67 protein-coding genes, 1 pseudogene and 3 other annotated features (1 of these 71 only partly in view) are annotated in these 56,381 nt (G+C 35.7%); of the genes and pseudogenes, 55 read left to right on the top strand and 13 right to left on the bottom strand.

Annotated elements, in window-relative coordinates:
- Window positions 1-321: 321 nt before the first annotated feature.
- The 7 genes from QE109_RS05255 to QE109_RS17740 all read left to right on the top strand — a co-directional run bounded on the left by QE109_RS05255 (window position 322) and on the right by QE109_RS17740 (window position 4,627).
- Window positions 322-990, top strand: coding sequence for an RHS repeat protein (locus QE109_RS05255; RefSeq protein ID WP_281093356.1), 669 nt, complete (start codon window positions 322-324; stop codon window positions 988-990).
- 55 nt (window positions 991-1,045) lie between these two features.
- On the top strand, window positions 1,046-1,615 hold the full coding sequence (locus QE109_RS05250; protein WP_281093355.1) for a hypothetical protein: 570 nt from the start codon (window positions 1,046-1,048) through the stop codon (window positions 1,613-1,615).
- A 14-nt stretch (window positions 1,616-1,629) separates the two neighbouring features.
- The gene (locus tag QE109_RS05245; protein ID WP_281093354.1) at window positions 1,630-2,097 is read left to right on the top strand and encodes a DUF4085 family protein; all 468 of its coding nucleotides are present in this window, start codon (window positions 1,630-1,632) and stop codon (window positions 2,095-2,097) included.
- Between the two features lie 112 nt (window positions 2,098-2,209).
- Window positions 2,210-2,497 carry a hypothetical protein gene (locus tag QE109_RS05240; protein WP_281093353.1) on the top strand — a complete coding sequence of 96 codons (288 nt, stop codon included), beginning with the start codon at window positions 2,210-2,212 and terminating at the stop codon, window positions 2,495-2,497.
- A gap of 237 nt (window positions 2,498-2,734) precedes the next feature.
- Window positions 2,735-2,965, top strand: coding sequence for a hypothetical protein (locus QE109_RS05235; protein WP_281093352.1), 231 nt, complete (start codon window positions 2,735-2,737; stop codon window positions 2,963-2,965).
- A 213-nt stretch (window positions 2,966-3,178) separates the two neighbouring features.
- A complete protein-coding gene (locus tag QE109_RS05230; protein WP_281093351.1) occupies window positions 3,179-3,466 on the top strand; it encodes a hypothetical protein in 288 nt (95 codons plus the stop codon).
- A gap of 447 nt (window positions 3,467-3,913) precedes the next feature.
- Window positions 3,914-4,627 carry a hypothetical protein gene (locus QE109_RS17740; protein ID WP_425365108.1) on the top strand — a complete coding sequence of 238 codons (714 nt, stop codon included), beginning with the start codon at window positions 3,914-3,916 and terminating at the stop codon, window positions 4,625-4,627.
- On the opposite strand, the gene QE109_RS05215 is transcribed toward QE109_RS17740, so the two are convergent.
- The 4 genes from QE109_RS05215 to QE109_RS05200 all read right to left on the bottom strand — a co-directional run bounded on the left by QE109_RS05215 (window position 4,617) and on the right by QE109_RS05200 (window position 7,114).
- Window positions 4,617-5,117, bottom strand: a complete 501-nt coding sequence (locus QE109_RS05215; protein ID WP_281093350.1) for a YkvA family protein — start codon at window positions 5,115-5,117, stop codon at window positions 4,617-4,619. The genes QE109_RS17740 and QE109_RS05215 overlap by 11 nt on opposite strands.
- Before the next feature lie 131 nt (window positions 5,118-5,248).
- Window positions 5,249-5,614 carry a GntR family transcriptional regulator gene (locus QE109_RS05210; RefSeq protein WP_281093349.1) on the bottom strand — a complete coding sequence of 122 codons (366 nt, stop codon included), beginning with the start codon at window positions 5,612-5,614 and terminating at the stop codon, window positions 5,249-5,251.
- Window positions 5,614-6,267: an ABC-2 transporter permease gene (locus QE109_RS05205; protein ID WP_281093348.1), complete on the bottom strand. Its 654-nt coding sequence runs from the start codon at window positions 6,265-6,267 to the stop codon at window positions 5,614-5,616. The genes QE109_RS05210 and QE109_RS05205 overlap by 1 nt, the downstream gene beginning before the upstream one ends.
- The gene (locus QE109_RS05200) at window positions 6,260-7,114 is read right to left on the bottom strand and encodes an ABC transporter ATP-binding protein (protein ID WP_281093347.1); all 855 of its coding nucleotides are present in this window, start codon (window positions 7,112-7,114) and stop codon (window positions 6,260-6,262) included. The genes QE109_RS05205 and QE109_RS05200 overlap by 8 nt, the downstream gene beginning before the upstream one ends.
- Window positions 7,115-7,281: 167 nt before the next feature.
- On the opposite strand from QE109_RS05200, the gene QE109_RS05195 reads away from it, so the two are divergent.
- Both QE109_RS05195 and QE109_RS05190 read left to right on the top strand, forming a co-directional pair.
- Window positions 7,282-8,649, top strand: coding sequence for a type 2 periplasmic-binding domain-containing protein (locus QE109_RS05195; protein ID WP_281093346.1), 1,368 nt, complete (start codon window positions 7,282-7,284; stop codon window positions 8,647-8,649).
- A gap of 68 nt (window positions 8,650-8,717) precedes the next feature.
- Window positions 8,718-9,809, top strand: a complete 1,092-nt coding sequence (locus QE109_RS05190) for an RDD family protein (RefSeq protein ID WP_281093345.1) — start codon at window positions 8,718-8,720, stop codon at window positions 9,807-9,809.
- 61 nt (window positions 9,810-9,870) lie between these two features.
- On the opposite strand, the gene QE109_RS05185 is transcribed toward QE109_RS05190, so the two are convergent.
- A complete protein-coding gene (locus QE109_RS05185; protein ID WP_281093344.1) occupies window positions 9,871-10,125 on the bottom strand; it encodes a hypothetical protein in 255 nt (84 codons plus the stop codon).
- 156 nt (window positions 10,126-10,281) lie between these two features.
- Between QE109_RS05185 and QE109_RS05180 the strand changes: the two genes are divergently transcribed.
- Both QE109_RS05180 and cysS read left to right on the top strand, forming a co-directional pair.
- Window positions 10,282-11,157, top strand: coding sequence for a tRNA 2-thiocytidine biosynthesis TtcA family protein (locus QE109_RS05180; protein WP_281093343.1), 876 nt, complete (start codon window positions 10,282-10,284; stop codon window positions 11,155-11,157).
- Between the two features lie 69 nt (window positions 11,158-11,226).
- Window positions 11,227-11,425 (top strand) — a binding site (T-box leader).
- A 143-nt stretch (window positions 11,426-11,568) separates the two neighbouring features.
- Window positions 11,569-13,005 carry a cysteine--tRNA ligase gene (cysS, locus tag QE109_RS05175; protein ID WP_281093367.1) on the top strand — a complete coding sequence of 479 codons (1,437 nt, stop codon included), beginning with the start codon at window positions 11,569-11,571 and terminating at the stop codon, window positions 13,003-13,005.
- 109 nt (window positions 13,006-13,114) lie between these two features.
- On the opposite strand, the gene QE109_RS05170 is transcribed toward cysS, so the two are convergent.
- Window positions 13,115-13,528, bottom strand: coding sequence for a bacteriohemerythrin (locus QE109_RS05170; RefSeq protein WP_281093342.1), 414 nt, complete (start codon window positions 13,526-13,528; stop codon window positions 13,115-13,117).
- A gap of 469 nt (window positions 13,529-13,997) precedes the next feature.
- Between QE109_RS05170 and QE109_RS05165 the strand changes: the two genes are divergently transcribed.
- From QE109_RS05165 to QE109_RS05110, 12 genes are all read left to right on the top strand, one after another.
- Window positions 13,998-14,645, top strand: coding sequence for a CoA transferase subunit A (locus QE109_RS05165; RefSeq protein ID WP_281093341.1), 648 nt, complete (start codon window positions 13,998-14,000; stop codon window positions 14,643-14,645).
- Window positions 14,646-14,653: 8 nt separating this feature from the next.
- The gene (locus tag QE109_RS05160; RefSeq protein ID WP_281093340.1) at window positions 14,654-15,301 is read left to right on the top strand and encodes a 3-oxoacid CoA-transferase subunit B; all 648 of its coding nucleotides are present in this window, start codon (window positions 14,654-14,656) and stop codon (window positions 15,299-15,301) included.
- A gap of 209 nt (window positions 15,302-15,510) precedes the next feature.
- A complete protein-coding gene (locus tag QE109_RS05155; protein WP_281093339.1) occupies window positions 15,511-16,866 on the top strand; it encodes a TraB/GumN family protein in 1,356 nt (451 codons plus the stop codon).
- Between the two features lie 156 nt (window positions 16,867-17,022).
- Window positions 17,023-17,688, top strand: coding sequence for an HAD family hydrolase (locus QE109_RS05150; RefSeq protein WP_281093338.1), 666 nt, complete (start codon window positions 17,023-17,025; stop codon window positions 17,686-17,688).
- A gap of 13 nt (window positions 17,689-17,701) precedes the next feature.
- Window positions 17,702-19,114: a sigma-54 interaction domain-containing protein gene (locus QE109_RS05145; protein ID WP_281093337.1), complete on the top strand. Its 1,413-nt coding sequence runs from the start codon at window positions 17,702-17,704 to the stop codon at window positions 19,112-19,114.
- A gap of 18 nt (window positions 19,115-19,132) precedes the next feature.
- On the top strand, window positions 19,133-20,203 hold the full coding sequence (locus tag QE109_RS05140; RefSeq protein WP_281093336.1) for a S66 family peptidase: 1,071 nt from the start codon (window positions 19,133-19,135) through the stop codon (window positions 20,201-20,203).
- A 61-nt stretch (window positions 20,204-20,264) separates the two neighbouring features.
- On the top strand, window positions 20,265-20,852 hold the full coding sequence (gene thpR, locus QE109_RS05135) for an RNA 2',3'-cyclic phosphodiesterase (protein ID WP_281093335.1): 588 nt from the start codon (window positions 20,265-20,267) through the stop codon (window positions 20,850-20,852).
- A 63-nt stretch (window positions 20,853-20,915) separates the two neighbouring features.
- Window positions 20,916-21,635, top strand: a complete 720-nt coding sequence (locus QE109_RS05130; protein ID WP_281093334.1) for an MBL fold metallo-hydrolase — start codon at window positions 20,916-20,918, stop codon at window positions 21,633-21,635.
- Between the two features lie 19 nt (window positions 21,636-21,654).
- Complete coding sequence (locus tag QE109_RS05125; protein ID WP_281093333.1) at window positions 21,655-22,128, top strand: YbaK/EbsC family protein; 474 nt, start codon at window positions 21,655-21,657, stop codon at window positions 22,126-22,128.
- The gene (locus QE109_RS05120) at window positions 22,122-24,236 is read left to right on the top strand and encodes a PAS domain-containing sensor histidine kinase (RefSeq protein WP_281093332.1); all 2,115 of its coding nucleotides are present in this window, start codon (window positions 22,122-22,124) and stop codon (window positions 24,234-24,236) included. The genes QE109_RS05125 and QE109_RS05120 overlap by 7 nt, the downstream gene beginning before the upstream one ends.
- On the top strand, window positions 24,233-25,555 hold the full coding sequence (locus tag QE109_RS05115; RefSeq protein WP_281093331.1) for a sigma-54-dependent transcriptional regulator: 1,323 nt from the start codon (window positions 24,233-24,235) through the stop codon (window positions 25,553-25,555). Before QE109_RS05120 ends, QE109_RS05115 begins: the two co-directional genes overlap by 4 nt.
- Window positions 25,556-25,767: 212 nt before the next feature.
- Entirely contained in the window at window positions 25,768-26,982 is a 1,215-nt protein-coding gene (locus tag QE109_RS05110; RefSeq protein WP_281093330.1) for an ammonium transporter, read from the top strand.
- Window positions 26,983-27,111: 129 nt separating this feature from the next.
- Here QE109_RS05110 and QE109_RS05105 read toward each other — a convergent pair whose 3' ends face one another.
- Both QE109_RS05105 and QE109_RS05100 read right to left on the bottom strand, forming a co-directional pair.
- The gene (locus QE109_RS05105) at window positions 27,112-27,522 is read right to left on the bottom strand and encodes a bacteriohemerythrin (protein WP_281093329.1); all 411 of its coding nucleotides are present in this window, start codon (window positions 27,520-27,522) and stop codon (window positions 27,112-27,114) included.
- Window positions 27,523-27,652: 130 nt separating this feature from the next.
- Complete coding sequence (locus QE109_RS05100) at window positions 27,653-28,600, bottom strand: helix-turn-helix domain-containing protein (RefSeq protein ID WP_281093328.1); 948 nt, start codon at window positions 28,598-28,600, stop codon at window positions 27,653-27,655.
- 93 nt (window positions 28,601-28,693) lie between these two features.
- Here QE109_RS05100 and QE109_RS05095 point away from each other — a divergent pair, with 93 nt between their 5' ends.
- Window positions 28,694-28,906, top strand: coding sequence for a hypothetical protein (locus QE109_RS05095; RefSeq protein ID WP_281093327.1), 213 nt, complete (start codon window positions 28,694-28,696; stop codon window positions 28,904-28,906).
- Here QE109_RS05095 and QE109_RS05090 read toward each other — a convergent pair.
- Window positions 28,903-29,838 carry a helix-turn-helix domain-containing protein gene (locus tag QE109_RS05090; RefSeq protein ID WP_281093326.1) on the bottom strand — a complete coding sequence of 312 codons (936 nt, stop codon included), beginning with the start codon at window positions 29,836-29,838 and terminating at the stop codon, window positions 28,903-28,905. The two genes, QE109_RS05095 and QE109_RS05090, sit on opposite strands and share 4 nt — an antisense overlap.
- A gap of 97 nt (window positions 29,839-29,935) precedes the next feature.
- Between QE109_RS05090 and QE109_RS05085 the strand changes: the two genes are divergently transcribed.
- The 11 genes from QE109_RS05085 (at window position 29,936) to QE109_RS05035 (ending at window position 38,324) form a co-directional block, all read left to right on the top strand.
- Window positions 29,936-30,070 carry a hypothetical protein gene (locus tag QE109_RS05085; protein WP_281093325.1) on the top strand — a complete coding sequence of 45 codons (135 nt, stop codon included), beginning with the start codon at window positions 29,936-29,938 and terminating at the stop codon, window positions 30,068-30,070.
- Window positions 30,071-30,194: 124 nt separating this feature from the next.
- Entirely contained in the window at window positions 30,195-31,298 is a 1,104-nt protein-coding gene (locus QE109_RS05080) for an HD domain-containing protein (RefSeq protein WP_281093324.1), read from the top strand.
- A gap of 100 nt (window positions 31,299-31,398) precedes the next feature.
- Window positions 31,399-32,211, top strand: coding sequence for a tryptophan-rich sensory protein (locus QE109_RS05075; protein ID WP_281093323.1), 813 nt, complete (start codon window positions 31,399-31,401; stop codon window positions 32,209-32,211).
- Between the two features lie 119 nt (window positions 32,212-32,330).
- Window positions 32,331-33,398 (top strand): GNAT family N-acetyltransferase, encoded by a 1,068-nt coding sequence (locus QE109_RS05070; protein ID WP_281093322.1) that lies wholly within the window; start codon window positions 32,331-32,333, stop codon window positions 33,396-33,398.
- Window positions 33,399-33,465: 67 nt separating this feature from the next.
- On the top strand, window positions 33,466-34,011 hold the full coding sequence (locus tag QE109_RS05065; protein ID WP_281093321.1) for a GNAT family N-acetyltransferase: 546 nt from the start codon (window positions 33,466-33,468) through the stop codon (window positions 34,009-34,011).
- Between the two features lie 35 nt (window positions 34,012-34,046).
- Entirely contained in the window at window positions 34,047-34,550 is a 504-nt protein-coding gene (locus tag QE109_RS05060) for a GNAT family N-acetyltransferase (protein WP_281093320.1), read from the top strand.
- Window positions 34,551-34,686: 136 nt separating this feature from the next.
- Window positions 34,687-34,851 carry an SHOCT domain-containing protein gene (locus tag QE109_RS05055; protein WP_281093319.1) on the top strand — a complete coding sequence of 55 codons (165 nt, stop codon included), beginning with the start codon at window positions 34,687-34,689 and terminating at the stop codon, window positions 34,849-34,851.
- A gap of 72 nt (window positions 34,852-34,923) precedes the next feature.
- On the top strand, window positions 34,924-35,181 hold the full coding sequence (locus QE109_RS05050) for an SHOCT domain-containing protein (protein ID WP_281093318.1): 258 nt from the start codon (window positions 34,924-34,926) through the stop codon (window positions 35,179-35,181).
- Window positions 35,182-35,320: 139 nt separating this feature from the next.
- The gene (locus tag QE109_RS05045; protein WP_281093317.1) at window positions 35,321-36,007 is read left to right on the top strand and encodes a response regulator transcription factor; all 687 of its coding nucleotides are present in this window, start codon (window positions 35,321-35,323) and stop codon (window positions 36,005-36,007) included.
- Window positions 36,007-37,389: a sensor histidine kinase gene (locus QE109_RS05040; protein WP_281093316.1), complete on the top strand. Its 1,383-nt coding sequence runs from the start codon at window positions 36,007-36,009 to the stop codon at window positions 37,387-37,389. Before QE109_RS05045 ends, QE109_RS05040 begins: the two co-directional genes overlap by 1 nt.
- Before the next feature lie 41 nt (window positions 37,390-37,430).
- Window positions 37,431-38,324: a DMT family transporter gene (locus QE109_RS05035; protein WP_281093315.1), complete on the top strand. Its 894-nt coding sequence runs from the start codon at window positions 37,431-37,433 to the stop codon at window positions 38,322-38,324.
- 69 nt (window positions 38,325-38,393) lie between these two features.
- Here QE109_RS05035 and QE109_RS05030 read toward each other — a convergent pair whose 3' ends face one another.
- Window positions 38,394-39,779, bottom strand: coding sequence for a sensor domain-containing diguanylate cyclase (locus QE109_RS05030; RefSeq protein ID WP_281093314.1), 1,386 nt, complete (start codon window positions 39,777-39,779; stop codon window positions 38,394-38,396).
- A 127-nt stretch (window positions 39,780-39,906) separates the two neighbouring features.
- Window positions 39,907-40,401: a hypothetical protein gene (locus QE109_RS05025; protein ID WP_281093313.1), complete on the bottom strand. Its 495-nt coding sequence runs from the start codon at window positions 40,399-40,401 to the stop codon at window positions 39,907-39,909.
- A 159-nt stretch (window positions 40,402-40,560) separates the two neighbouring features.
- Between QE109_RS05025 and QE109_RS05020 the strand changes: the two genes are divergently transcribed.
- Genes QE109_RS05020 through QE109_RS05000 form a run of 5 tightly spaced genes read left to right on the top strand, consistent with a single transcriptional unit; the run spans window position 40,561 to window position 43,142 of the window.
- Complete coding sequence (locus tag QE109_RS05020; RefSeq protein WP_281093311.1) at window positions 40,561-41,337, top strand: YdcF family protein; 777 nt, start codon at window positions 40,561-40,563, stop codon at window positions 41,335-41,337.
- A 34-nt stretch (window positions 41,338-41,371) separates the two neighbouring features.
- Window positions 41,372-42,037 carry an MBL fold metallo-hydrolase gene (locus QE109_RS05015; RefSeq protein WP_281093310.1) on the top strand — a complete coding sequence of 222 codons (666 nt, stop codon included), beginning with the start codon at window positions 41,372-41,374 and terminating at the stop codon, window positions 42,035-42,037.
- A gap of 17 nt (window positions 42,038-42,054) precedes the next feature.
- Window positions 42,055-42,531, top strand: coding sequence for a 2-thiouracil desulfurase family protein (locus QE109_RS05010; protein WP_281093309.1), 477 nt, complete (start codon window positions 42,055-42,057; stop codon window positions 42,529-42,531).
- Complete coding sequence (locus tag QE109_RS05005; RefSeq protein ID WP_281093308.1) at window positions 42,528-42,881, top strand: iron chaperone; 354 nt, start codon at window positions 42,528-42,530, stop codon at window positions 42,879-42,881. Before QE109_RS05010 ends, QE109_RS05005 begins: the two co-directional genes overlap by 4 nt.
- A gap of 24 nt (window positions 42,882-42,905) precedes the next feature.
- Complete coding sequence (locus QE109_RS05000) at window positions 42,906-43,142, top strand: DUF2164 domain-containing protein (RefSeq protein ID WP_281093307.1); 237 nt, start codon at window positions 42,906-42,908, stop codon at window positions 43,140-43,142.
- A 73-nt stretch (window positions 43,143-43,215) separates the two neighbouring features.
- Here QE109_RS05000 and QE109_RS04995 read toward each other — a convergent pair whose 3' ends face one another.
- On the bottom strand, window positions 43,216-43,743 hold the full coding sequence (locus QE109_RS04995) for an HD domain-containing protein (protein ID WP_281093306.1): 528 nt from the start codon (window positions 43,741-43,743) through the stop codon (window positions 43,216-43,218).
- 175 nt (window positions 43,744-43,918) lie between these two features.
- On the opposite strand from QE109_RS04995, the gene QE109_RS04990 reads away from it, so the two are divergent.
- From QE109_RS04990 to QE109_RS04925, 14 genes and pseudogenes are all read left to right on the top strand, one after another.
- Window positions 43,919-44,668, top strand: coding sequence for a metallophosphoesterase family protein (locus QE109_RS04990; RefSeq protein WP_281093305.1), 750 nt, complete (start codon window positions 43,919-43,921; stop codon window positions 44,666-44,668).
- Window positions 44,668-45,189 carry a YcxB family protein gene (locus QE109_RS04985; RefSeq protein WP_281093304.1) on the top strand — a complete coding sequence of 174 codons (522 nt, stop codon included), beginning with the start codon at window positions 44,668-44,670 and terminating at the stop codon, window positions 45,187-45,189. Before QE109_RS04990 ends, QE109_RS04985 begins: the two co-directional genes overlap by 1 nt.
- A 12-nt stretch (window positions 45,190-45,201) precedes the next feature.
- Entirely contained in the window at window positions 45,202-45,717 is a 516-nt protein-coding gene (locus QE109_RS04980; RefSeq protein WP_281093303.1) for a cysteine hydrolase family protein, read from the top strand.
- 4 nt (window positions 45,718-45,721) lie between these two features.
- Window positions 45,722-46,177 carry an aminoglycoside 6'-N-acetyltransferase gene (aac(6'), locus tag QE109_RS04975; RefSeq protein ID WP_281093302.1) on the top strand — a complete coding sequence of 152 codons (456 nt, stop codon included), beginning with the start codon at window positions 45,722-45,724 and terminating at the stop codon, window positions 46,175-46,177.
- A gap of 4 nt (window positions 46,178-46,181) precedes the next feature.
- On the top strand, window positions 46,182-46,376 hold the full coding sequence (locus QE109_RS04970; RefSeq protein ID WP_281093301.1) for a hypothetical protein: 195 nt from the start codon (window positions 46,182-46,184) through the stop codon (window positions 46,374-46,376).
- Complete coding sequence (locus QE109_RS04965; RefSeq protein WP_281093300.1) at window positions 46,342-46,947, top strand: GNAT family N-acetyltransferase; 606 nt, start codon at window positions 46,342-46,344, stop codon at window positions 46,945-46,947. The genes QE109_RS04970 and QE109_RS04965 overlap by 35 nt, the downstream gene beginning before the upstream one ends.
- 107 nt (window positions 46,948-47,054) lie before the next feature.
- Window positions 47,055-47,279, top strand: a binding site (T-box leader).
- Between the two features lie 79 nt (window positions 47,280-47,358).
- Window positions 47,359-47,529, top strand: coding sequence for a hypothetical protein (locus QE109_RS04960; RefSeq protein WP_281093299.1), 171 nt, complete (start codon window positions 47,359-47,361; stop codon window positions 47,527-47,529).
- 112 nt (window positions 47,530-47,641) lie between these two features.
- On the top strand, window positions 47,642-48,898 hold the full coding sequence (locus QE109_RS04955) for a metallophosphoesterase family protein (protein WP_281093298.1): 1,257 nt from the start codon (window positions 47,642-47,644) through the stop codon (window positions 48,896-48,898).
- Between the two features lie 89 nt (window positions 48,899-48,987).
- Window positions 48,988-49,230 (top strand) — a binding site (T-box leader).
- Window positions 49,231-49,376: 146 nt separating this feature from the next.
- A pseudogene (locus tag QE109_RS04950) lies at window positions 49,377-50,567 on the top strand (argininosuccinate synthase); the annotation flags it as partial.
- A 95-nt stretch (window positions 50,568-50,662) separates the two neighbouring features.
- Entirely contained in the window at window positions 50,663-52,054 is a 1,392-nt protein-coding gene (argH, locus tag QE109_RS04945; RefSeq protein WP_281093297.1) for an argininosuccinate lyase, read from the top strand.
- Between the two features lie 44 nt (window positions 52,055-52,098).
- Complete coding sequence (locus QE109_RS04940; protein ID WP_281093296.1) at window positions 52,099-52,986, top strand: ABC transporter substrate-binding protein; 888 nt, start codon at window positions 52,099-52,101, stop codon at window positions 52,984-52,986.
- Window positions 52,986-53,624, top strand: coding sequence for an amino acid ABC transporter permease (locus QE109_RS04935; RefSeq protein WP_281093295.1), 639 nt, complete (start codon window positions 52,986-52,988; stop codon window positions 53,622-53,624). The genes QE109_RS04940 and QE109_RS04935 overlap by 1 nt, the downstream gene beginning before the upstream one ends.
- A complete protein-coding gene (locus tag QE109_RS04930) occupies window positions 53,617-54,339 on the top strand; it encodes an amino acid ABC transporter ATP-binding protein (protein WP_281093294.1) in 723 nt (240 codons plus the stop codon). The genes QE109_RS04935 and QE109_RS04930 overlap by 8 nt, the downstream gene beginning before the upstream one ends.
- Before the next feature lie 91 nt (window positions 54,340-54,430).
- Window positions 54,431-55,204, top strand: a complete 774-nt coding sequence (locus QE109_RS04925) for a hypothetical protein (protein WP_281093293.1) — start codon at window positions 54,431-54,433, stop codon at window positions 55,202-55,204.
- Between the two features lie 155 nt (window positions 55,205-55,359).
- Here QE109_RS04925 and QE109_RS04920 read toward each other — a convergent pair whose 3' ends face one another.
- Window positions 55,360-55,662, bottom strand: coding sequence for a winged helix-turn-helix domain-containing protein (locus tag QE109_RS04920; protein WP_281093292.1), 303 nt, complete (start codon window positions 55,660-55,662; stop codon window positions 55,360-55,362).
- A 181-nt stretch (window positions 55,663-55,843) separates the two neighbouring features.
- Here QE109_RS04920 and QE109_RS04915 point away from each other — a divergent pair, with 181 nt between their 5' ends.
- Window positions 55,844-56,381 carry the beginning of an MFS transporter gene (locus QE109_RS04915; RefSeq protein ID WP_281093291.1) on the top strand. Its footprint extends 677 nt past the window's final position, so the window shows 538 of its 1,215 coding nt (coding positions 1-538); it begins with the start codon at window positions 55,844-55,846; its stop codon lies beyond the right edge, outside the window.

Raw genomic sequence — 56,381 nt, 5'->3', positions numbered from 1 at the left:
CAGAAAATATTATCAAAATACCCAGTGACTATTTCGATAACTGGGTATTTTTGCATTCGTTTATTCATAGGTTTCACTTATGAAATTATTAGAGCAAGTAAATCTTCACTCCGAGGCAGTTTTGCGGAAGTTCAATGAAGTAAAGTCCTGAAGTGAAGTGATAAGGACGGATATGGGGATAAGATTATCTATACTACCGAAAAATAGCTAGGCAATAAAAAGGGAAGTTGGAAATTCAAGTAATGAAGCGTCAGGTCTTAGTATCTTGGCGCTTTTTAAAGATCCAATCCATCTTACTATAACTTAAATCGTTTAAAAACAGTGATCTATCCTACTATTGGTCAAGAAACCTTCGTTTATGACGCTGCAGGCAACCGAACAAAGAGGACTTTTGGATCCGATAGCGAAATATACACTTATGATGCTAACAATCGACTCACAAAAATAACAGGAAGTAAGTCCGCAAGCTTTAACTATGATGCAAATGGTAACCAGACTATGGAGACCATCAACGGACAGACAACAACCTATAATTACAATGGCTTCAATCAACTCAAAACCGTAGAACTGCCAGATGCAAGCGTACAAACCATGGGATACGATACCTTTGGTATTCGTACTTACACTGAATATCAAAACCAAAAGACCCAGTACATGACCTCAGCAGGTCAAGTGATTGCATCCATAGGCTACACAGGAGAAGTTGAAGCAAGGTATATACGCGGTATAGACCTACTGGCACAAGTCCAAAACGACAGCACTTACTACTATCATCACAACGCCCACGGCGACGTGACCGATATATTAGATGCTAATGGCACAGTTCTAAACAGCTACACTTACGATGCTTTTGGCAATACCTTAACAGCAACGGAAGGCATTAAAAACGTATTCAAATACGCAGGGGAGCAATACGACGAGACTCTAGGCAAATACTACCTTAGAGCCCGTTACTACGATCCTGTTCACGGTCGCTTATGTTGCGAGTAACCCGCTCAAGTATCTGGATCCAACAGGGCATAAGAGTGAAGGGAAACAATGTGGTGTGAACATTTTAGATGAATTAATGCCGCTTGGTTCAGTAAAGTTAACTAATGTTAAAAATGATACGAATATTAGCTTAGGTAAAGGATGGTCATATAGATATGAGGTTGGAGATGTAAACATGCCTGGAAATAATGACCATATTCATTTGTTTAAGACAAATGGTAGTCAAGAGTATTCACAAAATGATAACGGTAGTCCTAAAGGTGGACCAAAGGGTGGTTCGGGTCCTTCAAAAAAGGCAAAAAAACTGCTTAAAGAGAAAACAGGTTGGGATTGGGATGCTAAAGAACAAGAATGGTTGAACAAAATAGAAATTAATGGTTCAGAACTTGGGGATTACGTAATTGTGTATCCAGATGGAACGGAGATGAATACCAGATTCTTCCCTTTTAGTATGCTTGCAATTCTTCCAACAGATGAGGTTATTATTAAAATGTATGCTGAAGGTGGAACAGGGGGTCAAAGTACTTCTGGTGATATTGATGTGTATTTTACACCTTCACTTATGCCTGTTCCAGTACTACAGTTCAGCCCAGTGCCATCATTCGTATCTATATTCGGATTTTAGAAAGTGAGCATAATATGAAATACTATAAAAAGTATTTATGGCTACAAATGCATTCGCCAGATGAAAAGCTTAGACAAGAGGCGAAAACTAAGTTTCGTGAAAGCGCTAAAGAGTATGGACCTTATTTTGAAAAGATTAAGTCTCAGTTACCAGAACAATTCTTGGAAGTGTTTAATGATATGAAGTGGTTTCATGATTTCTCTATTTCTAGTATATGTGTAAATAATATCGCTAAAAGTACAACAGTGAAGTTGACTATTGAGGATGATGAAAATAGGTTTGTATTAAAACTTTCGGATGTTGCAACTATATCAATGGATATACCCAATAAAAATTACTGGATGCCTTCAGGTATGAAATGGGGTTACACAGAATTTGAACTATTTGAAGACAAATGGAGTATCAATATTTTATGCGATATTAATTGTGAGTTGGAGTTTAGATTTAAATCTATTTCATGCGAAAGATTTGTATCGAAGTAACTGGTGACATAAAAGATAGCAAAATAGCAACTGTTGATAACGATTATGTAGATACATTTATTGATATGTTTTGATTTAGTCTTAATAGTATATTATGTTAAGGAAGGTATAAATGATGAGTAGTAAAACAATTGAACATGTCCTATTTGTTAGTGTAATATTTTTTTTGATTTCTTATTTATTTTTCAACAATTATTTAAAGATTCCTGATGTAGCAGCAGGAGTTGTTGCAGGCTTATACTTTTTTTCTTTATCAATTTTGGGGTTAAAAAGGCGTAGAGTTTATTTTACAAGGTCAGAACCAATTACTTATAAAACGTCCATACTTGCGAAATTTATAAATGTTTTATTTGGAGTATTTGGAGTTGTAATAATATTTTTAACATTGGTAACTAAATAATAATTTTATATATGAATAACCTGCTAAATGAGTATTCACTCATAAGCTGTTTTTGAAGTTTAGTGGAGGTAGGGAAACAATAAGTTCAGATGTAGAGATTAGATTATATGTACTACCAAATGAAAGCTATTCAAAAAAATGGAGTTAGATGATCATGAAATAAAGCGTCAAGGTCTTAGTATCTTGGCGCTTTTTAAAGGCCAACCCATCCTACTATAACTTAATCGTTTAAAAACAGTGAATTACCCTACTATCGGTCAAGAAACCTTTAATTATGACGCTGCAGGCAACCGAATAAAGAGGACTTTGGGATCCGATAGCGCAATATACACTTATGATGCTAACAATCGACTCATAAAAATAACAGGAAGTAAGTCTGCAAGTTTTAACTATGATGCAAATGGTAACCAGAGAATGGAGACCATCAACGGAAAAACAACAACCTATAACTACAAAGGCTTCAACTAACTAAAAACCGTAGAACTTTAAATATTATCCCTTCCCTTGTTCAAATAGCACTTAGTGATGACCCCAAATGGACTAAATCATGGATAAGTAATGTTAACAAATCAGTTAAAGCTAAAAGCTTAAATGAACATGTAATAAACCATGTAACAAAATCTGTAATAAAGCTTATATGGAATGTAGTAAATAATCTCTTTAAATAGGAGTGTGAAAGTTGTGAAAAATATGCTAAATGTTTTATATGGAAATTTACATTTCAAAAAAAAATCAGATTATATTATTATCCCTTTAAAAATTCTATATATGGTATACTCGTTACCATTTTTAGCCTTTGCTTTTCTTTTGATAGCAAGAAGTTTTGGTGCTTTTGGAAGTATGAAAAATGAAAAGTTTGGTATAGTAAAAAAAATGTTGCTTCATCTTGCAGATATTTTTTGGTCATTTGTATTTTGGGGGATAATTATCAATGCATTTTTAGGAACATATAATTCTGCTCCCAGGTAGCTTTTCGGAAGTTCGGCAAATCAAAATTCTGAAACAAAGTGATTTGAACAGGCGTAGAACTTGAGATGTCCGAATTACCAAAAAATAACTAGGCTATAAAAAGTGAAGTTGGAAGTTCAAAAAACGAAGCGTCAAAGTCTTAGAAACATCAAGCCCAATTGAATTTATAGCAGAAGAAAAAAGGTTCTAATACTTTTCTTTTTATGCTGTTAATTTTTTGTTTATGAAAGTCGTACAATGTGTTTCGCTTTATGTGTTACTCAATTTAAGTATTCAAAAATCAAGCCTCTACATAAATTCTCTAATATTTGATAAGATTATTCAAAAATAATTCAAAAAACTGAAAAGCAATAATTATCAACAACATTATCTAAAATTAAAGCTATGACTTACTCGCACAAATAAAGCTCTTAGAAAACAGATGACCCAAATGGCAACCTCCTCAACATGCAAGACGCAACCGGCTTCACCACATGGACATACGACGAAGCCGGTAGAGCACTTACCAAAATAGTAACAGGTATCGGTCTATCCACCTATGCCTATGACCTAACATCAGGGATAGATTCACTTGAGCCAGGTTACTATGCAGAGCAAACAACCGATCTACTAGGTGGCATCACCCTAAAAGTCTACGACAAAGTAGATCGCCTTGCGCAGGTAACTGATGCGGGTGAAACCACACAGTTTGAATACTATGCAAATGGCAACCGTAAAAGTGTGACCTACCTAGATGGCTCAAAAGAAGTGTACGGCTATAACAAAATAGAACAAAACACATCCTTGATCAACCTAAAAGCAGATGGCACAGTCATAGATACGTACAGCTATACCTATGATGCAGCAGGTAATCAAACGACAAAGACCGATGCAAAAGGCATCACAACCTTCACTTACGATAAACTAAACCGCCTTGCTGAAGTAACAGAGCCAAGTGGCATCAAAACCACCTACAGCTACGACAAAGCAGGCAATCGCCAAGGTGAAAAGAAATACGCAAGCGCATCATTACTACAAGACACAAGCTACACCTATGACCTTGCAAACAGACTCACTCAAACCGAAACCAAAATGAACACCACCAGTGAGACAGAAAAGACGCTCTATAGCTACGATGCAGCAGGTAACGTAAATATACGTAATGCATCCATCACAACTTAAAAAACAAAACAACAGCTAAACAGAGGATACTGAAAGAAAGCATCCCTACAAGGATCTTGTTGTTTTTGTGCTTTTCACGCATCATTTTCTCAGCGTGTTCAATCCGTATCATTTCTAGTTCAAGTGCTGTTTCTCTTTGCGACTCAGCGGTTTTTTTAGCGGATTGATCCATATAGATGAGGAGATCATCTGCTAGTTTTTTGAAAGCATACATCACCAAACTTGCATCATCAGCTAGTCCTGCAACGGGTATAAAATCTGGCATAGCATCAAGTGGAGAGATCACATAGATCAAAGTTCCGATAGCGATGGCTTTAGAAGACCAAGCTGCTTTGGGGTCTTTAATCATACGAAAAAGCGCATCGACCATTTCCCAAACTTCAGACAGTTTACCTCTGTTCATGTGTTTTATGTTTTTCTCAATCTTCCTTACATCATTTTCTGATGCTTCTTCAATGTTGCGATTAAGTATAAGTTGTGGTTTATTCATCTATGTCCTCCTGTTTCAATATGAAGAAAGGTCCGGCGTCATATTCGCAGCGGACCTTTTAAAGTCAAGATTAACTTGTGACAGAATCTGAATGCTCAATGTATAAAGCGTTTAATTATTTCCAAACACGTTTAGTATACTTTTTTCATCAGCTCTACCACTTCATCGAAAGTAAGTCCCAGTGATTTGTAGTAAGCGACGTCTTCGGTCATCTGGATCAATATCATTTCGTTGCGTTTTTCAAGCATGTTGTGTGTAGAAATATCTGCAACAAAGCAACCCTTACCTGTAACGGTATTGATGAGGCCGTTATGTTCGAGCTCTTCCCAAGCTTTCTTTACCGTGATGATGCTCACACGTAGTTCTTTGGCGGCTTGCCTTATAGGTGGTAAACTAAATCCCACCTCTATTTCACCCTTTAGGATCTGAGCGCTGATCTGCTCGAAAATCTGCTGATATATGGGTTTATCCGATGTATTGGAAATTGCTACATTCATTATACATTCACTTTCTCAAATCGTTTTGTACCCATATTATAAGCAATAAATGAAACGATTGCAAATAATACTATGCCACCTATCAACAGACCACTTTGAAGCAATGCATTATCAGTGCCAGCGCCTTTGAATATATTATAAACTGTGGTATTTACGATACCTAGCCATTCAGCACCAGCGGCAAATACAAGCGTTGCAACGACACCGTAGATCAGTGGCAAACCGTACTTTTGAGCTGTTTTAAAATACAGTGGGATAAAGATAATGTTAAATAGAGCCATCATCACAAAGCTAAGTCCCCAAAACCCTAAAGTAGGAGAGAAGAATATATAATACATGTTAGGATACAGATGCGTACTGATGAGACCAAAGATAAATGCGATGACTAGGTGTAATAATTCAAGAAGCACGATAACTACAACTTTTGACTTCACAATGTCTTTTTTTGTAACAGGCATCAATACAGAAAAAACGATATCGTTTTGTGTGTTATAAGCACCATAGACATTTGGAATCGTGATCCATAAAAAATACATTGGTACGATAAAATACAGCCATCCAGGAATCAGCATTAGAGCACCAGTTAGAAAAGGCAGGATATAGAAAAGTGGACTTACGGCCAATTTTAGTTCTTTTATCAATAAATTATACATATTTGTTCTCCTTCTTTGAATAATAAATCATAATCTCTTCTAAGTTTGGCACTGCGGATTTTATACCAATTGATGGATCGTAGTCTTTTGCTAACATCAATCCCGTGAAGCCAAAAGAATTTGTTTTATAAGAGATCAATTTGTTTTTTACTGTCTCAAGTTGCTTCTCACTTCCATTTAATAGAAGATACGTATCAATAAATGCATCTTTTTCACAGCTATTTATGATCTGTCCTTCATTGAGGTAAGTGATATAATCTGCACATTTTTCTAAATCAGAAGTGATGTGTGTAGAGAAAAGTATACTCATCTCACCATCTTCAACAAGCTCTTGAAAAATATCTAAGAGGTTATCTCTCGCAACAGGATCAAGTCCACTCGTCGGTTCATCTAAAATCAATAACTTTGCACCATGTGAAAGTGCAATGGCAAGGTTGTATTTGACGCGCATCCCAGCAGATAATTCGATGATTTTTTTATTTTCGTTAATCTCGAATTTTTTGAGGTAATTCTTATAAGTTTCATCATCCCAGTTTGTATAGAAATTCTTGATGACGCTAGTTACTTTTTTAACCCGGCTACGGGTGTAAAAGTCAGTACCACCAAAGGCATAGCCGATTTTTTGTTTCATTTCAATTTCATTTGCAATGAAATTTTGTTCAAAAACCTTTACGATGCCACTTTCTACGTGGATCATATTCAAAATAGATTTTAAAGTTGTGGTTTTTCCAGCACCATTGGCACCGATGAAGCCCATTATATAACCTTTTTTGAGTTCAAAAGAAACATCTTTCAACTCGAAATGTTCATATTTTTTATTTATTCCCTTTACTTCTAATGCAAACATATTAAACTTCCTTTCAAAATTGTGTCTACCGTATATGCACAATATATCAAAACGAAAATGGTTTGTCAATTTTTTTTTAAGTAAATCTTAATAAGTTCATGCTAACATAAGTACAATCTGACGAGGGGAGTGCAGAGAATAAATTCATATAAAAAGAGGAGAAGGTTATGAAAATATTGAAATTTAAACGATGCTTTGCAGTAACGCTTATACTTATGATGCTTTTGACTACCACAGCATGTTCAAATGGTTCGGTAGTGGGATTTGGAGGCAGTAAAAAAATTGATGTAATTCTATGGAACACAAATGGTGATAAATTTCCTGAAGCATCTGGTGCTGATTTGATGACATTTGCAGCCAAAGAGTATAAAAATAAAACGGGAATAAAAGTAAATCTAATATCAATTGAAGCCGATACGCAAGAGGATTATTTCACCAAACGCATAGAGGTATTATTATCAAAAGATCAACCAGAGATGATCCTATTTAATACTAGGAACCAAGATGAACTGCAAGTGATTGAAGCAATGAAAAATGATTTGTTACATATAGATGGAATGATAGAAAATAATGGTGATGTGTTTGATGGCATGAAAAGTGAGCAGTATTGCGCTTTTGCAACACTCGTCTATGGAAACGTTATGAATAACACAGTGGTAAGTGAATTGGGTGTTGAACCAAATGTTGGTTTTATGAGTGCCGAAGATGTGGAATCAATCTACTTAAAATGGGCTGAAACTAAAGATGCTGAGTTGAATTTATTTGATTATCGTATATTTTCTGGATTGGGACTAAGTAGTATGGTTCACTTTGAAGATGAAAAAGTTATGCTAGAACAAGATGCGATTATAAATAAAATTAAGTTGAATGAAGCGTTTGTTAAAGCGCTTCCTGAGCGTAACTTAAGTAGTGGTGATGTTAACGATTTTTTGGCAGGCGTTAATAAAGAACTCTATAGTAAGGAACGTGATGCAATGATCTCAACAGCGCGACTAAAACCAGTTAATTTCTTAACTAAAGTGGCATTCAATGCATTTGATATGCAGGATTTTTCAAGTAATATCAATGATGTTCAATCTGGATTTGTAATTGGGGATTACAGTTTTACAGCATCTGTGGGTTTTGGAATTTTGGATAATCAATCTAAAGAACAAGCGAATGCTATAGACTTTGCTAATTTTTTATTGAGTCAGGAGTTTCAAACAGATATGCAGACCTACACGTCAAAGTCTCCTAAAATGTCTGGTTCAGTACTAAAGACGGTTAATGAAAACGGGGTAGAATTAGCACGCTCGCAGGAAATGTTATCAAATGGGAAGCCTATACAAGATTCAGTCACCCAAGCACATGAGTTGATATCAGAACGATTTAATCAACCGGGAGCCCTTCATTTTAGTGCAATCTCTAACAATTCCACAGTAGCATATGAGGAAATCATAAAGTTGTCAACTGAACAAATATGGGGAGAGGCTAAGACTGATGTTGAGCTTCGTAAAGCATTAGAAAGACTGGAAGAACGTTTGAACCATATGTGATACAATATAGATATAACATATGGAGCGTCACTAGACGCATAGCAAACAAGTAAAAGGAGGATATTGAATTGATTTATTTTGTAGATGAACCGTTACATACTGAAGAGAAATTACCAGATATTGATGCTTTTCCCAAAGTACGCTCACCGTGGCGACGATTTTTTGCGAGAAGTTTTGATTTATACTTGTATGGTGTTTTACTGTCGATATTACAATCTTTAGTTTTTAATATCAACATCCTCAATCGTACATCAGGGGGAAATATACTTGATTCGCTAATTGCGCTTCTGTTTATGATTATTTTTGAACCCATACTGCTTATGATTTTTGGTACAACACCCGGAAAATGGCTTTTAGGCATTCGGGTAACAGATCCTTTTGGAGATAAATTGTCATACAAAGTTGGACTTGAGAGAGTCTTGACTGTTTTTTGGAGAGGATATGGCCTCTCTATTCCCATCTATAATTTAGTACGTCTGTTCAAATCCTACAAAGAATGTGATGCAGGTGAAACGCTTGATTGGGAACTTGACTCAGTGGTCCATTTAAAAGATCAAAAAAAATGGCGCATAGCCACATATCTTATAGCACATATTGTTTTGTTTGGGGTATTGTTTTTAACCTTTAGTCTAGCAGCACTTCCAAAAAATCGTGGTGAAATCTCAGTTGCTGAATTTAGTGAAAACTACAATGAATTTGCTTCGTATTATGATCTAGCGGGCTCGAAAGTTCTTGATGATAAAGGTAAATGGATAGGCAGAGAAATGGATAGCTCTACAATCTATATTGGACTATATAGCGAACCACCAGTGTTTGAATTTACAGAAACAGGTGGCATAATGACAGGATTTGCGTTTGATGTGGAACTCGAAGATAGTGAAGGCTGGCAATCAAGCTATAGAAATGAGATCATACTATCTATACTGTCATATGTACGTGCACAGCCCGGGAACAGTTTGATTACAAACGATCTGGAAGACATCATTGATCAAATTATTAAAAAACCTTTTGAAGATTTCCAGTATACATCACATGGCGTTATCATTACATGCGATTATACTTACTCAGGGTATATAGGTCAGACGGGTTATGGTACACTTTTTCCAGATGAAGATAAGGAAAAGTACTTTAAAGTTGAATTTAGGATGTACAAAGAATAGTGATATATTGTAAATTAAAAGGACTCATTATACGAATGAGTCCTCTTTCATTTCTATGAAGTTAAACTGTAAATGTCATCTGCTTTACCTGCACAGATTCGAGTGCTGAAAGCTCATTGGTAATCTGTTTTACTTCTTCATCCTTACCCTTAATAAATTCAAGTAAAATTAAGCCGTTAGAAGCACATTGCCCATCTGTTGCTTCGTGTAATCCAAGCCTAGTTTTGATAATACAACCGTGCTTTGAAAGCACTTCTTGAACTCGCAGTGCTTCTTGTTCTCGATCTCCTATTTGAATCCCCATAATATATCTCATACCGCACCTCTTCCTTTATTATGAGTAATATATATCCCGTGTGAGTTGATTTAATCATAAGTTACAGACGACTTTACACTGAGGCCCCTATATAGTATAATCACATTCGGTTGTATCGTATGATTTAGTGATATATATTAGAGCAAGGGAGTAATAATGAGTGAAAGCATAATGGGCAGTGGATGTGAATTAATCTTGACTACATCACCACTAAAGCCAGTTGAAGAAATAGAAAGAAGTCTGATTAAGAAATTTAGAAAAACGGTGTGGACTAAATTTATCAAAGCCGTTAAAGAATTTCGGTTGGTAGAAGAAGGAGATAAAATAGCTATAGGCGTATCAGGTGGAAAAGACAGCTTGATCCTTTGTAAGCTTCTACAAGAACTTCAAAAGCATGGCGATGTCAATTTTGAGATTGAATATCTCGCCATGAATCCAGGCTACCACCCTGTGAATGAGAAATTACTAAAAGAAAACTGTGAGCATCTAAACATTCCTATAAATTATTTTGATTCTGGAATTTTTGAAGTCATAGATAAAATTTCAAGTGATTACCCTTGTTACCTTTGCGCTAAGATGCGAAGGGGTACTTTGTATGCCAAGGCAAAAGAACTTGGGTGTAATAAATTAGCTCTTGGCCATCATTTTGATGATGTGATCGAGACGCAACTGTTGAACATCTTCTATGCAGGGATGACCAAAACCATGATGCCAAGACTTAAATCAGATAATTTTGAAGGACTTGAACTGATCAGACCGCTGTATTATGTGAGAGAAGAACATATTATCCATTTTGTACAATCTAACGGTATATCTCCCATGAACTGTGGTTGTATGGTCGCTGCGAAGAAGACTTCAAGTAAGAGACTTGAGATGAAAGAGCTGATTGCGACACTTAAAAAAGTGCATCCAGATGTAGATAAATGTATCTTAAAGTCAGCGCATAATGTACAGATGGACTGTGTTGTTGGTTGGCACAAAGATGGTAAGAGCTATAATTTCTTAGATGATTTTTATCCAGAGGAAGCATAAGCAATCAAGATCACAACATGCATTTTAGACCGTCTCTTGACATGACATATGTTTTTGTGTTATGAATATATTAACGCTAAGACCGAGAAGAGTACTTGTACTTGACCATTGTAGAGAGAGCTTGTGTGGTGAAAAAGCTCATGGAAAATACAACGAATGCCCTCGCGAGTGCATACCGAAAGTGTAACGAGTAGGCTATGCCGGATGATTCCGTTAAAGGTCCTTGAGAAGTAAACAAAGTGGAACCGCGATATTCCTCGCCTTTGTAAAAAAGGGCGAGGAATTTTTTTAAGTCACAACAACTTTGTGGCAGAATCTGAGGGCTCGACACCCGAAGATTTTGATGATAGTTAAATCGTATAAATTGGACAGGGAGTCCGTAAAATAAAAATTGATAGGAGGCGCTGTATGATGAAGCTCTATAATTCTATGTCACGAAGTATAGAAGATTTTATGCCATACCACGAAAAGGAAGTGAAACTTTATACTTGTGGACCTACAGTATATAACTATGCACATATAGGCAATTTAAGAACTTACATCCATGAAGATATTCTAGAAAAGGCTTTAGGATTTATTGGCTATGATGTGAAACGCGTTATGAATATTACTGATGTTGGACATCTCGAATCGGACGCCGATGATGGCGAAGACAAGATGCTAAAAGGTGCGCTAAGAGAAAACAAAACTGTATGGCAAGTTGCAGCGTTTTATACAGATGCCTTTTTCACAGATTGTGGAAAATTAAATATCAAAAAACCAGAAATCGTTGCAAAAGCAACAGATTATATCTCAAAGTATATTGATTTTATCAAGACTTTAGAGGATAAGGGTTACACGTATTTTACAAATGGCAACGTATACTTTGATATCTCGAAGTTTGAACGCTATACAGCCCTTTCTAAGTTAAACCTCGATGAACTTAGAATTGCACATAGAGAGGGTGTAGAAGAAGATACTTTTAAAAAGAACCCACAGGATTTTGTACTTTGGTTTACTAAGTCTAAATTTGAAAACCAAGCGATGAAATGGGAGTCACCATGGGGTGTAGGTTATCCAGGCTGGCACATTGAATGTTCTGTAATCTCACTTAGCAATCTAGGAGAACAACTGGATATTCACTGTGGTGGTGTGGACCATATTCCTGTACATCATACCAACGAAATCGCTCAAACTGAGAGCTATACTGGTAAACCATGGACAAAGTATTGGTGGCATGCAGAGTTCTTAATTGAACCTAAGGGAAAAATGAGTAAATCTAAAGGAGAGTTTTTAACAGTTTCTTTGTTAGAAAAAAAAGGATTTGATCCGCTTAGTTACCGTTATTTTGTACTGGGATCACATTACAGAAAACAATTAACTTTCTCCTATGAGAGTTTAGAAATGGCTGAAAATGCATACTTTAAACTAAGAAAGAGAACAAGTAGCATTGCAAAAGATGCGCTTCTTAGCTCAACTGATGTGTTAGGTAAAGTAGAGAACTTAACAGAGGAAGCTCAAAATTTATATGGTAAGTTCGTGGACTGTCTAGAAGATGATCTCAATACTGCAAACGCAGTAACGGTTCTTTATGACGTCCTTAAGTCAGAGGTAAGTACATCAGAAAAAGCGACGTTATTTGCTTATATGGACCAAGTTCTATCTTTGGATTTATTAACCCCAATAGATGAGAAAAAAGTTGATGCATCGGATGATGAAGTAGCATGGATTGAAGGCAAAATAATTGAAAGGACCAATGCTAAAAAGAATAAGGATTGGTCAACGGCTGACTTAATAAGAGATGAACTTAAGGCAAAAGGGATCACTATAGTGGATACTGCTGAAGGTGCTAGGTGGTCTAAAGATTAATTAAGATGTAAAATAATAATTAGGATATATATATAACTAAAAAAGGCTATACGTCACAGAAGATTTGTGAACGTATGGCCTTTTCCTTTTAGCTTAGTAACATACACATCTAGTTTTTATTGTTCCCATTGATGTGTTTTGCTACTTCTACATCCATCTTTTGGATGTGGTTCATAAACCAACCTGAAATCAAACGATTAAGTTCAATCACGTTAACGGTTGATGTTGGATCTTGCGCAATTTTTGCTGAGAGTTTATCAAGTTCGTTGATAAAATAAGTATGATTTTTTTTGTGCATTTCTATGTCGCTGAATTTAGCTTTTTGTTGCATGATTTCTTCTTCTGCAAAATGTGTTTTAACGTATTTTTGCAAGAAGCCCAAAGTTTCAACGATTTGCCCTTTGCCTTTACCTTGTGACATTGCATCTGCCAATTCTTGAGCTTTAGAAATAATCAGTTTATGATCATTGTCAATTTTATCAATATTGGTCTTAAGACTATCAGTCCATTTATATACCTGCATAAATTCACCTCCTGCATATGAAATACCCATAAATTTGTGAAGAAAACATACATTAGTATGATATTTGAAGCGAACTCAAAAATGAACTGATATGTGTGATAGCAGTGATGAAGTGTATCAGATTTGCTACACGTTTTTCTAAAATCTGTAGCAAAAATGATACACTCTGCAGTTTTCAGATACTCACCAGTGAAAAGACGTATTAAATTGTAGTCAAATGGCTACAACTCAAATGAGATTGTTGTCTTTATTTACAAATGTCTAAGTAATGAACATAAAATAAAGTGAAATCCAATAAATAGAAGTTAATAGTAAAAAAACATAATGCGCTAATGAACTTGAAATACTAGATTTCAACAATTAGTTTATTTTCAAATGGTAAGTTGGCATGGATATTGCTTATAAAAAAGATAGGGAAATAGGGATTTTCATTATGTTTCAAACATAATCACAATTTCGGAGGATATGGATGAAAAAAGTCATTACCATGGAACAAGCACTTGATCATATCAAAGATGGCATGACCATTATGATCGGTGGGTTTCTCGCTTGCGGTAGTCCTGAAAAGGTTATCGATGCATTAATTGAAAAAGGCGTAAAGGATTTGACGATAATTGGCAATGACACTGGTTTTGTCGATAGAGGGATTGGCAAATTAGTGGTTAGTGGTCAAGCAAAAAAAGTCATCGTTTCGCACATTGGCACAAATAAGGAAACTGGCAGACTCATGAACGAAGGCAAGTTAGAGGTCGTTTTAGTACCTCAAGGCACACTTGCTGAACAAGTACGCTCTGGTGGAGCTGGACTTGGTGGTGTATTAACACCGATAGGTATTGGTACTCCTGTAGCTGAAGGTAAAGATCATCTGATTATTGATGGCAAAACTTTCTTGCTTGAAAAAGCATTGAAAGCAGATGTGGCTTTAATATTCGGTTCAAAAGTAGATGAAAAAGGCAATGTATACTATCATGAATCAACACGTAACTTTAACCCACTTATGGCAACTGCAGCTGAAGTGGTCATCGTTGAAGCGGAAGAGCTTGTCAAAGTTGGTGAACTTGACCCACATTTAATTATGACACCTAGCCTCTTTGTCAATTATATTGTGAAGGCATAGGAGGGCATATGGACGCAAAAGAAATAATTGCAAGACGTGTTGCAAAAGAGTTTAACGATGGAGATGTAGTCAACTTAGGAATTGGTCTCCCAACTTTAGTTCCTAACTTTATAGACGAAGGGGTAGAAATTATCCTGCATTCAGAAAATGGCTTTACAGGTATTGGCCCTGCACCAGAAGCAGATCAAGTTGATCTTAATCTGGTTAATGCCGGCGGGATGCCAGTAACCATAATGCCAGGCGGTGTTTTCTTCGACAGCGCAATGTCATTCACGATTATACGTGGGGGACATTTGGATGCCACCGTACTCGGGGCGTTACAAGTAGATGAAGAAGGAAACCTTGCTAACTGGATGATCCCTGGTAAACTTGTACCAGGAATGGGTGGTGCGATGGATCTTGTTGGCGGTGCCAAAAAGGTCATCGTGGCCATGACCCATACTGCAAAGGGCGAGATTAAGATATTAAAAAAATGTACGCTTCCTTTGACAGGTGCAAAAAAAGTAAGTAAGATTATCACTGAGATGGGTGTGATGGATGTAACACCACAAGGCTTAGTACTTGTGGAATACAACACAGACTACACAATTGATGAAATTCAACTTGCGACAGAAGCGAAACTAATCATTTCTGACCAAATAAAAGCAATGATTTAGCAATTAATCTGTGCCTTTGTGGAGGGATTTACTAGGCTTAACTAGTACCACGGACGCATATTGGCACCCCACTTGGGGTGCTTTTTTATTTGTATGATAATATCTCATAGAATTTTAATACTTTTCTAATGCTTATAATAGGACAAGTTTGATAAAATTGTAACGTGATATAAAACTAATGAAAGCATGGGACTAAAAAGGAGAAAAGAATGAAAAAAACTAAGAAAATTCTATCAGTAATCATGATGGTAGCAATCCTCGTTTCGACGATTACACCAGTTTGGGCTGATGAACAACAAACGATGAATATCAGTAGTTGGGCAGTTTCAACACTCAATGAAGGTGAAAAGTACGGTATCTACCCGATGACTTGGTACTATGAGAATTTCAATGAAACGATTACACAGGAAAAATTATCAGAACTCATCAAACAAGTGGATTTAAAACTTGATGTTGTTGCTGACAAAGTAGATTTTGAAGCAATGCCAGTGAGTGAGCAATTAACAAGAGGCAATGTACTCACACAATTTTATAACCTCTTAGGTGCGTATGGTCTTGTTACAAAAGGTGATGCAATGACGTATATGCAATCAAGCGGTATCGTAAATGGGACGCTAAGTGGTTTAAACCTTGATAAAACATGTAACACTGAGCAAGCAATATTGTTTGGAATTAACACTGTTAAGTTTGCATATGAGCAGTTAGAAGCAGGCGGAAAAGGTGTGTTTTGGAAAGTCGAAAAAGGCGGAAACACAGTTTATTTACTTGGTTCTGTCCATGTAGGAAGCACTGATCAATACCCTTTAAATACGATGTTAACAGATGCATTTGACGCTTCAGATGCACTTTTGGTTGAAGCTGACTTGCTAAACCAAGCAGGTGGTATGGATTATTTTAGAAGCAAAGCGTTCTACACAGATGGTACGACGATAGATTCTCATATTTCTAAAGAACTTTATGATAAATTAAAAAAAGTATTTGAGAAATATAACCTTGATGAAAGTGTATATGGTACGCTCAAGCCTTGGAGTCTTTCAAATGAACTTAATGTAGTTTCAATGTCAAATACTGATCAGACTGAGGGTGCAACTGAAGGTGCAAATTTAGGTATAGATCTCTATTTCACAGTGAAGTCTTATTTAACAGGTAAACCTGTATACGAACTAGAAGGTATTCCGTATCAAACAGATCTTTTTGATGGTTTAACACCAGAGTTCCAAGAAGAGTACCTTACTGCAATTGTTGATGGTATACTTGCTCCAGCAACTGGTGAGTCAACTGAAAGTGCAAACTTGCTAGACGAATGGTTAGCATACTGGATCAATGGTAATTTAGAAGAGTTTACAACTAGCTTCAACGCTTCATCAGAAGAAGAGAGCAATGAACTTACAGATATGCTTTTTGGTAAAAGAGATCAAGACATGTCTACAAAGATAGAAAACATTCTTGAACAAGATGGAAGTACAACTTACTTTATAGTAGTTGGTGCAGGACACTTTATCAATCCAACTAACATCATCAAAACTTTAGAAGCGGATGGTTATACAGTAGATTGGATGTACTAAGCGATAGTTAAAATCATTTAAAACTCCAGAACAAAAAACAGCGGTCGGTTCATTCTGATTCCGCTGTTTTTTTTTATCCTTTTGTAAAACGAAACGATATTATATAATGAAATAAATATAATTGAATAATTGAGTTTAAATATTATTGGAGGAAAAATGGCTATAAAATATATACTTTTTGATTTTGATGGAACTTTGATAGATTCAAATGAAGCGGTGATCTCTTCATTAAACCATGTAGCGGTAGACTTTAGAGGGTATCCCTTTAAACCACATGAGCTAGAAGAAGTGTTGGGAAAACCTATCGTTGAGCAGATGTCTTTTTTGTCAGATGAAGAATATCCGAGGTTAGTTGAAATGTATCGTCTAGAATATAGACGTGTACAAGAGGCACTAACAAAGATCTATGACGGTGTAATTGATTTATTAAAAGAGCTTAAAGATAGAGGTATCCAAACAGCAGTGGTATCAAATAAAGGGCGAAATGGGATTAATCATGGTATCAGTCAATTTGATTTGCATCAGTTACTTGGTGCAACCATCTCGCTAGATGATGTGAGTATCCCTAAACCGCATCACGAAGGTGTTTTATCTGCACTTTCTCAGCTTGGCATACCAAGGGAGGAGATGACAAGTGCAATTGAGGAGAGTTTATTCGTAGGTGATAGCGGACATGACATAGAAACTGCTAAAAATGCAGGGTGTAGGTCAGTTTTAGTAGGTTGGACGTTACTGAGTAGAGACAGACTGCTTGAGCTAAAACCCGATTATGTAATTGAGACCCCTGGAGAATTATTAAAAGTGATCGATCAAATTCAGTAATAGAGGTGAAGGTGTGGATAGAAGCTACGAGCAACTTAAATGGGAGATGGAAATTTTAGATGAATTTATAGAAAAGGCTTACGAGGGACTCATCATCATCGATAAAGATGGTCTGATTATTAAGTTCAAGTATGAACGGTTCCTCGATGTCAAAGAAGAAGAAGTCATCGGAAAACATGTTACCGAAGTCGTAGAAAATACACGCCTTCATATTGTGCTAAAAACTGGTATGCCTGAAATTGGTGATATACAGATCATCAAAGGACATAATTGTGTGACCTCACGGATCCCAATTATCAGAAACAGTGAGGTCGTAGGTGCTGTTGGTACGATTTTGTTTAAAGATATATTAGAGGTCAAACACCTTTCTGACCATCTTGAACAGATGAAACAGCATGTGAAGAAATATAAACAGGAGCTTAAGAGACTCAACCTCGCCAAATATTCTTTTGAATCGATATTAACTGCTGATCCTCACATGCTCTCACTTATAGATAGTGCAAAAAAAGCAGCTGAAGGAAATGTAAGTGTCTACATCGAAGGGGCGAGTGGTACTGGAAAAGAATATTTTGCTCATGCGATTCATGAGGCGAGCCTTAGACGGTATGGTCCTTTTGTGAGGATTAACTGTGCCAGCATTCCTAAAGATTTATTTGAGTCTGAACTTTTTGGTTATGAACCGGGGGCATTTACAGGGGCATCCACACATGGTCGAATTGGCAAGTTTGAACTTGCAAATGGAGGGACTATCTTTTTAGATGAGCTTAGTTCTATGCCTTTTGAGATGCAAGCAAAGTTACTTAGAGTCATTGAAGAAAGAGAAATGGAACGGGTTGGAGGCAATCAGCGTATCAACATTGATGTGCGTTTTATTTCTGCATCAAATGAAGAATTGCATGAACTTGTAAATCAAGGAAAATTTAGAAGTGACTTATACTATCGCTTAAAAGTTGTCCATCTTCAGTTGCCACCACTTAAAGATCGTAAGCGCGATGTAATGCTTTTGGCGACTCATTATGTTACTCATTTTGCGAAAGAGAATAACAGTTCTCTCGAAGGTTTTTCTAAAGAAGCTAAACATTGTTTAGAGCATTATACCTGGCCGGGGAATGTTAGAGAACTGCGAAATGTGGTCGAAAGTGCGGTTAACTTATCAAAAACGAAGCAGATTATCGTAAGTGACCTACCGGACTATATTGCGCATGATAAAATTGTTCAAGAAACACAGTATTTAGATGTTCTATCATTAGTGCCTCAAAATTTGGATTCAGATTTATATACGATGATGGATCGGGTAGAGAAAACCTTGATAGAGAAAGCGATCGACGAGGCAAGAGGCAGTAGAACGAAAGCAGCCCAAATTCTAGGGATTCATAGAACTGCACTCTACAAAAAGATGGCAAAATTAGGGATTGAATCCAAGTAAGTGAAATGAGGTGAAGGCATGGCAAATTTCATACTAAATGCACTGGATGAACTTATCCGTCCTAGTGGTCTAAAAAGAGGTGACAAAATTATGGCAGTTAGTCTTTCGTGGGGTGGTGCCGGAGAACCGGGCATAATCCAGCGTTATAAGCTTGCTAAAAATAGACTTGAAACTGAATTTGGATTTATTGTTTTGGAAGCAGAACATGCACTAAAAGGCTCGCGCTTTTTATATGATCATCCTGAGCTTAGAGCAAAAGACTTTATGGATGCTTTTCTTAATCCTGAGATCAAAGGTATATTTTCTTGCATAGGTGGAGATGATACTTTGAGACTTTTACCTTATATTGATTTTGATGTCATTCGTAACAACCCTAAAGTGTTTTTAGGCTACTCAGACACCACTGTTAACCACTTTATGTGTCTAAAAGCTGGACTTGCTAGTTTCTACGGGCCAGCAATTTTAAGTGAATTTGGTGAAAATGTAAAGATGCATGCGTTTACAAAAGACAATTTTATCAAAGCATTGATGGATAAATCACCTATTGGCAAGCTCGAAGTAAGTGATCAGTGGACCAGCGAAAGAATAGAGTGGACCAATCCTGAAAATCTGAACATACTTAGAACGATGAACTTTGAAGCACATGGTATCATGTGTTTAAATGGTACTGGTCAAGTTAAAGGTAGACTAATCGGCGGCTGTGTAGAAGTGATAGATTGGCTTAGAGGTACAGAACTTTGGCCAGCAGCAAGTGTTTTCCAAGATGCAATTCTCTTCTTAGAAACAAGTGAAGAGATGCCTACGCCAGACAATTTCAGGTATATGCTAAGATGTTTTGCGGCTATAGGAATATTTGATAAAATTAATGGCATCATCATGGGAAAACCTTATCATGAAAAATATTTTGAAGCTTATCAAGAGTGTTTGCTAGATGTCGTTGTCCATGAAGCAGGAAGAAAAGCACTTCCAATTATCTATAACATCAACATTGGTCACACTGCACCTATGTTAACATTCCCCATAGGTGTACTTGTGAGTATAGACTGTGACAATAAGACGATTGAGCTTTTAGAATCTGGGATCATATAATAAGATTAAATTAAAGCGTTTCTATTAGGCAGGTTAACGATAGATTTCTTGAGGAGGCGTTATGCGCATTTTTATAGGGATTGATCTGGACTTGGAACTCAAGAATCAGATTTTTCAACTGCAAGAAAAATTAAAACCTTATGTAAGTAAGGGAAACTGGAAATATGAAGACAATTTTCATTTGACACTTAGATTTTTAGGTGAAATTGAAGAGGGACAAATAAGTGTGATTGATGGTGCTATTCAGAGCATGATAGATAAGATTAAACCTTTTAAGCTACAGCTAAAAGGCGGTGGTACATTTGGACTTAAATCATCTACAGATGAATCAAAAGGGCCTCTTGTTAAGGTGTTGTGGCTTGGCGTTGATGGGAACATGAAGGCGCTAAATGAACTCTATTTTGAACTGGAATTTGCATTAACTGAAAAAGGATTTGCGAAAGATTATAGAGATTATGCACCCCATATCACTCTAGGACAGGATTTGAGATTTTCCGCTGATATCGAAGCAGTAAAGCCATATTTTAAGGCATTAGAAAAGAGTTTTATGGCAAGAGAACTCACCTTATTCCGGTCAGAATCTGTAGGTGGAAGAAGGGTATATCGCCCCATTCGTACTTATGCCTTTTCCCCTACTACTTTGGAATAATGAATTGAAATTGAATTTGAAGTTGAAATTTATGATTATGATTATATGACGACGGAGGTCAGTATGACAAAGACGACGATGTTACCACTAAAATTTGAAAATAACGGCATGATCATGAGATTGACACCTGTAATCATTGAAAGTGGTGATAACTTGATATTGGTTGATTGTGGCAATCCAGGGTTATTAGAACTCTTAGAAGGCGCGATTAAAAACGCAGGGTATGCACCAGAGGCGCTCACCAAAGTGATGATTACACATCATGATCACGATCATTTTGGTTCACTCGCAGCGCTTAAAAGAAAATACCCAAAGGTTAAAATTTGTGCATCAGAGCTCGAAGTTCCCTACCTAGAGGGTGAGAAGAAATCGTTAAGACTGGTTCAGGCAGAGTCGATCTATGATACGCTTCCAGAAGAAAGAAAAGAGTGGGCAAGAGGTTTTCATGCCTATCTAGAAGGGATTGAAAAAGTAAAGGTAGATACTATTTTAAAAGATGGTGATGCGCTTGATGAAGCAGGTAAGGTGATAGTGATCGCCACCCCGGGTCATATGCCAGGGCATATGTCCGTCATCGTGACTGTAGAAAAAACATTGATTTCAGGTGATGCACTCATTGCAGAGGAAGGTACTTTAATGATGGCCAACCCCCAGTATTCTTTGGATTTAGATGAAGCGAGACGTTCTGCAATCAAGTTAAGTCATTATGAACTTGAACGTGTCATCTGTTATCATGGTGGAGTCGTAGAAGGGAATATATCTGAGATTTTAAAAACGATATGATACAAAAAGGAGAGTTGTCATGTCAATTGAAGTGGTAAGAAAGCATCTAAGCAAATGGGATAAAGATAAAGATATACTGGAATTTGAAACTTCAAGTGCAACTGTTGAACTTGCAGCGAAGGCAGTAGGTGTTGAGCCTGCAAAGATTGCCAAAAGCCTTTCTTTTAGAGATGGCGATAAAGGTATGTTAGTTGTTGTCGCAGGTGATGCAAAAATTGATAATGCAAAGTTTAAAGCTACCTTTGGTTTCAAAGCGCGTATGCTCGCACCTGATGAAGTGTTAGCCTATACAGGGCATGCCATAGGGGGTGTATGTCCTTTTGGTATTACCACAGGTATCCGAGTTTTTTTGGATGAATCAATGAAGCGATTTGAACATGTTTATCCTGCTTGTGGCAGTAGCAACTCTGCTATCAAAGTGGGGCTTGATGAACTTGAAATCTATGCTGAAACAGACAAATGGGTAGATGTTTGTCGGTGGGAGTCATGCTAAAGAAGATGAAAAATTTCTCGCTTCAGCTCAAAATTATGGCGATTTTCTTAACTATGTCGATCTTGTTAACACTAACTTTGGGACTCATGTTCTATAATAACACTGCGCAAAATGTCAAACAAAACAAGGAAAATGAGATCAAAACACTTGCTGCTGAAACTTCGAATAAGATTGAACGTTTTCTTTTTGAAAGAGAAGCAGATATACAAGTTGTCGCTCAGTCACAGATATTGACTATGCCACAGATTGATCGTGAAACTAAGCGCCAGTATCTAGCAAATGTAATCAATAATTATCAGACTTATGATGAGATGTTTGTTTTAGACCAATTGGGACAGATTGTGTTAAGCGCTACTTTTTCTGGTGGTAACTTGCCACTTGAAAGTGATGAACTTTTTAAGCAAAATCCAGATATTTTAGGAAAGATTCTATCTGGAAAACCATTTATTTCAGATGTGCTATCTGAAGAAGATCAGTCGCAGTGGTTTATACTTTTTTCAGAACCTCTTGTGGATGATAGAGGACAGGCTGTCGGCGCAGTTGTAGAACGTATGAATTTTGATGCGATTGATGAGATCATTGCCAATGTAAAGTTGGGTGAAGTTGGTTACGCACGTTTGATGCCTTCTGATCAAAATTATGGCGTGAGCTATGAGCTTTTGGAGTGCGTAAACCATCTAACGGTACGTGTGCCAATTATTAAATACGAAACGCAGTTTAAGCAATGGATGCTTTTTTTAAGTGAGCCTACTGAAGAAGCTTTTGCGCTTATTTATGATATTAGGATCTATTTTGGTCTTGTGTTTGTGATCACTTTGATTATACTTTTTTTGGTTTCAAATTATCTTTCAGGGCGTATAACACGGCCCATTCGGACGTTAAAATCTCATATGGGTGAGTTACTTGAAACGCACAAACTTAATATGGCACTGGCTTATGAGGGCTCAAGTGATGAAGTAAAACAGTTGACCCATACGTTTGATTTTTTACTAGAGGAACTTAGTTTTATGGTTCAGAAGACCATGGAAAAAACAGGCGAAGCTGAATCGGTTAAATCTGTGAAAGCATCATTAGATGCTATGATTGATCATGCGGTTACTGGGATTGTTACGATAGATGGCAAGGGAATTATAACTTCTGTTAATCCAAGGATAAAAGAGATTTTAAAAGCGGATCATGATGATGTGCTTGTGGGACTCTCTATTGGCAAAGAGGGACATCAGCGTTTTGACGCACTGTTTCAGATCTTATATGAAAGTATCTTAGTAGAAAAGCAGTTAGTTGACGTGAGCTGCTTGATTAAAAACCCTGAAGTGGAGTTGGTGGTAAGTACCTTGATTCAAAAGGATATTTATCAGACGCCCTTGGGTGTCACTGTTCTGCTTCAAAGTGCTGAAGAACGGGAAAGGTTCGAACATAGTGTCATACGCGCTAAGAAGCTCTCTGAACTTGGAGAGCTAAGTGCAGGAGTAGCGCATGAAATTCGTAATCCACTGGCTTCTATAAAAGGATATACGCAGATGGCTATTAGGGAGGTCGATAAACAAAGCGATGCATACCATGATCTCGGTATCGTTTTAAATGAAGTGGATAGACTTGATCGATTAGTAGAGAGGTTTTTAAGTTTTGCGAGTCCAAACGCACCACATTATAAATCTGGTGATATGAACCAATTGGTATCTGAAGTAATTAAGGTGCTCAATCAACAAATTCTAGCCAAAAAAATTGAAGTTGTACTTGAGTTTGACAGTGCCTCCAGTTTTGAATATGATGTTGATCAGATGAAGCAAGTGCTTCTTAACCTTTTAATTAACGCGATTCAAGCAAGTGAAGTGGGTGGAACTATCAAAGTTCAAACGCTACTTTATGAAGATGAAGGAAGGTTTTCGCTTTTGATTACAAATGATGGTGATATAATCGATGACGACTTGATAGAAAGAATTTTCACCCCGTTTTTTACTACGAGAAAGGGTGGATCTGGTCTAGGACTTGCAATATGTGCTCGAATTATTGAGAACCATCATGGTACGATTGAACTGATCAGTTCAAAAGACACTGGCACTACTTTTGCAATTAGTTTGCCAACTAAGAAAGGGTTGTTACTATGAAGAAAGCAACTATTTTGATCGCTGAGGATGAAGTTAACTTAGCACTTCTACTTGAACGAATTCTGAAAAAAGAAGGTTATCTGGTTTATACAGCAAGTGATGGCGTTTCAGCTAAATCGATCTTAGAGGCAAAGCAGATTGATCTTGTACTGACAGATATAAAGATGCCTGACATGGATGGTATTGAACTGCTTAAGTACATTAAAAAGATAGATTCAAGTATTGAAGTGATTGTAATGACTGCATTTGCAACTGTTGATACAGCGATCAATGCTTTAAAGCTTGGCGCAAAGGACTATATCCGAAAGCCGTTTGACATCGATGAGGTAATCAGTGCGGTTAAAAAGGTGCAGTTTGAAGAGGCACCTGATGAACTTGGAACCTATGATTTTAACAGCATGCTCGTGACCAACAGTCAAAAGATGCAGGACCTTGTAAAGTTGATTCATAAAGTTGCCAATAGCAACGCCAATATCTATATCCACGGTGAGACAGGAGTCGGTAAGGAACTTGTCGCGCATGCCATACATGAGATCAGCGACCGAAGGGGGAAGCCTTTTATTAAGGTGAATTGTTCTGCACTTCCTGAGACGCTTCTTGAAAGTGAGCTTTTTGGTTATGAAAAAGGGGCATTTACGGGTGCTTTTAATAGAAAACTTGGTCGTTTTGAACTGGCAAATGGTGGCACAATATTTTTAGATGAAATAGGAGATATCTCTCCATTGATCCAACTGAAATTATTGCGTATCATTCAACAAAAGGAGTTAGAACGATTAGGAGGGACGCAGACGATCTCACTAGATGTGAGAATCATCACAGCGACCAACAAAAGCCTAGATACTTTGGTACATGCTGGGCAGTTTAGAGAGGATTTGTACTATCGGCTTAATGTTATCCCGCTTTCTGTTCCACCGCTAAGGGAGCGACGAGAAGATATGACAAGCTTGATACAGAATTTTATTAAAATATCATCAGATATGTATCATACACCTTATAAAGAGATTGAAGCTGAAGCGATGGAGGTCCTCTTAGGATACCACTGGCCGGGTAATGTGAGGGAACTTGAAAACATCATCGAACGGTTGCTGCTCATAAGCGAGGGAACTGTGATTAAAAGCAGTGATTTACCACCTTATTTCCTCCATCCTGAGGATGAGCCTTCTGATGGTCTAGGAATTTATAAAGACAGTGCGGAGGAGAAAATTATCCGCAAAGCTTTAGCCGATACAGATGGCAATATCACAAAAGCAGCTGAGAAACTTGGAATCAGTAGGCGTTCACTGCACCGAAAAATTAACAAATATAATTTAGGCAGTTAAAAAGTAATATATCAAGTTATGAGTAATAAGTGTGACAGATTTGACGCAGTGCGACAATTTTGTCGCACTTATTTTTTTTGAATGTTTAAAAATCCATTGCAATCCTGTACTTGTTACAAAAATTATAGTTGGCATAAGAATTGCTCTGTATAAAGTGTCAGATTATAGGCACCGCATAAAAACTACGGCGCTAAGATTTTAGGAGGGAACTAATGAGTTTTGACACAGGTAATACGGGGTTTATGCTAGTAGCTACGAGTTTGGTTATGCTGATGACACCAGGGTTAGCCTTTTTTTATGGCGGTTTGGTCAGTAAAAAAGGCGTATTAACAATAATGATGCAAAGTTTTGTATCACTTGGAATAACCACTGTTTTGTGGTTTACTGTTGGTTATTCACTCTGCTTTAGCGGAGATGTTTTTGGAATTATTGGCAATTTAGATTATGCTTTTTTGCATGGTATAACGATGATGGATACACTATCACCAACTAACAATATCCCGCTAATTGTCTTCATATCGTATCAGATGATGTTTGCGGTTATTACACCAGCCCTGATCACAGGTGCATTTGCTGAGCGTGTCAGATTTAAAGCATATGTTATCTTTCAGGTATTGTGGTTATTGTTAGTTTATTTCCCGTTCACACATATGGTATGGGGTGGCGGTCTTTTTGCACAGTGGGGCGTTCTAGATTTTGCAGGTGGGATCGTAGTTCACGCAACTGCTGGTATGGCTGCTCTTGCATCGGTATTTTTTGTTGGAAAACGTGCTGAACGCGTAACTGAGCCGCATAGTATTCCTTTGATTGCTCTTGGTACAGCACTTTTATGGTTTGGATGGTATGGCTTTAATGCAGGTAGCGAACTAAGAGTAGATGGTGTTACGGCACTTGCTTTTTTAAACACAGATGTGGCCGCTTCGTTTGCTGCAGTGGTTTGGCTCGCAATTGATTGGAAAATGACAGGGAAACCAAAATTTGTAGGTATGCTAACTGGAGCAGTTGCTGGTCTTGCAACAATCACACCTGCTGCTGGTTATGTTGGTACAGGTACTGCAGCTATTATTGGCTGTATTGCTTCAGTGGTTTGTTATCTTGCAATTGGTCTTAAAAATAGATTTGGATGGGATGATGCACTTGATGTTTGGGGTGTCCATGGTATGGGTGGTATCACTGGCGTAATCCTTTTAGGAATCTTCGCAAGTACCAAGGTAAATCCAGGTGGGGCAGATGGCCTTATATATGGGGGAACTCAATTTTTCTTAGTAGAAGTGGGAGCTGTTGTAATCGCAGCAGTATATGCCTTTATAATTTCTTATGGTATGTTAACTATAATCGATAAGTTCACACCTGTACGCATCGATGCGAACGAACAATTAACAGGTGTAGATGCAGCGATGCATGGTGAAAATGCATATCTAATGTAGATTAAAGTGTGAATTAATAGGGTAACAGATGCAATTGGCGTTACTTGGTAATTAATAAGGTCATAGAATTTGAAAAGCTAGTAAGTTATGTATCTTAACCTACTAGCTTTATTTTTGACCAATTATTTTTTAAGTATTTTTTCTATTTTCGAGTATGAAGTCTGCTAGTTTTTTATCTTCAACCCCTATGTGTTTGAGAAGCCAGTCCATGGTCATCTTACTGATTTCAATTTTTTTTGAAGTTGTTAGACCATTTTCGTCAATATCTTGAATCAGTTGAGTGACAGTTCCTTTGAACTTTGAATGTATCTGCTTGTGGTTCGCGATATCAGGATAATTGTATTTTGCCTGAAGTTTTTCCTCTGAATTAAAATGCTTTATGACATAGTCTGCAAGAAAATTGATATGTCTTATGATTTCTTCTTTACTATTGCCACTTTTAAGTGCCGTTAGCATTTCGTTTGTTTTTTTTACCAATTCTTCATGTTCTCGATCGATTTCGGGGACACCTAGAACTAGTTTTTTTTCCCAATGTAACATTCTGACCTCCAATAGTATTTTTCTATATGTTTGAGTTAATTTGATACCCAAAGATTGTAATTGATATCAAAAAAAGAAAGATCATAGTTATATGAACTTTCTTTGCAAAACTTATTTTGTTTCATTTGTGCTAAGCGTTGAGGTAATTATCAGTTATTTTCTTGTATTGAGCAGCAAGATTATGATTTCCTTGAATAGTTAAAAGAACAATTGCATTTTCTAGATATTCCAAATAGCCATCAGAATCTAATAATTTCAATGCCACACCTTTTCTGCACAAAAGCAGAGGTAGATTTGTCATGATTTCATGTCGATTACAAAATTCAATACCAGTATTTGCGGCATTAAGGGCAAGTTGATGTTGATCTAGACGGTGATAATTATAAGACATAGTTGCGTATATCTTTGAAATTAGTACATTTTCTAGATGAAATGCTTTTGAAGTATAGCTAAGTGAATTGACGACGTATTCTAAGATTGCATTACTTTGTTCGCATTCACGAATAACTCCTAAGTTTGCGGCGATAGCAAAAAGAATTCTTAATTCAAGATAGTTGTATTTATATTTCTCCCATTCAGTGATACTAAAAGTTGGAATAAATACATTTAGTGCTTTTATCAATAATTCATTAGAAGTTTGAATCGAAGCAATTAGGGAGGTTTCATCGTATAAATAAGAATGCTTTAATCCATCAATTAAAAATTCTAATTGTGCTAATTCTTTTTTTTCAATAAGGTTAAATAAGTGGTTGCTTTTAAGTAAGTCGAATGATGAGAGAGTATCTTTTATCTCTTGAGAATCAACCCTTGTAATAAGCCAATCTATCTTAGAGTAGTAATCAAAAATTATAGTCGAACTTTTGCACAAGTTTAAAATTGAATGTAAGTCAGTTTTGTAAAAAAGGGATAAAATTTCTATAGTATCGTATTTCGGTATAGTTTTCCCGTTTTCTAATTTTCGAAGTGTTTCAGTACTTAATCCTGTATGTGTTGCGACATCGTTTTGTGTATAATTTAATGACTTTCTAATATCTTTTAATACTTGTGAAAATTGTCCTAAATCATATGTACTAAACAAGACTTACTCCTTTACCCCAACTCTAATTGGGTTTATTAAAATGTGTTAAAAGTGTATAACTAATTATATAAACACTTTATATTGGGAGAAGATATGCGATTTAAAATTTATGATAAAGATAATTGTAATCAAAATAGAATTCAGCTTATAGAAATAGAAAACAATTACAATAGAAAAATAATGATATCGAGATATTTTGATGAAAAATTGTTTAAACAATTGAATTTGCTCAAAGATGAAAAATGCTGGTTTAATTTTGTTGATGATGTAAACTATATGGAACTTATATTAAAAAAAGAAGCTTAACTCCTTTTGTTTTCTCTAAAGGTATCTAAATATTTTTGAACAGTATTAGAAAGTGCATGTTTTTCTTGAATTTTTAGTAAGTTGATAGCTTGTTCAATATAGATTTCATAACTTTTATCATTTAAATTATAAAGTGCTACGCCTTTTCGGAAAAGCACAAAGTGCAGATTGGATAAAATTGAATGATCAATACAAAATTGGATACCTAAATCTGAATATTTAATAGCCTGTTTATGATTATCTAATCTATGATAGTTATAGGCTAGTATACCATAACACTTTACAATTAGAACCTTTTCATAGAACTTTGAGTGTGGAGAAGGATCTAAATAATTCAATATGTAATTTAATATTGATGTACTCAATTCACAATTACGTAAATTGCCCTGAACTGCAGCTAAAGATAGCAAAATTCTAATTTCAAGAAAATTATACTTAAAGTGACTCCAGTTGTCTAACTTAAAATGTGTTATTGTTAATTTTAGTGCTTTCTCAAATAATTCAGTTGAAGAATGATCATTGGCATTATAACTTAACTCCAAACCTTGAAAAAAATAATCAAGTTGTTCAACTTCTCGAGCATCAACCATTCTTAAATTATCTTGTTTAATATACAAATGAAAAGTCTTAATTGAATTACGCAAAGATTCAATATCCTCATTCACCATGTGATAATCAACTAGGTCGTAAAAATAGGATAATTCTGTAGATATTTTATATGAATCAAGTAAAAGAATTAAGTTTTCTTTATAAAATCGCGATAAGACCTCTAACGTGTCAAAACGTGGTACAGACATACCATTTTCCAGACGCCTTAAAGTATCGCTATTTACGCCTGTTTCATCTGCAACGTCGTTCTGTGAATAGCCGAGCGATTTTCTAATTGTTTTTAACCGTTTGGAAAAACTTGTCAAATCATAACTACTTAACATTGTCAACCTCAAAAATCCCGTATATATACGGGTACTCTATTTTTATTATTTATTATATCATTTAACTATAAAATAAAGAATAGGTGAGGGCAGGTTTATGAATAAGGTAAAGAAAATTTTAGCGTTAACGTTGGTGATAGCATCTTTGTTTGCAAGTACTGCGCTTAGTTTTGCAGGAGAAGATGATTTATATTCTCCAAGAATCGTAATTATGTCAGTTGTTGAAGAATAATAATTAGACTATCGGTCAGCCGATATCCTAAGACATTCCATAATTAATTATTATTCTAGAAATAAAGCCGAATCCACCTAAAAAGGGTGGATTTTGTCTTTCTACAGTGAGTTTGGAGTATACTATGGATCATAGAGAGCAACAAGAATTATTTGAACTAAAAACACTAGATAAGAGAGCGAAAAAGTCTATGCTTTCTTTGCGAGTCAATGATGAAGGAAAAGATGCATTTCGAACTGAATATCAAAGGGATATTGATCGGATTCTATATTCAGAAGCCTTTAGACGCTTGAGATTGAAAACGCAAACATTTTTGACTAGAAATGGTGATATGCTCAATAGAACGCGTCTTTCTCACACACTTGAAGTAAATCAAATTGCAAAGACAATTGCTAAACCACTTTATCTAAATTGTGATTTGATAGAATCGATTTCTTTTGGTCATGATTTGGGTCAAACACCTTTTGGTCATGCTGGTGGAAAAGCTCTAAATAAGATTTTACAAGAAAAAGGGATGGGTTTTCATCATAATACGCAAAGTGTATGGTTAGTAGAACAGATTAACTTTAATCGACAAAGTATTGATGGGAAGCCTTATGTAGGTTTGAATTTGACCTTAGATACACTAGAAGGAATCTGGAAACATACAAAGCAAGAAGAACTCTTCAAACTAACAGATACAATTTTTGATAAACTAAATCCGCATGAAGTAGGAAGTTTAGAAGCTCAAATCGTGAAGTATGCAGATCGGTTTTCATATGCATTACACGATCTTTATGATGCAGATTTTAACAATATTGTGAGCTATGCAGACTTTGAGAATGACGTTTGGAAGAAATATTTTGATAAGCCTTTTGACAAGAGTAGATGGCACTATGTATTTATCAATGATTTGATTGAACATTATGGCAAAAGCTCTGACATTGCATTTAGTGAGTATTTTCAAAATGCTTTTAAGGGGGTTCAAGATTTCATTGAAGAAAGAATAGTCAACTCTAGACAATTAATTGAATATGACGAGATCACTTATCATATTATTTGTGAAATATATAATTATTATGAAAAAAACATTGAGTTTCTTTTTAAGCAAGATCCAGATTCTAAATCTAAAGTTGAATCATTTGGAATTGATCGTACGATTACAGATTATATTCAATGGTTTGGAGATTCTAAAGCAATCACTGAGTATGAAAAAATTAAAAATATGAAATCTTTAGTCGCTGGTTGATATTTGTCTTGCAATTATGCTTTCAGAGGTGGTAAATTGTAAAGTGAACAGAGAATGTTCAAATCTAGATACAATAATTTAACTAGTGGAAGTGGACTACATGTCAATCTCGATAAAAAAAGAAAAAGATATGAAAGTGACAACTACAATTGCATATATATTTATGTTAACCATTAACATCTTGGCGAATACAATTCCTTTGAATAATATCACAACAGGCGAAGTGTCTGATAGATATGCCAATTTATTTGCACCAACTGGATTTACGTTCGCTATATGGGGGCTTATATACCTTGCACTTGGAGGGTTTATAATCTTTCAGTGGAGGGATGCCTTTTACTCTCCGGAAACAAGTGTAATGGTCATTCAGCTTCGCAAATGGTTTTCTTTATCTTCTTTAGCAAATGGGCTTTGGATAGTGATGTGGCACTATGATGAGCTTGCAATATCTGTTTTTATGATGTTTATCATCTTATTTTGCTTGATTAAATCTATCAACTTGATTCATTCTGCAAAATTAACTACAAGTGAACGGATCTGGATACACAAACCCTTTAGTCTATATTTCGGGTGGATAACGATTGCATCAATTGCAAATGTAACGACGTTCTTAACGAAGCAACACTTTGTGCTGTTTAACTTTACGGAGGAGCTAACAACAAGTATCGTTTTGGTATTAGGTGCTCTGGTGACAACGATTGTTTTGATGAAGTTTAAAGACCTTACTTACGGCATGGTTGCACTCTGGTCATACTATGGTATCTTATTTAAACATACGAGTGATACTGGCTTTAACGGTGAATATGGGATGATTATTACAGTCGTCGCATTTAATATGATTTTCACTGCACTGGTGATGACTTTTGTAAGTTATAAGAAACTTAAGACACTTAAAAAGAAATTTTCAAATTAAATAAACTGCCGAGACCTATTGTGGATCTCGGCTTTTTTTGAAAGAATTGAAGGAGAATCTATACTTTTGTTGAATATTACTTACAAGTACAAAAGAGTATAAAAGTACGGAGGTAACTATTGTCGAAACATTTAGTGCACAAGGGAACGCGGATTATTACGACAGATAGGCTAACATTAAGGGCTTTTAAGCAATCAGATGCGGGAGATATGTTTAAGAATTGGGCAAATGACTCGGAAGTCACTAGATTTTTGACTTGGCCTCCTCATGAACATGTAGATGTTACCAAAGAAATCCTTTCTATTTGGTGTGGCCAATACGAATATGATAATGTTTATAATTGGGCTATTGAATTAAATGATGAAAAGGAAGTAATAGGCGGAATCTCTGTTGTTGCAACAAGTGAAAATGATTTTTCTTGTGAAATAGGATACTGTATTTCAAGAAAACATTGGGGAATGGGAATTGTAACAGAAGCCTTCAAAGCAGTGATTAATTTTTTGTTTTCCGAAGTGGGCATGAACCGTATTGTTGCTAGACATGACACAAATAATCCGGCATCAGGCAGGGTGATGCAAAAGAGTGGTTTGAATTTTGAAGGCATATCTTATGCTGTAAAAAGTAGAGGAGAAGATTTCTATGATCTAGCAAACTATGCCATTATTAAAGAAGAGTATTTAAAAAACATTAACCATAATTTATCTGATCCACAAGTAAAAGAAAATGCACATCGCTTGGGGTATATTAAGAATTTAAGAAAATATGTAGGTCATATTCCGTTAATTATGGCAGGAGCATGTGTGCTTGTGTTCAATGAAACAGGTGAGTTGTTGCTTCAAAGACGAACAGATAGTGGTGATTGGGGGACTCTTGGTGGTGCAATGGAGCTTTGTGAAAGTTTTGAAGACAATGCAAAACGAGAACTTTTTGAGGAAGCGGGGATTACTGCCAATAGGTATGAACTTTTAACAGTTTTATCTGGACCTGATATGTATTATCTTTATCCAAATGGTGATGAAATATATAATGTTATGGCGGTTTTTATTGCACATGATATAGTGGGAGAACCATTTGTCAATGATGATGAGAGCTTCGAGCTTGCATATTTTCCTATTGATCAACCAATTAAAGGTCTAAATCCGTTTAACGCGCATATACTCAGAAAAATAGGATTAATCAAATGGTAAATAAATTAGAATTAATCAAATGGTAAATAAATTAGAATTAAGAGTTTAATTGATGAGGTAGATAAATATGAGCACTTATGATGTAAATAAAATCACTATTGAAAGACCAGATAGACTGGATGTCACTTCAATTGAGGCGCTTTTTGAGCGTGTGCTAAAAGACAATTGGTTGAAAAATGGTTTGTGGGATTTACAAGCTGATTTGCACGAGGAAATAGAAGTGAAAAAAGCATTTTTAGCTTTAGATTTCGATACCCAGGGGAAAGAGAAGTACTTTTTGATCGCCAAAGTTGGTGAGACTGTTGTGGGAACGATAGAAATTGGAGAAGCTAACGATACAATAAAAGCTTGCGATGATGAACTTCTTAATCAATTGCCTGAAATTGGAACCGTATTTGTTTTGCCTGAGTTTCAGGGGAAGGGAATCGGGTCGAAACTTATGGAAGCGATGGGGCAACATCTGAGAAAAGAGAGATATAAGGGATTTTGCATAGACAGTGGGTATAAATCAGCACAGGGGATATGGCTTTATAAATTTGGAGCACCTACATATCTATTAAAAGATCATTGGGGACCAGGACTTGACCATATGGTTTGGAAAGTTTTGTTTTAATCATTCACGATTATGCAATTAGAGAGGAAGAGAACATGAAAAACAATAAAACATCAATTGAAGGGTTTGAAATCAGATTTGCAGTAAAAGCTGATGTACCATTGATACTCAAATATATCAAAGAACTTGCAGATTATGAGCAACTTTTACATGAAGTTGTCGCAACAGAATCTATTTTACAAGCATCGCTTTTTGAAAAAAAGCAAGCAGAAGTCATCATTGCTGAGTATCAAGGTGAACCCGTTGGTTTTGCATTATTCTTCCACAATTTTTCTACTTTTTTAGGAAAAGCTAACTTGTACTTAGAGGACTTATATGTAACACCTGCGATGAGAGGAAAAGGATTTGGTAAGATAATGCTTGCTTATCTAGGAAAAATCGCAGTTGAAAGAGGTTGTGGCAGACTTGATTGGTGGTGTTTAGACTGGAATAAAACATCCATTGGGTTCTATAAAGAGATGGGCGCTATTCCTATGGACGAGTGGACTGTCTATCGCGTCGAAGGTGAAAAATTGGCGAGTTTAGCTAAAAAAATATAGGAATCAAGTGTGATAAAATCAATATAAATTAATAGTAAAATCGATGCCATCATTAGATGCTATCGATTTTTTTGTTTATACATAATTGTGACACATTTTAAGTACATAATTAGGTTACAGAAAGGAGGTAAGGTTTATGATGATTATTGGTATTGCAATCATAATTTTTGTAATTTATTACAGCTCAGGTAAGAAGCTACCAGGAGTTGATAAAGCTGAAGATGTATTGAAAGAAAGATTTGTTAATGGTGAGATAGATGAAGCTACTTATCTAAGAATGAAAAAAACATTGAAAGAATAGTATTGTTTGATAAGAACAGACAGATCTTTAAATAGAATAAAATTAAATTAAGTCCATATAGGAGGTAAAGATATGATGTTTGGAAGAGGATTTTATAGTGGACATGGCATGGAATATGGCTTTGATCATATGGGTGCGTATGGTATTTGGCACTATGGTATGATGGCTGCTTTGATTATCGGTGCCATAATCCTTGTATTTTGGCTAGTCAAAAGAAATAAGAAGCCAAATGAAGATGCAGCGCTATCTATTTTGAGAGAGCGATATGCTAAGGGAGAAATTAACGAAGAAGAATTTACCAATAAACTTAACATATTAAAAAGTAAATGATGCCTAAATAACCGCTGTTTTGTATGTGAGTAACCATATGAAAGTTAGCGGTTATTATTTTAGGTATGTGTGAAATCAAATAGTATTAAAATCTGAATTGACGTATAATTAATAGTATTAGATAGTAAACGAGGTCGATATGAACCAGAAAATTTTGATAGTGGAAGATCAACTGGAGATTAGAGAAGTTGTTGAAAAGTATCTTATAAAAGAGGGATATCAAGTAGAAATTGCTGAAAATGGATTTGTTGCACTTGATAAGATGACTCAAAGTCGTTTTCATATGGTGATTTTAGATGTGATGATGCCTGGAATAGATGGTTTTCAAGTCCTAGAACAAATACGTAGTAATTCTGATATCCCTGTACTGATGTTGACTGCTAGAGAATTAGAAGTCGATAGAATTAAAGGGTTTGATTTGGGTGCAGATGATTATGTTGTGAAACCATTTAGCCCAAGAGAGCTGGTGCGAAGAGTTAAGGTCATCCTCAAAAGGTCATTTGTAGTTGAAAGCGAAAACGAATGCCTTGTTTTTGATTGTCTAAAATTATGTCCACATAATATGAAGCTCTACAAAGACGAACAAGAAATTTCGTTGACAGCTACAGAATTTCAACTTTTAAGTGTTTTTATCCAAAATAAAGGAATTATACTTTCTAGAGATCAATTGATTCGTTTGGCATTTGGAATTGATTATGAAGGATTTGATAGAAATATAGACAGTTACATCAAGAGATTAAGACAGAAAATCGAAGCTGATCCAAAGCAACCGATATTTTTGGTAACTAAATATGGAGCGGGTTACATGTTTGGGGGGGATGCTTGATGTCTATTCGAAAAATTATGCTTTTAGTATTAGTGAGTGTTGCCATTATATCGATATCAATCAATGCGTTAGTTTTAAGTGCATTAACAGATCGATATTTCAAGACTTATCTTTCAGAGAGTTATGATCAACACATAGAACAAATAAAAGAATATACAAAAAATGCAATGTATGCTTCAAGTAAATCGTATCAGCAAATGTCGCTTGAACTTGAAACGCATCTTGTTGATCCAATTGTTAGGATCAAGCTATATGATTTAAATGGTGCACTACTACTAGATGTAAAAGAATCTGCTGGTAATATGAGTACTAATGGTACGCGATACAGAGGGATGATGGGTAGCATGATGGATAATGATACTGAAGAGGTAGATCAGTATAAAATCATCGATGGAGATACACTCTTGGGTTACCTTAATATTACAAGAAATAGCTCCGCAGAAAATTCAATTGTAGCGAAGCTATTTAAAGGTTCATTGATTATGAATAGTATCTTTTCTGTGGGAATTGCACTTGTTTTTGCTGTCTTACTTGGAATTGTTTTGAGTCGAAAAATGAGTCTTGCATTAAAAGATACTGCAGAATTTGCAAATGATTTGCAAGTGGGTGAAACTCGAACGTATAAGCGATCAGGGATTGTAGAGATTAAACAGATTAGAGACAGTCTTTTTGAGCTTGGGATGCGGTTACGCTTAAAACAAAAAAGTAGAAAAACACTTTTGGATCAGATGATCCATCAGTCTAGAACACCGCTTACTATCATGAAAACCCATCTTGAAGGCATTGAAGATGGTGTCGTTGAGGTCAATACAGATACGCTAAGTATCTTGCAAAATCAAATTGATACTTTAACATCTATTATTTCCAATATGAGTGGTATGATTGATGCGGAGCATGAAACTGATGAACTTGACATTGTATCTTTTGATTTAAATGTTATGATTGACCAAATCGTTCGTGGGTTATCGGCGTCGTTTCAGAAAAAAAATATTGAGATCAACATAAAAGGGCGTATAAGTACAATGACTGAAACTGATCAGTTTAAGTTAAGTCAAACGATTTACAATATATTGACGAATGCCTATAAATACTCATATGAGAATGGCCGTGTCTTAATCGAAATTAGCTTTGATCAAGTTTTAGATAGGGTGACAATTGAAGTGAAAGATGATGGTATGGGGATTGATGAAAGGATAAGAGAGCGTATTTTTGATGCTTACTTTAGAGGAAATCATGATGGGACGAATTCTGCTGGTGATGGACTAGGATTATATGTTGCAAGAGAAAATATGCGTAGAATCGGTGGAGAGATAAGTTGTGGATCAAAACCAAATAAGGGGAGTACTTTTATAATTACATTTCCCAATAAGATTAGTGTATAATAAGTCTGCAATATAAAGTCAGGTTATAAGGAGCAAGATATATGGGGAATTATACAGGAGAAATTGCAGCTTTATCTACTGCTTTTTGCTGGGCGATTACTGCGACAGCATTTGAGACAACAGGTAAAAAAATTGGATCAATGAATCTGAACTTATTAAGGTTACTGATTGGTATGGTTTTTTTGTCACTCTTTACACTTTTTACAAGAGGATACTTTTTCCCTATAGATGCTACAGTTACCCAGTGGTTTTGGCTATTGATGTCGGGATTGGTTGGAATTGTCATAGGAGATTTACTTTTGTTTGAAGCGTTTGTACAGATTGGCTCGAGGATATCCATGTTGATCTATGCGAGCGTTCCGCCTTTGAGTGGAATTTTGGCCTTTATCTTTTTAGGTGAATCAATGAAACCAATCCAAATTTTGGGCATGCTAGTTACACTTTTGGGGATTGCATCTGTAATACTTGTAAGTGGAAAAGATAATAAAAAAGTGTCTTTCTCTCATCCAATCAAAGGGATCTTATTAGCATTTGGGGGTGCATTTGGACAAGCTGCTGGTTATATTATAGGCAAATTTGGAATGGCGAGTTATGATCCATTTGCTTCTACACAGATAAGATTATTAGCAGGAATGATTGGTTTTGCGGTAATTTTCTTTGTACGTAATAATTGGCATTCGTTTTTTAAATCACTTAAACGTACTGATGCACTAAGAACCGCAACGATTGGTTCTTTTTTTGGTCCGTTTTTAGGGATTTCACTATCGCTTTATGCCGTTCAAAAAATCAACCCTGGTGTAGCATCAACATTGACTTCTATTACCCCCGTTTTATTGATACCTTTTGCTTTTTTTATTAAGAAAGAAAAGGTTACTGTAAAAGAAATTATTGGTACCCTTATCACACTAACGGGTGTGGCGATCATGTTCTTATAGTAAGGGTGAGCTTTACAAAAAAAGCGTTCCCACCAAAAGGTTAAGGGAGCGCTTTTTCATATATAGGGTTTATCTTTTTTTATCCTTATACATTCTTACATCAGCTATCTGGAAAAGTTTTGATCTGTTATCGGTATCATCTGGATAACTTGAGACGCCAAAACTAAAGCTTCCATAATAAAGATGTGGTATATCTACAATTGCGATTTTTTCAAAGGATTTTCGCAGATCGTTAAGTTTTAAAGTTAACAAATCAGCAGGAACGTTAGGAAATAATCCTACAAATTCATCGCCACCTAGCCTAGCATAACATTCGCCCTCTATAGGAGCACTTTTTAACCAGTTTGAAAATGCAATCAAGTAAGCATCACCAGCCTGGTGTCCGTATAAGTCGTTTACGTGTTTCAGTCCATCTAAGTCAAACAAAACTAAAGCGTATTGTTTATTTTCTAGCAGAGATTGTTTAAATAAGTTTTCATGTAAAGTATCAAAGTGTCTACGGTTAATCAATTTAGTCAATTCATCAAATTGAGATAAACGTAATATTCTCAAATAGAGCTCGTAGATCCGATAGAGTAAAGGTAATTGCTCTCTAATATAATCTGCAACTTTTCGATCAGTTTCATTATAAATATTGTTTTCAGAACTGTCTAAAGAGAAAATCCATTTTAACTTATCATTAATCCAAATTGGAACAACAAGCGAAGATTGGACTGGTTTATTTGAAAGAGGTAAAGCAACTTCTTTATGTCCTTGATTTGTAAAGGCAACGATATCATTAACGATATGTGCGGATAAAAACTCATCATTAAAATCCTTTAAAATAAAGCTCTCTGATAATGGAATTTGAAAATCACTCATATCAGAATCGTAGAAACCAACATGTGCAAGCACTGTTAGAATATCATTATGACTCAACTCCAAGACAGTAGCCTGTGTACATTTAACAAAAATTGATTGAACTTGTCTTAATAATGCATTGAGTAGTTCCTGTTCGTTTTCATATGAAATCATAGCCTGATTAAGATAAAGAAAAACATCTTTTAATTTATGAAGCATTTCCACTTCTCTAAGTGCTTCCTTTTTTTCGGTAACATCTTGTATAATTCCGACGATCCCTAGAGGTTCATCGTTTTGATCAAAATGAACAGCTTTGCTAAAGATTACATCGTGTAGTGTTCCATCGGCATGTAAGATTCGTGCTTCATAAACTTGGACAAACGCTTCGTCATATACACTTTGGTCAGCATCGTCATAGACTTTGGCAAGTTCAGGAGGCGCAATATCAAAAACAGTCTTGTCAATGATAGCTTCTAATTTTAACCCAGTAAAATTTAGAAAAGCAACGTTACAAAAACGGTAGTATCCAGCTCGATCTTTATAAAAGATGGGGTTAGGTAATGCTTCTAGTAGTGCTTTAAAAAAATCAAAATTTTGAAAATAGTTTCGATCCATAAAATCCCCTCCCCTCTTTTTATGATTATACCCCTGTATAGACAGGTAAACCATAAGTTGAAGCAGCGCTATATTAGTAAAATTGAAAAAAGTGACTGAGATTATATTTCCCAGTCACTCCATTAAGTTACATTGTTAATGCTTTATTGATGATGTGCTTTTGGACACCAAGCATCTCATATTCCAGCTTCAAGTAATAATCATGTCTTCTCTTACATTCCTTTTTAGGTTTAATATGTAAGACGAGAGCAAAAGCTTGTGTATCCAGTGGATGATTCTCAACCTTTTGTTTCACAATGCTTGCTATTTCTTGTGAAGTAACGTGAAGTGCGCCGTATGAGGAACGTTCGGCAACCCAGATATCCCATTCAAAGGGTAGTTTACTTGCATCAATACAGCGCCCGTTTTTATCGACAAAATAAGCTTTTTTCAATATGCCTGGTACTGCACCTTCTCGTATGTAATTTTGACCAATTAAATAATCTTCATGTACTTTAAAATCTGTTATATTTGAAGCTGTAGTAGATTTTATGCTTTTTACACAAGGTTGCATAAAGAGTATGAAAAGGACACACGCGACTGCAACAAGTAGTAATATAGAACGATATAAAGTTCGTTTCATAACAGCCTCCTGTAATCATATTATTTCGACAACAATTTAACGATATATACTAGTACTATTATAGCCTATAAATATAAAAAATGAATAAACATAATCTAAAAAAGGGAGTTTTTTTTTTGCTATTTTGCTATAATTTAGATAGGAAAGAGGTTGACCTAAATGTTCATTAAATCTTATCGTTTTAAAGTGAAATTAAAATGGGTCTTCATGGTAATAGCTATAGCTGTTGTTAATCTATGGGCATTTCATGATTTTCTACAATTTCCCATCCGAGTTTCTTTTCTTTTTGTAAGTTTGTTTTTTTGTACTTTGATCATCAATTATCGTGGCAATAAGATTATTAATAAAATATTAAAGTGGATATCAGCGAGTATTCTGGGTGTGGTATTTGTTTCAGTTTTATCTTTATCACTGGCCATTTTAAGCAATATGGATGGTACTTATCATGAAAAAGAACAGTATGACTATATCGTTATATTTGGAGATGTGGTAAACGGACTTGAAATTCCAACACGATTATCAAATCGTTTGGAGGTAGGGAAAGCTGTTTATTTAAAACACGGATCAACGATTATTGTAACTGGTGGAAAAGGGCCCGGCGAATATATCACCGAGGCTGACGCCATGAAGCAATACCTAGTAGATAAAAAAATTGATTCAGAAAATATACTTGTTGAACCATTGTCAAAGTCAACACAACAAAATTTGGATTTTGTTAAAGAGATAATCAACGGTGACTTTAAAGAAACATATCCACCACATATTTTGATGGTGTCAAGTGATTATCATTTATTTAGAATCAATTTACTAGCACAAAATTTGGAGATGCATTTTGATACAGTTCCCTCAGATACACCCCGAGATCAGTTTTTACAGGCTTTTGTTAGGGAATGGTTTGCTATAGTAAAGGATCTAATGTATGTGATATTTAAGTAGTTTTTAATTAAGTCAAAATTTATAAAGAGGTAATATGAAAATTAAACAGGTAGGCACTAGAAATTTTATCTTTACTTATTATGACTCTGAAGACTGGGATTTAAATCTACAACTTATTATAGGTGAGAAATACAATTATATTATTGATCCAGGGATTGGCGCACATACATTAAATCCTATGATTAATTTTGCAAGCGTACGAAATCAAAATCCTTTTATTATCATCAATACACACTACCACTGGGATCATATTTGGGCTAATTGTTTGGTTAAAGAAGCAACGATAATCTCTCATAGAAGTTGTATTGAAGCAATTACGCGAGATTGGGAGCGCTCGATTCAAAAAAATAAGGTGTACCTAAAAGATCCCGTTGAGATGAGACTCCCGAGCCTTGTTTTTGAAGAACGATTAGAGTTTTTCGAAGACCGTATTATCTTGTTCCACACACCAGGCCATACTTATGATTCCATCAGTGTATATGATCAAGCTGAACAAGTCTTAAATGTAGGAGATAATATTGGTGATACGCCAGAGCTTATAATTCCTGAACTGGAATGCAATGTAGACATATATAGGGATAGTGTGTTGAAATATAAAGCACTTAATCCAAAGATGATCATCTCAGGTCATAATCAGCCCATGAAAAGTGAGGTTTTGGATAGAATTCTAGGTGAACTTGCTACTAATAGCAGTTCTTAGTGTTGAAAGGACATATTATGATAATTGTAAGTGCTTGCTTTTTGAATATTAAATGCAGGTATAATGGTGAAGCAACCCCGTATACTTGGATATCAAATTGGGTAGAGAAGGGATTGGCAATAGTGGTTTGTCCTGAAGTTTTGGGAGACTTACCTATTCCTAGGGAGCCTTGTGAGATTCAAAATAGAACAGAGGGACACTTTAAGATTGTAGACAATACAGGAAAAGACCAGACAAAAGCATTTTTAATAGGTGCAGAAAAAACTTGGGAGATTGCAAAAATAGTCAATGCAAAATGTGCAATTCTAAAAGCACGAAGTCCATCCTGTGGATTTGGAGAAGTCTATGATGGTAGTTTTTCAGGGCAAGTAATCTCTGGCAATGGAGTTACAGCCAATCTTTTGGAGCAAAACGGAATCGTTATTTTTAATGAAAATCAAGAAGATGATTTTTTGAAATACTATAATAAGCTGTCTATTGAGGAGGTCCTATGAGTGAGATCGATAAGTATATTGACTCCTTTCCTACATCGACAAAGGAGAAGCTAGTTCAATTAAATCAAATTATAAGAGGGTTACTACCAATGGCAACTGAAAAAATGAGTTATCAGATGCCTACTTATTACTATCATGAAAATGTTGTCCATTTTGCAGGTTATAAGAAGCATATTGGATTTTATCCTACACCAAGCGCAGTTGAGATTTTTGAAAAGGAGCTTGGAAACTTCAAATATGCAAAGGGATCCATACAATTTCCTTTAGACCAACCTCTACCAACAGATTTGATTATAAGAATTGTGAGATATAGGCTTGATGAAGTAAAATTAAAGCATAATATTAAGTGAGTAAAGACATGACTAGGAGTAAAAATGATTAATAAAGAGGAGAAATCGCAAATAGTACAATTGGTACAGAATTACTTTGAAGATGAAATGTTAGAAGGAATCGGTAATTTAGCAACAGAACAGCTCGTTGATTTTATAACGGACTTAGTGAAACCTCATATCTATAACCAAGCTTTATTTGATGTAAATAAAACGATAAAATCTTATCAAAGTCAATTAGAAGATGCCTTGTTTATCTTAGAAAAACCAACACGCAGATAGAGTAGTAAAGAAAGTAAAAGCGCATGAAAATTTTCAAGATAAAACTTGATGTTTTCATGCGCTTTCTATTATTTTAAGTTATTTCATAAGAAAGTTTTTGAAGATGACTTAATCTTGTTTTGTTATTTAACCTTATCGTCTCCATGATGGAACAATACTTATCAACGAATACGACGACAAAAACTTCGAGTTTTGTAGGAACTGCAAGTGTTAATGGCCACATATGCTTTAAAATGATCTCTCTTTCTAAATTATTGAGTTTGAAGAATTTTAGTGCATTGTCATGTGCTTTCTTTGGATGGCTAAAACCATGTAATCCTTCAGAATTTCCAGGAATATGCCAATCGTATAGAAAAAAGTCATGGAGCAAAGCGCCTCTTGCAGCACTTTTGTAATCTAACCTTAGACGTTTGCATACTCTATAACTTATATAGGATACATATAAAGAATGATCGTAGCAATTTGTTGTGCCATGTTGTATGAACGAAGACATTGATTTTACTTTACTATGAACCAATATTTCGTGCGTAAGATCTATATACTCATTTAGCCTATCCCAATGAATTGACAGTATTTCCTGTCCTTGATTTTTCTTGAACATTTTCACACTCCAGATTAGAATTTCATTAAAAGTCTATTAACCTTGAATTGACGACTAGCGGGTAATTATATTCATGTTATAATGAAATTAGTTTAATAAGTTTGTATTATTATACCCTAAATATTAGGTGTTATTAGCAAAAAAATACGAATAATTATAAGAAATGGAGTGTGTTGTGGAAAAGATAGCGATCATCTCAGACATTCATGGCAACCTAACTGCATTAAATGCAGTACTTGATGATATAAAAGAGAGACAAATTAGTAGAATTATATGTTTAGGAGATTTAGCTGGAAAAGGACCTCATTCTGCTGAAGTTATAGATATTATTAGGGATAAATGCGAGGCAGTTGTAAAAGGCAATTGGGATTTTTTCATGACTGAAGTTAATGATTCGGAAGTCATTACTTGGCATAGAGCAAAAATCGGTAAAGAAAGGGAATCTTATCTTAGAAATTTACCGTTATACGTTGAGTTTTTCATTAGCGGAAAGCTGATTAGACTTTGTCATGCAGCACCAAGTGATGTCTTTAATAGAGTTCATATAAATACACCAGATGAAAAAAGATTAACACTTTTTGAAGCAACCTCTACGTTAAACAGAGAATCAGATATTGTAGGATACGGTGATATACATGGTTCATATGTTGATTCAATTGGTGATAAGATACTATTCAATGTGGGAAGTGTTGGTAATCCACTAGACTTTACCTTATCTTCTTATGCGATCATTGAGGGGAAGATTGATATGCAAAGATCAATTCAATCCAATGAAAAAGACAAACATTGTTCCGTCGCAATCACCATTGTGCGGGTGCCGTATGATATAGAACAAGCTGTTTCAGAGGCAATGACAGTTGACATGCCAGAGCGAGAGGACTATATAAACGAGTTAAGAACAGCAGTTTATAGGGGGAGAAAATAATGAAGATCAATTACGAACTTTCACAAGATGATTATATAGGATTTAACATTAATTTTATCGAGACATCACCAGTGATGAAGAGGTCGCTTTTTATACAACGGTTTCTTTTTCCAATTATTTATCTAATAGTACCTAATTTTTTAAGCCCAATAATGGAGATACCATATGCCTTTTTAATGGTAATTTTTTCTGGAGTTGCTCTAATGTGGATGATTTTTTATGCTAAGTGGTATAAGTCGAGAATTGCAAGTAAAATCAAGAAACTTTTAAATGCAGGGAGAGTGCCAGGCATTGTAGGAGCGCACGAACTTGTAGCAGATGCATCACAAATTTCCGATAAAACACTTGAGAGTTTTACAAATTATAATATGGTTGAAAAAGTAAATGAGACAAAGACCTTTTTATATGTATATGTTAGTGAGGTAATGGCTTATATCGTTCCTAAAAGTGCATTTAAAAATGAAGCAGAACTACAAGCGTTTAGAGAAATTTTAGCGCAACTTATGAATAAAAAAGTTTAGTGGGAGGTACAAATGAAACTCGGATTATTAATCGTCGACTTACAAAAAGCATATTATAATGGTTATGCAAAAGAGAGCATGGATCAAGCGTGCGAATACATCAATGCAGTTCTGCCTTTGTTTAGAGATGCTAATTTGCCGATAGCGTGGATTCAAGATGTTTCGGAGTTTGATGGCGTAGTTCCCGGTGCTGATTCTTTTGAAATAATCGATGCATTAAGACCATTGGAGGAATCTTCAAATGCTCAAAATTTAGAACGTAGATTTCATAAGTATTATGGCAATAGTTTTAACAAAACTGGACTAGACGAATTTTTTAAAGAGCATGACGTGGATACTGTTGTGATCACAGGTTATAGAGCTGAGTACTGTATACTCTCAACATATAGGGGTGCCTTAGACTTAGACTATACCCCTATCTTATTAAGGGGTGGTGTAGCAGGTGGCATTGAAGAACGCATAAAATTTGTATATGAAATCAACGATATTATAAGCTTCAATGCTTTAAGCAAGCTTATGAAAGGATAATAATATGAAAATCAACTATGACATCCAACCATTAAATTTAGTATATCTAGATGATTTAACAAGTATGGGCATTGATTTATGGCCAGAAAATGAATACCATGAGTTACGAGATGAATTTGAAGCATTATCCGCTTTAGATGATCAAGTGATTTATCTTGCGATAATGGATGATTTGCCTATAGGATTTGTCCACGCTTCTTTAAGAAACGATTATGTTGAAGGTGCTACAAATAGCCCGGTAGGTTATATTGAAGGTATTTATGTTATACCAGAGTTCAGACGTAAAAATGTATCTAAAGACCTAGTTACTCAAGCTCAGATTTGGGCTATACAAAAGGGTTGTACTCAGATGGCTTCAGATATAGAAGATGACAATCAACAAAGCCAAGCTTTTCATCAAGCTCTAGGCTTTCGAGAAGTAAATAGATTGATCTGTTATATCAAAGATATAAAGGAGTGAAATTATGAAGATTAAGCAGCGAAGCATAGAAACGTTTAAAAACATCATACAATACTTTGTAACGTTTTTTTTGTTGCTATCATTTATTTTTTTAGCGATTGTTACGGGTTTAAATTTGTTATCCAATAGCGCATATAAGAAGTTTGTGAAAGGAAATAAAATCTATGCCAGAAGAAAAGGTGCAAACCCAAACAAGTAAACCTATTAAGATTGAAACAGATAGACTGATCATTAGAGATCATATTGCAAGTGATTTTCTTGGGCTAAGTTCTTTGCTTACAGCGGAAAAGGAAATGTATTATTTGATGGATCTCTATGCAACAGATCTTGAAGCTGTAAAGGTGAATTTAGAAACAGCTATTGCAGCAATAGATTCACCTGTGAGAGACAAATATTTTTTTGCAATAATTGAAAGAGCAAGTGGTGCATACATTGGTGAAATTGGGTTTACAATACTCGAGCGAAGACATGAAGATAGTAATGTATCGAGCCTTGTTGAACTCGGCTATTTCATCAAATCTGATTATTGGGGAAATGGAATTGTTACTGAAGCTGGTGAAGCTGTTATAGAATTTGCTTTTCTGTCAATTGGTATTCACAAAATCACAACAGGATGCGCAAAGGAAAATCGTGCTTCTGAACGGGTGATGGTGAAACTTGGATTCGTAAAAGAGGCAGAATTATATGCGCATCAACTTGTACATGGTAAATGGAGTGACCGACTAATTTATGGCATGACTAGTCAACAATTCCAATTAAAAGTACTCTAAAATTCAAAAAAAATTATAAGACTAAAAATATAGTCGGAATTTTCTGAAAACTTATTGACAGTATGCTACTATCCTGCTAAAATCGACTACAATATATAAAACTTTATAGCAATGTGTTGAAAGAGAGCGGTATCTATAAAAACTTCTTTTAGAGAGTCGGTGGTTGGTGAAAATCGATGAAGAGCATAGATCTAAATCACTCTGGAGCATTCATTCTGAACTAAGTAAGGATGAACGGGAAGTCCCGTTATAGACGACGAACTTGATAGAGTTCAATAAGTGGCCCAAGTGGCAAAAAGGGTGGTACCGCGAGCATAAACCTCGTCCCTACAGCTTTAATTAAAGCGTAGTGACGCGGTTTTTTTATTTGTAATGTGGTGCTTATATTGTTTGAATAAGGAGGATTAGTTTATGAAAATGGAAAATCAAACGACAAATGTTGAAAATGTTAAAAATGATTTGTTACCTAAAGGCGAAGACCATGTAAAGGGAAACTTTGTGAAAACAAATTTTCAGAAGAATCAAGAAAAGGCGCCATTTCAGGGCTATAATTTCTTTGGTTCAAAACCTAAATGGGACTAAGTACTTGATAAGAGCAACTATTAATTTCTAACCTCGGTTTATCGAGGTTTTTTCTTTGCAATAAAATGAGCAGATGTTATGATTATATTAGACATAGTTTAAGGAGTTTGAAATGATCAAAAAAAGTCCAACGACTAAACAGCAAGATATCATATCGTCGCTTCTACTTCTAATAAAGCAAGTAAAGACGCTTAAAGTAGATAGTATGTATAAAGCAGAAAAGGGCACTAAAATCAAATACAGCATCGATGCGTTTATAGACGCACACTGGCCGATTTATCATACTGAAGCATTGATGAATGAATCATTTGATTTTTCAGTGATCAATAAGCTTCATCAACATCTTATAGTTGAAGTAATGGATATTATTAAAAACGAACAATCCATAGCAAATCAAATTTTGATAGAGAATAATATAGATGTGAAACAGATACTGCCACAGGCAGAAGATAGCAAGTTGGCACATGGCGTTTATATGTTTTCTAAAAATGATTTAGATATTGAATATATCGTTATAGGAGATGTACATTCTGATGATCAATCGGTTGTAAAGCTTTTAGATGCAACTGATTTTTATCATAAAGTTGCTACTGATGTGAAAATAAAATTGATATTTATGGGTGACTATGTTGATCGAGGAAAAGCCCATCTAAAAACACTTGAAAGGATTCTACTACTTAAAATTTTGTTTCCAGAAAATATATATCTATTAAGAGGAAATCACGACGGTGGAAAATTCCAAGAAGATGGCACCATAAAACTTCCCTACAGAATTCCTGATCAAGATCAATTGGTCGATTACTTTCCAAAATACTTAGAACAAATAATAAATGATGGCAGAGGTATAGAGATAAAACTATTGGAAGATTACTTTATGTTATTTGATCATTTGCCTTACATCGCATTTATCTGGACCGAGAGTGGTGTAGTTCAGTGTGTACATGGTGGTCTTCCGAAACCGTTTTTCGGACGTGATCACCTTGATTTTACTCAACCTTATGACTTTATAGAAACATTAAGTATGCTAACTTGTTATCCTGAACTGGATAATGCAGGCGCTACAATCTTAGAAAATTTAATGTGGAGTGATCCTTATAATGGTGGAGAGGATTATAAAATGGCATATAAGCGATTTAAATTTACGCATGAACATTTTAATGCCTATGCAGAAAAGATAGGGATTTGGAAAATGTTACGTGGGCATGAGGCGAGAGCAGAAGGTTTTGAAATAAATCATCAGGGTTTAGTTTATACAATTTTCTCTTCAGGAGATACGCTGGATTCGCATTATAACGGTGTGGATGCCTGTTATGCACAAGTTAAGCAAAGTGGTGATATTGTTATCCATCATTTCATAGAATCCATATAAAAAAATATATATATAAAAACTTAAAAATATTTTAAAATTGGTGTTGACATGATAATAACACCTATGTATAATTAACCACAAGTTCATATAAAAATGCGTTAGAAAAAAAGCAAATATAGTGGTGCCTGTCCAGCGATACAGGGAAGGTGAGAGCCTGTACGAAAGCTAAACTATTGAGAACTTTTTTAAGCATCTTGCAAGAAAGTGTATAATGTAAGGCAAGACGGAAGTCCTCCGTTAAAAGGAATAGGTATCGGCAACCATTGCCTGTACTGAATTAAAGAGAGCTTTTAGCTAAGTTGGGTGGTACCGCGGAGAAATTCGTCCCAAGATGAGGAATTGTATTTTGGGTGCTAGCTCTAAAGTGATAAGTGCTTAATATATAATCCTGATGGGTTATTTTTTTTATGCCATAAATGTATAATAATCCAAATAAATGTATATAAATGCGTATAATGCATTCAAAATGGAGGTCGTTATGAAAAAGAAAGTTGTTTTAGCATACTCTGGCGGACTAGATACTTCTGTCATTTTAAAATGGTTACAAGTTGAGCATGACTATGATGTAATAGCAGCATGCATAGATGTCGGTCAAAAAGAAGATTATGATCAAGTTTGGAAAAAAGCACTTAATGCAGGTGCCTCAAAAGTATATATTGCTGATGTAAAAGAACAGTTTGTTACCGATTATCTTTATCCCGGTATCAAGTCAGGCGCGATTTATGAAGATGATTATTTACTAGGCACTGCATATGCAAGACCACTTATTGCAAAAGTACTAGTAGAAATTGCTAAGCAAGAAGGGGCTGTGGCAATAGCACATGGTGCTACCGGTAAAGGAAATGACCAAGTTCGATTTGAAGCTGGTATCAAAGGTTTAGCACCTGATATGGAGATTATAGCACCTTGGCGAATCTGGTCTTTAAAATCAAGAGAAGACTGCATCGATTATGCTCAAAAACATCAAATTCCATTGACGGTAACAAAAAAAGATATTTACTCAAGAGACGAGAATTTATGGCATATCAGCCACGAAGGTGGCGATTTGGAAGACCCTTGGAATGAACATCCGCAAACAGTTTATAAATGGTGTACCTCTCCTGAACATGCACCTGATGTCCCTCAAACAGTGACAATAAGTTTTGAAAAAGGTATTCCAGTAAAAGTCGAAGGACAGAGTATGTCGCCTGTAAAGCTTATTGAGTATCTAAATATGGTCGCAGGGCAACATGGCGTTGGAATCAAGGATATCGTTGAAAATCGATTGGTCGGTATGAAGTCTAGAGGTGTTTATGAAACACCTGCTGGTACGGTTTTGTATGAGGCGCATAAAGCACTTGAAAAACTTGTTCTCGATCGTCAGACGATGGCATATAAAAAACAAATTAGCTTGAAATATAGTGAACTCATCTATGATGGGCAGTGGTTTACACCGCTAAAGGATGCACTTGAAGCTTTTGTAGAAACAACGCAACAAAAGGTTACTGGAAGTGTAAAAATCAAGCTTTATAAAGGTCAGTGTGCAGCGGTTGCAGCCAATTCGCCATATTCACTTTACAGTGAAGAGTTTGTAACGTTTGGTGCAGACGAAGTATACAATCAGAAAGATGCAGAAGGTTTTATTAATTTATTTACTTTGCCAATCAAGATTAAAGCGATTATGGAACAAAATCATCCAGAGTTAAAGGTGCAAGATGGGATCACAAAACAACTCCATATTGATAACGGCATGACTAAGGTATATATAGAAGAAGATGTGGCCGTATGAAAGCATGGCAAGGACGCTTTATAAGTGGATCGAGTGACTTGTTAGAAAAGTTCAATGCTTCGATAGGTTTTGATTACAAATTGTTTTCTCAAGATATAAAAGGCTCAATGGCGCACAGTACAATGCTAGCTGAGATTGGCATCCTTACAGCAAAGGAATGTGAAGCAATACAAAATGGACTAGCTGAAATCGAGTTTGATCTAAAAAAAGTAATAGAGGAAGGAAAAACCGATTTTGATATTAAGTATGAAGATATTCACATGATGATAGAGTCATTATTAATTGATAAGATTGGTGATATTGGAAAAAAGCTTCATACTGCTAGAAGTCGTAACGATCAAGTTGCAGTTGATCTTAGACTATATGTCGTGCATAAAGTTACTGAGATACAAAATCAAACAGCATCGCTGATGAAATTACTACTAGAATTAAGCGAAGCATATGTGGATGATATTTTGCCAGGATATACGCACCTTCAAAGGGCGCAACCTATTAGACTGGGTTTTCATCTTATGACATATTATCAAATGTTTAAGCGAGATTATGAAAGACTAACAGATACACTTAAGCGTACATCGGTTTTACCACTTGGATCAGGAGCACTTGCTGGTGTAAATTACAAAACAAATAGAGAATTGCTTAAAAATCTACTTGATTTTAATGAGATCAGTGAACATGCTATGGATGCAGTTTCAGACAGAGATTTTGTCATAGAGTTCAATAGTGTGGTAGCGATTATGATGATGCATCTTAGTAGGTTTTCAGAAGAACTAATCTTGTGGAGCAGCTCCGAGTATGCTTTTGTTGAAATTAGTGATGCCTATACAACTGGGAGTAGTATCATGCCACAAAAGAAAAATCCAGATGTAGCAGAGCTGGTTAGAGGTAAGACAGGGCGAGTATATGGGAATCTCATGAGCATCTTAACTGTGATGAAGGGATTGCCACTTGCTTATAATAAGGATATGCAAGAGGACAAGGAAGGTCTATTTGATTCGGTTGAAACCATACAGATGTGTCTAGAAGTATTTACAGCTATGTTAAGTGAGACGCGATTTAATACTGTCGAGATGAACAAAGCTGCAAAACAAGGTTTTCTCAATGCAACAGATTTGGCGGATTACTTAGTGATGAAGGGACTTCCTTTTAGAGAGTGCCACCATATAACCGGTAGTATCGTAAAAATATGTGTACAAACGGGTTGTGCCATAGAAGATTTGAGCCTCTCTCAATTGAAACAATTTAGTGCTTTGTTTGACAGTGATGTTTATAAGCATCTAGAACTCAGCTCAGTGGTTGAAGCCAAAAAATCTTATGGTTCTACTTCAAAAGAATCAACACTTGAGATGATTCATAAAGCCAAAACCTATATGGATCAATTGGTATAAGAAGTTAAAAATATAAATATAAATTTAAATGGAGGAAATATAAAATGATGAAATCTAAATGGGGACTTATAATTACTTTAACTGTGGTGATGCTCTTTACACTTGCAGGCTGCGGCAAAGCAGAAGCGAATACGGAAACAACGGTAGAAACAACACTGGCAACACAAACAACTGAAACAGTAGCAACAGAAACAATGGCAACTGAAGCAGTGGCAAGTAAACTTCAAAAGATCAAAGATAAAGGTACTCTTGTATTGGGAACATCCGCAGATTATCCACCTTTCGAGTTTCACTTAGAGGTAGATGGTAAAGATACTATTGTAGGATTTGATATCGATATCGCTCAAAAAATTGCAGACAGCATAGGGGTTAAGCTCGAAATTTTAGACATGAAATTTGATGGTTTGTTACCAGCACTTACTGCAGGCAAGATAGATTTAATCGTTTCTGGCATGACGCCAACCGATGAACGTAAACAATCTGTAGATTTTTCTATTGTGTATTATGAAGCACGTCAAACTATGCTTGTTTTAAGTAAAGATGCAGCTGATTTAAACACAATTGAAGCTTTTGACGGTAAGACTTTAGGCGTTCAAAAAGCAACTATTCAAGAAGAACTTGCCAAAACAGTTTTTACAAATTCTAAGGCAAAAGCAATTGATAAGATTCCGAACTTGATTCTAGAACTTAAAACAGGAAAAGTTGATGGTTTGATTATTGCTGAACCAGTTGGTAAGCAATATGCTAACGCAAATGATGATTTAGCGCTTAATGGTATAGATTTAGGAAGTGAAGGTGGATCTGCTGTAGCTGTTCAAAAGGATTCTGGTGATTTCTTAGATGCCATTAACGCTGCTATTCAAGACATGTTAGATTCTGGTGAAATGGATCAAGTTATTTCAGATGCAATGTTGCTCAGTGAAGGTGAGTAATGAATTTTAGTTTTTTACCGAAGTATTATAAATTTTTCTTATCTGGAACTGGATATACGCTTTTACTATCTGCTTTAACAGTAGTCTTTGGATTATTTGGCGGATTGGCTCTTGCTTTGATGAAGACATCAAAGAACAAGGTACTAAAGAGTATAGCAGTAGCATATATAGAATTTATACGTGGCACCCCATTATTGATCCAGCTGTACATCGTGTACTACGGCATTAGTGACTTACCGATGCTTGCAGCTGGTGTCATCGCCATGAGTGTAAACAGCGCAGCTTATATTGCTGAAATTATTAGAGCTGGTATAGGTGCTGTCGATAAAGGTCAGATGGAAGCTGCAAGATCACTTGGAATGCCTGCTTTTTTAACTTATAAAGAGATTATTATCCCACAGGCGATGAAAAACATATTGCCTGCACTAGGTAACGAGTTTATCGTGTTGATCAAAGAGTCAGCCATCGTTTCTGTAATTGGGATACATGATTTGATGTATAATACTGATACAATTCGAGGCATTACATTTATTGCTTTTGAACCTCTGGTGATTGCAGCTTTAGTTTACTTTTGTTTAACTTTTACGCTTTCAAAAGTGATGCAAAAATTTGAAAGGAGGATGCACGTAGGTGATTGAGATAAAGAAATTATGTAAGTCCTTCGGTGAGTTAGAAGTATTAAAACAAATCGATCAAGTGATAAATCAGGGTGAAGTAGTAGTTATTATTGGACCAAGTGGGTCAGGTAAAAGTACGTTGCTTCGGTGCATCAATTTACTTGAAAAACCAACAGAGGGCGCGATTATATTTGAGGGGTTCAACCTAACAGATCCATCGGTCAATATAGACCTTCATAGACAAAGAATTGGTATGGTTTTTCAGCAATTCAACTTGTTTCCTCATAAATCTGTGATAGAAAATATCATTTTAGCACCAACTAAGCTTTTAGGGCTAACTAAGCAGCAAGCGATGATTGAAGGCGAACAGCTTCTCAAGAGTGTTGGCCTAAGTGACAAAAAAGAAGCGTATCCCAATCAGTTATCTGGTGGACAAAAACAAAGAATTGCCATTGCTCGGGCGCTTGCGATGAAACCGGATGTGATGTTATTTGATGAACCAACTTCAGCACTCGATCCAGAGATGGTAGGCGAGGTACTTGAGATCATGAAGGAACTTGCTATAAAGGGGATGACGATGGTCATCGTAACACATGAAATGGGATTTGCTAGAGAAGTTGCGGATCGAGTAATCTTTATGGATGAGGGTCAAATTGTGGAGATGGGAAAGCCCGAAGCTGTTTTCGGTGCACCAGTTGAAGCGAGAACAAAAGCATTTTTATCTAAGGTTTTATAAAAGTGCCACACAATTGCCACCATTTTTCGTTGATTATTTGGTATATATTTGACGATGAGTTCATTGACTATATCAATGAAGGGAGGTAATTATGAGAATTAGCAACAATTTCGTGGGCAATTATACAAGTGCAAATCAGACACTTGCTCAGACTCAAAATGCACAGAGTAGTGATAATAGCAGTTACAGTATTAGCTCTACTATATTTGGAAACAGTTTGTTTAATAAAGCCAATTATGTTTCCAGTGATTCAGCTTCCACTGTAAAAGATGCAACTGGTCAGATGAAAAATGATCCCAAAGCGATGGAGATGCGCATGCGCATGAACAGTACCGACGAAACATCTACTGAAAATCGTCAAAAGATGAAAGCGATCATGGATAACATGGCAACTGCAGATCTTGATGAGATGAGCGAAGATGAAAAACGTGCTTTGCTTGAAGATGTTACAACTACCATGTCAGAACTTCGTGGAGCAAGTAATGGCTCTGTAGATGTGAGTGGGTTATCTTCAGATGAAGTCGACAAAATGTTAGATGAAATTCAGACAAAAGCAATTGAAGGTCCTAAAGGAAAAGGTGGTCCAGGCGGACCAGGCGGACCAGGCGGACCAGGCGGACCTCCGCCCGGGGGAAAACCAGGTGGCGTAAGTGCTAGTAGCGAAACTGATACTGAAAGCACCACTTTGCAAGCTTTATTAGATGCTTTAGCAGCAGATGAAGAAGATGAAAGTACCAGTGATGACGAATCCACTGAGGCAAATGCATCTTCGGTACAGCAAAATGCATTTAAGGCGGCAATCAATCAGTATATGAAGTCTCAAAACTGGGCTGTTGAAGATTTGAAGAGTATGTTTGAACTATAAAAAATACAAGCTGCAACGACCACTATTTTACGTGATTGTTGTAGCTTGTATTTTTATAGCAAAAAAACAAACGTGTAACGCACAGTTTGTGTAACTGTGAGATTCACGCTCATCTATAAGGGGGGGATTATCAAATGATAATGGAAATTACATAGTCATGTTCTGATAATAAAACCAAAGCCTCTTACGGTTTCTATACGCAAATTGACTTTATGATCATTGAGTTTTTTTCTAAGTCTCTTTATGGTATCATCAGTTGCCCTAGTTTCAATTTGGCAGGGGAGTTGCCAAATTACTTTTAGAAGTTCATCTCTACTAATCGCAATGTTGCTTCTTTCAAGTAAATAAACTAGAGTCTTGTATTCTAAACGAGTGAGTCTTATATTTTTACCATTTATTTCGGCACATTGAGCCGCATAGTTGATGGTGAGATTGTATGCGTAAGCTTCTGATTTCATAGGGTACACCTCTACTTTAGAAATAGCCTTTCTCTGTTGAAGATAGTCTATCATAGTAACCTTAAATGAAACTTAAGTTCAATCGTTAATTCTATATGGAAAAAGAAACTTAAACAGAGTAGAATAGATGTGTAGTGTATCGAAATAATATAAGCAGTTAAAAGACAGAAAGGATTTTGACATGGATAGGTGGAAAATCAACTTATATATACTATGGATTTCACAGGTAATCTCATTAACAAGTTTTGGATTTGGTTTACCATTTATTCCTTTCTTTATACAAGAGTTAGGGGTAACTGATCCTGGTCAATTAAAAATATTTACTGGCGTTCTAAGTTTAGCACCGGCGATTACGATGGCGATTATGTCGCCAATATGGGGAATCCTCTCTGATCGATTTGGACAAAAACTAATGATTCAACGTGCAATGTTTGCTGCAGTGATTATCATAGCAGGTATGGGCTTCTCGGCCTCAGTATGGCAATTATTGATTCTTAGATTTATGCAAGGTCTCTTTACAGGCACAATTACAGCTTCTTCAGCTTTTGTAGCAGTAAATACCCCCAACCATAAACTCTCATATGCATTAGGTTTTTTATCTTCATCGACTTTTGTCGGTTATTCACTTGGACCTTTCTTGGGAGGTAGAGTAGCTGAGACGTTTGGTTATAGAGTAAGTTTCTATGTAGGAGCGGCTCTAATGCTAATTGGATTTGCAC

The organism is Fusibacter bizertensis (genome assembly GCF_029914245.1).
Taxonomy (GTDB): Bacteria; Bacillota; Clostridia; order Peptostreptococcales; family Acidaminobacteraceae; genus Fusibacter_C; species Fusibacter_C bizertensis.
This window is presented reverse-complemented; position numbering and strand designations above follow the sequence as displayed.

Bases quoted from the DNA above. Each gene is read 5' to 3' on its own strand.
- QE109_RS05245 (WP_281093354.1), top strand. From the start codon at position 1,630: ATGAAATACTATAAAAAGTATTTATGGCTACAAATGCATTCGCCAGAT.
- QE109_RS05240 (WP_281093353.1), top strand. From the start codon at position 2,210: ATGATGAGTAGTAAAACAATTGAACATGTCCTATTTGTTAGTGTAATA.
- QE109_RS17740 (WP_425365108.1), top strand. From the start codon at position 3,914: ATGCAAGACGCAACCGGCTTCACCACATGGACATACGACGAAGCCGGT.
- QE109_RS05215 (WP_281093350.1), bottom strand. From the start codon at position 5,117: ATGAATAAACCACAACTTATACTTAATCGCAACATTGAAGAAGCATCA.
- QE109_RS05210 (WP_281093349.1), bottom strand. From the start codon at position 5,614: ATGAATGTAGCAATTTCCAATACATCGGATAAACCCATATATCAGCAG.
- QE109_RS05205 (WP_281093348.1), bottom strand. From the start codon at position 6,267: ATGTATAATTTATTGATAAAAGAACTAAAATTGGCCGTAAGTCCACTT.
- QE109_RS05200 (WP_281093347.1), bottom strand. From the start codon at position 7,114: ATGTTTGCATTAGAAGTAAAGGGAATAAATAAAAAATATGAACATTTC.
- QE109_RS05195 (WP_281093346.1), top strand. From the start codon at position 7,282: ATGAAAATATTGAAATTTAAACGATGCTTTGCAGTAACGCTTATACTT.
- QE109_RS05185 (WP_281093344.1), bottom strand. From the start codon at position 10,125: ATGAGATATATTATGGGGATTCAAATAGGAGATCGAGAACAAGAAGCA.
- QE109_RS05180 (WP_281093343.1), top strand. From the start codon at position 10,282: ATGAGTGAAAGCATAATGGGCAGTGGATGTGAATTAATCTTGACTACA.
- cysS (WP_281093367.1), top strand. From the start codon at position 11,569: ATGAAGCTCTATAATTCTATGTCACGAAGTATAGAAGATTTTATGCCA.
- QE109_RS05170 (WP_281093342.1), bottom strand. From the start codon at position 13,528: ATGCAGGTATATAAATGGACTGATAGTCTTAAGACCAATATTGATAAA.
- QE109_RS05165 (WP_281093341.1), top strand. From the start codon at position 13,998: ATGAAAAAAGTCATTACCATGGAACAAGCACTTGATCATATCAAAGAT.
- QE109_RS05160 (WP_281093340.1), top strand. From the start codon at position 14,654: ATGGACGCAAAAGAAATAATTGCAAGACGTGTTGCAAAAGAGTTTAAC.
- QE109_RS05155 (WP_281093339.1), top strand. From the start codon at position 15,511: ATGAAAAAAACTAAGAAAATTCTATCAGTAATCATGATGGTAGCAATC.
- QE109_RS05150 (WP_281093338.1), top strand. From the start codon at position 17,023: ATGGCTATAAAATATATACTTTTTGATTTTGATGGAACTTTGATAGAT.
- QE109_RS05140 (WP_281093336.1), top strand. From the start codon at position 19,133: ATGGCAAATTTCATACTAAATGCACTGGATGAACTTATCCGTCCTAGT.
- thpR (WP_281093335.1), top strand. From the start codon at position 20,265: ATGCGCATTTTTATAGGGATTGATCTGGACTTGGAACTCAAGAATCAG.
- QE109_RS05130 (WP_281093334.1), top strand. From the start codon at position 20,916: ATGACAAAGACGACGATGTTACCACTAAAATTTGAAAATAACGGCATG.
- QE109_RS05125 (WP_281093333.1), top strand. From the start codon at position 21,655: ATGTCAATTGAAGTGGTAAGAAAGCATCTAAGCAAATGGGATAAAGAT.
- QE109_RS05120 (WP_281093332.1), top strand. From the start codon at position 22,122: ATGCTAAAGAAGATGAAAAATTTCTCGCTTCAGCTCAAAATTATGGCG.
- QE109_RS05115 (WP_281093331.1), top strand. From the start codon at position 24,233: ATGAAGAAAGCAACTATTTTGATCGCTGAGGATGAAGTTAACTTAGCA.
- QE109_RS05110 (WP_281093330.1), top strand. From the start codon at position 25,768: ATGAGTTTTGACACAGGTAATACGGGGTTTATGCTAGTAGCTACGAGT.
- QE109_RS05105 (WP_281093329.1), bottom strand. From the start codon at position 27,522: ATGTTACATTGGGAAAAAAAACTAGTTCTAGGTGTCCCCGAAATCGAT.
- QE109_RS05095 (WP_281093327.1), top strand. From the start codon at position 28,694: ATGCGATTTAAAATTTATGATAAAGATAATTGTAATCAAAATAGAATT.
- QE109_RS05090 (WP_281093326.1), bottom strand. From the start codon at position 29,838: ATGTTAAGTAGTTATGATTTGACAAGTTTTTCCAAACGGTTAAAAACA.
- QE109_RS05085 (WP_281093325.1), top strand. From the start codon at position 29,936: ATGAATAAGGTAAAGAAAATTTTAGCGTTAACGTTGGTGATAGCATCT.
- QE109_RS05080 (WP_281093324.1), top strand. From the start codon at position 30,195: ATGGATCATAGAGAGCAACAAGAATTATTTGAACTAAAAACACTAGAT.
- QE109_RS05075 (WP_281093323.1), top strand. From the start codon at position 31,399: ATGTCAATCTCGATAAAAAAAGAAAAAGATATGAAAGTGACAACTACA.
- QE109_RS05065 (WP_281093321.1), top strand. From the start codon at position 33,466: ATGAGCACTTATGATGTAAATAAAATCACTATTGAAAGACCAGATAGA.
- QE109_RS05060 (WP_281093320.1), top strand. From the start codon at position 34,047: ATGAAAAACAATAAAACATCAATTGAAGGGTTTGAAATCAGATTTGCA.
- QE109_RS05055 (WP_281093319.1), top strand. From the start codon at position 34,687: ATGATGATTATTGGTATTGCAATCATAATTTTTGTAATTTATTACAGC.
- QE109_RS05050 (WP_281093318.1), top strand. From the start codon at position 34,924: ATGATGTTTGGAAGAGGATTTTATAGTGGACATGGCATGGAATATGGC.
- QE109_RS05045 (WP_281093317.1), top strand. From the start codon at position 35,321: ATGAACCAGAAAATTTTGATAGTGGAAGATCAACTGGAGATTAGAGAA.
- QE109_RS05040 (WP_281093316.1), top strand. From the start codon at position 36,007: ATGTCTATTCGAAAAATTATGCTTTTAGTATTAGTGAGTGTTGCCATT.
- QE109_RS05035 (WP_281093315.1), top strand. From the start codon at position 37,431: ATGGGGAATTATACAGGAGAAATTGCAGCTTTATCTACTGCTTTTTGC.
- QE109_RS05030 (WP_281093314.1), bottom strand. From the start codon at position 39,779: ATGGATCGAAACTATTTTCAAAATTTTGATTTTTTTAAAGCACTACTA.
- QE109_RS05025 (WP_281093313.1), bottom strand. From the start codon at position 40,401: ATGAAACGAACTTTATATCGTTCTATATTACTACTTGTTGCAGTCGCG.
- QE109_RS05020 (WP_281093311.1), top strand. From the start codon at position 40,561: ATGTTCATTAAATCTTATCGTTTTAAAGTGAAATTAAAATGGGTCTTC.
- QE109_RS05015 (WP_281093310.1), top strand. From the start codon at position 41,372: ATGAAAATTAAACAGGTAGGCACTAGAAATTTTATCTTTACTTATTAT.
- QE109_RS05010 (WP_281093309.1), top strand. From the start codon at position 42,055: ATGATAATTGTAAGTGCTTGCTTTTTGAATATTAAATGCAGGTATAAT.
- QE109_RS05005 (WP_281093308.1), top strand. From the start codon at position 42,528: ATGAGTGAGATCGATAAGTATATTGACTCCTTTCCTACATCGACAAAG.
- QE109_RS05000 (WP_281093307.1), top strand. From the start codon at position 42,906: ATGATTAATAAAGAGGAGAAATCGCAAATAGTACAATTGGTACAGAAT.
- QE109_RS04995 (WP_281093306.1), bottom strand. From the start codon at position 43,743: ATGTTCAAGAAAAATCAAGGACAGGAAATACTGTCAATTCATTGGGAT.
- QE109_RS04985 (WP_281093304.1), top strand. From the start codon at position 44,668: ATGAAGATCAATTACGAACTTTCACAAGATGATTATATAGGATTTAAC.
- QE109_RS04980 (WP_281093303.1), top strand. From the start codon at position 45,202: ATGAAACTCGGATTATTAATCGTCGACTTACAAAAAGCATATTATAAT.
- QE109_RS04970 (WP_281093301.1), top strand. From the start codon at position 46,182: ATGAAGATTAAGCAGCGAAGCATAGAAACGTTTAAAAACATCATACAA.
- QE109_RS04965 (WP_281093300.1), top strand. From the start codon at position 46,342: ATGCCAGAAGAAAAGGTGCAAACCCAAACAAGTAAACCTATTAAGATT.
- QE109_RS04960 (WP_281093299.1), top strand. From the start codon at position 47,359: ATGAAAATGGAAAATCAAACGACAAATGTTGAAAATGTTAAAAATGAT.
- QE109_RS04955 (WP_281093298.1), top strand. From the start codon at position 47,642: ATGATCAAAAAAAGTCCAACGACTAAACAGCAAGATATCATATCGTCG.
- argH (WP_281093297.1), top strand. From the start codon at position 50,663: ATGAAAGCATGGCAAGGACGCTTTATAAGTGGATCGAGTGACTTGTTA.
- QE109_RS04940 (WP_281093296.1), top strand. From the start codon at position 52,099: ATGATGAAATCTAAATGGGGACTTATAATTACTTTAACTGTGGTGATG.
- QE109_RS04935 (WP_281093295.1), top strand. From the start codon at position 52,986: ATGAATTTTAGTTTTTTACCGAAGTATTATAAATTTTTCTTATCTGGA.
- QE109_RS04925 (WP_281093293.1), top strand. From the start codon at position 54,431: ATGAGAATTAGCAACAATTTCGTGGGCAATTATACAAGTGCAAATCAG.
- QE109_RS04920 (WP_281093292.1), bottom strand. From the start codon at position 55,662: ATGAAATCAGAAGCTTACGCATACAATCTCACCATCAACTATGCGGCT.